Origin of the sequence: Pseudoalteromonas sp. FUC4 (genome assembly GCF_008370255.1) — a bacterium.
Taxonomy (GTDB): Bacteria; Pseudomonadota; Gammaproteobacteria; order Enterobacterales; family Alteromonadaceae; genus Pseudoalteromonas.
In genome coordinates this window covers 461,371-519,041 of the sequence record NZ_SEUI01000001.1, presented here as the reverse complement: position 1 = coordinate 519,041, position 57,671 = coordinate 461,371, and the positions used below count along the sequence as shown (strand labels likewise).

Annotated in this window: 59 protein-coding genes and 1 pseudogene (2 of these 60 only partly in view); 15 read left to right on the top strand and 45 right to left on the bottom strand. The window is 41.9% G+C overall.

All coding sequences use genetic code 11. The features are described 5' to 3' along the window. The 3 genes from EU510_RS02370 to EU510_RS02360 form a co-directional block, all read left to right on the top strand. Positions 1–2,337: the 3' portion of a TonB-dependent receptor gene (locus tag EU510_RS02370; RefSeq protein ID WP_149592088.1), read on the top strand. It extends 630 nt beyond the left edge of the window; the window shows 2,337 of its 2,967 coding nt (coding positions 631–2,967); its start codon lies off the left edge, out of view; its stop codon occupies positions 2,335–2,337. A gap of 102 nt (positions 2,338–2,439) precedes the next feature. Then, the gene (locus tag EU510_RS02365; RefSeq protein WP_149592087.1) at positions 2,440–3,990 is read left to right on the top strand and encodes a tryptophan halogenase family protein; all 1,551 of its coding nucleotides are present in this window, start codon (positions 2,440–2,442) and stop codon (positions 3,988–3,990) included. Further along, positions 3,983–5,470, top strand: a complete 1,488-nt coding sequence (locus tag EU510_RS02360; protein ID WP_149592086.1) for a tryptophan halogenase family protein — start codon at positions 3,983–3,985, stop codon at positions 5,468–5,470. The genes EU510_RS02365 and EU510_RS02360 overlap by 8 nt, the downstream gene beginning before the upstream one ends. Before the next feature lie 69 nt (positions 5,471–5,539). Here the strand turns inward: EU510_RS02360 and EU510_RS02355 are convergent, their stop codons facing one another. Next, positions 5,540–8,116 (bottom strand): glycoside hydrolase family 3 protein, encoded by a 2,577-nt coding sequence (locus tag EU510_RS02355; protein WP_149592085.1) that lies wholly within the window; start codon positions 8,114–8,116, stop codon positions 5,540–5,542. Between the two features lie 240 nt (positions 8,117–8,356). Between EU510_RS02355 and EU510_RS02350 the strand changes: the two genes are divergently transcribed. The 3 genes from EU510_RS02350 (at position 8,357) to EU510_RS02340 (ending at position 12,321) form a co-directional block, all read left to right on the top strand. Next, positions 8,357–9,685: a GH1 family beta-glucosidase gene (locus EU510_RS02350; protein WP_149592084.1), complete on the top strand. Its 1,329-nt coding sequence runs from the start codon at positions 8,357–8,359 to the stop codon at positions 9,683–9,685. Positions 9,686–9,717: 32 nt separating this feature from the next. Next, positions 9,718–11,244 (top strand): MFS transporter, encoded by a 1,527-nt coding sequence (locus tag EU510_RS02345; RefSeq protein WP_149592083.1) that lies wholly within the window; start codon positions 9,718–9,720, stop codon positions 11,242–11,244. Positions 11,245–11,319: 75 nt separating this feature from the next. Next, positions 11,320–12,321 carry a LacI family DNA-binding transcriptional regulator gene (locus tag EU510_RS02340; protein WP_149592082.1) on the top strand — a complete coding sequence of 334 codons (1,002 nt, stop codon included), beginning with the start codon at positions 11,320–11,322 and terminating at the stop codon, positions 12,319–12,321. Here EU510_RS02340 and EU510_RS02335 read toward each other — a convergent pair. Beyond that, a complete protein-coding gene (locus tag EU510_RS02335) occupies positions 12,301–13,272 on the bottom strand; it encodes a LysR family transcriptional regulator (RefSeq protein ID WP_149592081.1) in 972 nt (323 codons plus the stop codon). The two genes, EU510_RS02340 and EU510_RS02335, sit on opposite strands and share 21 nt — an antisense overlap. 149 nt (positions 13,273–13,421) lie before the next feature. Here EU510_RS02335 and EU510_RS02330 point away from each other — a divergent pair, with 149 nt between their 5' ends. Next, a complete protein-coding gene (locus EU510_RS02330) occupies positions 13,422–14,369 on the top strand; it encodes a sodium-dependent bicarbonate transport family permease (protein WP_149592080.1) in 948 nt (315 codons plus the stop codon). A 110-nt stretch (positions 14,370–14,479) separates the two neighbouring features. Here the strand turns inward: EU510_RS02330 and EU510_RS02325 are convergent, their stop codons facing one another. The 9 genes and pseudogenes from EU510_RS02325 to EU510_RS02290 form a co-directional block, all read right to left on the bottom strand. Then, the gene (locus tag EU510_RS02325) at positions 14,480–14,995 is read right to left on the bottom strand and encodes a M23 family metallopeptidase (protein WP_149592079.1); all 516 of its coding nucleotides are present in this window, start codon (positions 14,993–14,995) and stop codon (positions 14,480–14,482) included. Between the two features lie 77 nt (positions 14,996–15,072). Further along, a complete protein-coding gene (locus EU510_RS02320) occupies positions 15,073–15,339 on the bottom strand; it encodes a YrhK family protein (protein ID WP_149592078.1) in 267 nt (88 codons plus the stop codon). 402 nt (positions 15,340–15,741) lie between these two features. Continuing rightward, on the bottom strand, positions 15,742–16,149 hold the full coding sequence (locus tag EU510_RS02315; protein ID WP_149592077.1) for a hypothetical protein: 408 nt from the start codon (positions 16,147–16,149) through the stop codon (positions 15,742–15,744). A 241-nt stretch (positions 16,150–16,390) separates the two neighbouring features. Then, positions 16,391–16,741, bottom strand: coding sequence for an ethanolamine utilization protein EutQ (locus tag EU510_RS02310; RefSeq protein ID WP_010553496.1), 351 nt, complete (start codon positions 16,739–16,741; stop codon positions 16,391–16,393). Beyond that, entirely contained in the window at positions 16,738–18,060 is a 1,323-nt protein-coding gene (locus EU510_RS02305) for an NAD(P)/FAD-dependent oxidoreductase (RefSeq protein ID WP_039488163.1), read from the bottom strand. The genes EU510_RS02310 and EU510_RS02305 overlap by 4 nt, the downstream gene beginning before the upstream one ends. A 3-nt stretch (positions 18,061–18,063) precedes the next feature. After that, on the bottom strand, positions 18,064–19,323 hold the full coding sequence (locus EU510_RS02300) for an FAD-dependent oxidoreductase (RefSeq protein WP_262501192.1): 1,260 nt from the start codon (positions 19,321–19,323) through the stop codon (positions 18,064–18,066). Continuing rightward, a pseudogene (locus EU510_RS19990) lies at positions 19,315–19,476 on the bottom strand (rubredoxin); the annotation flags it as partial. The pseudogene EU510_RS19990 and the gene EU510_RS02300, both read right to left, overlap by 9 nt. A 99-nt stretch (positions 19,477–19,575) precedes the next feature. Beyond that, positions 19,576–21,000, bottom strand: a complete 1,425-nt coding sequence (locus EU510_RS02295) for an aldehyde dehydrogenase family protein (RefSeq protein WP_149592680.1) — start codon at positions 20,998–21,000, stop codon at positions 19,576–19,578. After that, a complete protein-coding gene (locus EU510_RS02290) occupies positions 21,000–22,190 on the bottom strand; it encodes an aromatic ring-hydroxylating oxygenase subunit alpha (protein WP_010553492.1) in 1,191 nt (396 codons plus the stop codon). The genes EU510_RS02295 and EU510_RS02290 overlap by 1 nt, the downstream gene beginning before the upstream one ends. Before the next feature lie 372 nt (positions 22,191–22,562). Here EU510_RS02290 and EU510_RS02285 point away from each other — a divergent pair, with 372 nt between their 5' ends. Next, positions 22,563–24,248 carry a BCCT family transporter gene (locus tag EU510_RS02285; RefSeq protein ID WP_200218968.1) on the top strand — a complete coding sequence of 562 codons (1,686 nt, stop codon included), beginning with the start codon at positions 22,563–22,565 and terminating at the stop codon, positions 24,246–24,248. 116 nt (positions 24,249–24,364) lie between these two features. Here EU510_RS02285 and EU510_RS02280 read toward each other — a convergent pair whose 3' ends face one another. The 3 genes from EU510_RS02280 to EU510_RS02270 all read right to left on the bottom strand — a co-directional run bounded on the left by EU510_RS02280 (position 24,365) and on the right by EU510_RS02270 (position 27,813). Continuing rightward, positions 24,365–25,291: a LysR substrate-binding domain-containing protein gene (locus EU510_RS02280; protein ID WP_010553490.1), complete on the bottom strand. Its 927-nt coding sequence runs from the start codon at positions 25,289–25,291 to the stop codon at positions 24,365–24,367. A gap of 257 nt (positions 25,292–25,548) precedes the next feature. After that, complete coding sequence (locus tag EU510_RS02275; protein ID WP_149592075.1) at positions 25,549–26,847, bottom strand: porin; 1,299 nt, start codon at positions 26,845–26,847, stop codon at positions 25,549–25,551. A gap of 558 nt (positions 26,848–27,405) precedes the next feature. Continuing rightward, a complete protein-coding gene (locus EU510_RS02270; protein WP_149592074.1) occupies positions 27,406–27,813 on the bottom strand; it encodes a hypothetical protein in 408 nt (135 codons plus the stop codon). Positions 27,814–28,192: 379 nt separating this feature from the next. On the opposite strand from EU510_RS02270, the gene EU510_RS19985 reads away from it, so the two are divergent. Next, a complete protein-coding gene (locus EU510_RS19985; protein ID WP_262501179.1) occupies positions 28,193–28,450 on the top strand; it encodes a hypothetical protein in 258 nt (85 codons plus the stop codon). A 21-nt stretch (positions 28,451–28,471) separates the two neighbouring features. Further along, on the top strand, positions 28,472–28,741 hold the full coding sequence (locus tag EU510_RS19980; RefSeq protein WP_262501178.1) for a hypothetical protein: 270 nt from the start codon (positions 28,472–28,474) through the stop codon (positions 28,739–28,741). Between the two features lie 103 nt (positions 28,742–28,844). On the opposite strand, the gene EU510_RS02260 is transcribed toward EU510_RS19980, so the two are convergent. The 26 genes from EU510_RS02260 to EU510_RS02140 form a co-directional block, all read right to left on the bottom strand. Next, complete coding sequence (locus EU510_RS02260; RefSeq protein ID WP_007583286.1) at positions 28,845–30,095, bottom strand: cation:proton antiporter; 1,251 nt, start codon at positions 30,093–30,095, stop codon at positions 28,845–28,847. Between the two features lie 281 nt (positions 30,096–30,376). Then, positions 30,377–30,784, bottom strand: a complete 408-nt coding sequence (locus EU510_RS02255; RefSeq protein WP_149592073.1) for a hypothetical protein — start codon at positions 30,782–30,784, stop codon at positions 30,377–30,379. A 187-nt stretch (positions 30,785–30,971) separates the two neighbouring features. Next, on the bottom strand, positions 30,972–31,784 hold the full coding sequence (locus EU510_RS02250) for an alpha/beta fold hydrolase (RefSeq protein ID WP_149592072.1): 813 nt from the start codon (positions 31,782–31,784) through the stop codon (positions 30,972–30,974). A 42-nt stretch (positions 31,785–31,826) separates the two neighbouring features. Then, complete coding sequence (locus EU510_RS02245) at positions 31,827–32,459, bottom strand: hypothetical protein (RefSeq protein ID WP_007581913.1); 633 nt, start codon at positions 32,457–32,459, stop codon at positions 31,827–31,829. 700 nt (positions 32,460–33,159) lie between these two features. Beyond that, on the bottom strand, positions 33,160–34,113 hold the full coding sequence (locus EU510_RS02240; protein WP_149592071.1) for a hypothetical protein: 954 nt from the start codon (positions 34,111–34,113) through the stop codon (positions 33,160–33,162). After that, positions 34,086–34,790, bottom strand: coding sequence for a hypothetical protein (locus tag EU510_RS02235; protein WP_149592070.1), 705 nt, complete (start codon positions 34,788–34,790; stop codon positions 34,086–34,088). Before EU510_RS02235 ends, EU510_RS02240 begins: the two co-directional genes overlap by 28 nt. Continuing rightward, positions 34,787–35,272, bottom strand: coding sequence for a hypothetical protein (locus EU510_RS02230; protein WP_002960001.1), 486 nt, complete (start codon positions 35,270–35,272; stop codon positions 34,787–34,789). Before EU510_RS02230 ends, EU510_RS02235 begins: the two co-directional genes overlap by 4 nt. After that, a complete protein-coding gene (locus tag EU510_RS02225) occupies positions 35,269–35,898 on the bottom strand; it encodes a hypothetical protein (RefSeq protein ID WP_188085387.1) in 630 nt (209 codons plus the stop codon). The genes EU510_RS02230 and EU510_RS02225 overlap by 4 nt, the downstream gene beginning before the upstream one ends. Beyond that, the gene (locus tag EU510_RS02220) at positions 35,891–36,178 is read right to left on the bottom strand and encodes a hypothetical protein (RefSeq protein ID WP_149592069.1); all 288 of its coding nucleotides are present in this window, start codon (positions 36,176–36,178) and stop codon (positions 35,891–35,893) included. The genes EU510_RS02225 and EU510_RS02220 overlap by 8 nt, the downstream gene beginning before the upstream one ends. 66 nt (positions 36,179–36,244) lie before the next feature. Then, complete coding sequence (locus EU510_RS02215; RefSeq protein WP_149592068.1) at positions 36,245–37,462, bottom strand: SUMF1/EgtB/PvdO family nonheme iron enzyme; 1,218 nt, start codon at positions 37,460–37,462, stop codon at positions 36,245–36,247. Further along, the gene (locus tag EU510_RS02210) at positions 37,459–38,037 is read right to left on the bottom strand and encodes a phage tail protein (RefSeq protein WP_024604929.1); all 579 of its coding nucleotides are present in this window, start codon (positions 38,035–38,037) and stop codon (positions 37,459–37,461) included. The genes EU510_RS02215 and EU510_RS02210 overlap by 4 nt, the downstream gene beginning before the upstream one ends. Further along, positions 38,034–38,744: a hypothetical protein gene (locus tag EU510_RS02205; RefSeq protein ID WP_149592067.1), complete on the bottom strand. Its 711-nt coding sequence runs from the start codon at positions 38,742–38,744 to the stop codon at positions 38,034–38,036. The genes EU510_RS02210 and EU510_RS02205 overlap by 4 nt, the downstream gene beginning before the upstream one ends. Position 38,745: 1 nt before the next feature. Continuing rightward, the gene (locus EU510_RS02200) at positions 38,746–39,885 is read right to left on the bottom strand and encodes a baseplate J/gp47 family protein (protein ID WP_149592066.1); all 1,140 of its coding nucleotides are present in this window, start codon (positions 39,883–39,885) and stop codon (positions 38,746–38,748) included. Continuing rightward, positions 39,875–40,201 carry a DUF2590 family protein gene (locus EU510_RS02195; RefSeq protein ID WP_149592065.1) on the bottom strand — a complete coding sequence of 109 codons (327 nt, stop codon included), beginning with the start codon at positions 40,199–40,201 and terminating at the stop codon, positions 39,875–39,877. The genes EU510_RS02200 and EU510_RS02195 overlap by 11 nt, the downstream gene beginning before the upstream one ends. Beyond that, positions 40,201–42,996 carry a phage tail tape measure protein gene (locus EU510_RS02190; RefSeq protein WP_149592064.1) on the bottom strand — a complete coding sequence of 932 codons (2,796 nt, stop codon included), beginning with the start codon at positions 42,994–42,996 and terminating at the stop codon, positions 40,201–40,203. The genes EU510_RS02195 and EU510_RS02190 overlap by 1 nt, the downstream gene beginning before the upstream one ends. Before the next feature lie 4 nt (positions 42,997–43,000). Beyond that, a complete protein-coding gene (locus tag EU510_RS20165; protein WP_410477403.1) occupies positions 43,001–43,168 on the bottom strand; it encodes a DUF6890 family protein in 168 nt (55 codons plus the stop codon). Beyond that, positions 43,165–43,452, bottom strand: a complete 288-nt coding sequence (locus tag EU510_RS02185) for a putative phage tail assembly chaperone (RefSeq protein WP_149592063.1) — start codon at positions 43,450–43,452, stop codon at positions 43,165–43,167. The genes EU510_RS20165 and EU510_RS02185 overlap by 4 nt, the downstream gene beginning before the upstream one ends. Positions 43,453–43,454: 2 nt before the next feature. After that, positions 43,455–44,084 carry a hypothetical protein gene (locus EU510_RS02180; protein ID WP_149592062.1) on the bottom strand — a complete coding sequence of 210 codons (630 nt, stop codon included), beginning with the start codon at positions 44,082–44,084 and terminating at the stop codon, positions 43,455–43,457. Beyond that, complete coding sequence (locus EU510_RS02175; RefSeq protein WP_149592061.1) at positions 44,084–44,533, bottom strand: phage protein; 450 nt, start codon at positions 44,531–44,533, stop codon at positions 44,084–44,086. Before EU510_RS02175 ends, EU510_RS02180 begins: the two co-directional genes overlap by 1 nt. 8 nt (positions 44,534–44,541) lie before the next feature. Continuing rightward, positions 44,542–45,642 carry a DUF2586 domain-containing protein gene (locus EU510_RS02170; protein ID WP_149592060.1) on the bottom strand — a complete coding sequence of 367 codons (1,101 nt, stop codon included), beginning with the start codon at positions 45,640–45,642 and terminating at the stop codon, positions 44,542–44,544. A 21-nt stretch (positions 45,643–45,663) separates the two neighbouring features. Beyond that, complete coding sequence (locus EU510_RS02165) at positions 45,664–46,296, bottom strand: phage virion morphogenesis protein (protein ID WP_149592059.1); 633 nt, start codon at positions 46,294–46,296, stop codon at positions 45,664–45,666. Continuing rightward, complete coding sequence (locus EU510_RS02160; RefSeq protein WP_149592058.1) at positions 46,289–46,762, bottom strand: phage tail protein; 474 nt, start codon at positions 46,760–46,762, stop codon at positions 46,289–46,291. Before EU510_RS02160 ends, EU510_RS02165 begins: the two co-directional genes overlap by 8 nt. Then, a complete protein-coding gene (locus EU510_RS02155) occupies positions 46,759–47,196 on the bottom strand; it encodes a head completion/stabilization protein (RefSeq protein ID WP_149592057.1) in 438 nt (145 codons plus the stop codon). Before EU510_RS02155 ends, EU510_RS02160 begins: the two co-directional genes overlap by 4 nt. A gap of 108 nt (positions 47,197–47,304) precedes the next feature. Next, entirely contained in the window at positions 47,305–48,045 is a 741-nt protein-coding gene (gene gpM / locus EU510_RS02150) for a phage terminase small subunit (RefSeq protein WP_149592056.1), read from the bottom strand. A gap of 76 nt (positions 48,046–48,121) precedes the next feature. Beyond that, the gene (locus EU510_RS02145) at positions 48,122–49,159 is read right to left on the bottom strand and encodes a phage major capsid protein, P2 family (protein ID WP_149592055.1); all 1,038 of its coding nucleotides are present in this window, start codon (positions 49,157–49,159) and stop codon (positions 48,122–48,124) included. A gap of 42 nt (positions 49,160–49,201) precedes the next feature. Continuing rightward, positions 49,202–50,080, bottom strand: coding sequence for a GPO family capsid scaffolding protein (locus tag EU510_RS02140; protein ID WP_149592054.1), 879 nt, complete (start codon positions 50,078–50,080; stop codon positions 49,202–49,204). Between the two features lie 192 nt (positions 50,081–50,272). On the opposite strand from EU510_RS02140, the gene EU510_RS02135 reads away from it, so the two are divergent. The 4 genes from EU510_RS02135 to EU510_RS02120 are packed head-to-tail and all read left to right on the top strand — an operon-like array spanning position 50,273 to position 53,899. Then, on the top strand, positions 50,273–52,057 hold the full coding sequence (locus tag EU510_RS02135) for a terminase large subunit domain-containing protein (RefSeq protein WP_149592053.1): 1,785 nt from the start codon (positions 50,273–50,275) through the stop codon (positions 52,055–52,057). After that, complete coding sequence (locus EU510_RS02130) at positions 52,057–53,121, top strand: phage portal protein (RefSeq protein WP_149592052.1); 1,065 nt, start codon at positions 52,057–52,059, stop codon at positions 53,119–53,121. Before EU510_RS02135 ends, EU510_RS02130 begins: the two co-directional genes overlap by 1 nt. Continuing rightward, on the top strand, positions 53,118–53,444 hold the full coding sequence (locus EU510_RS02125) for a phage holin family protein (protein WP_149592051.1): 327 nt from the start codon (positions 53,118–53,120) through the stop codon (positions 53,442–53,444). The genes EU510_RS02130 and EU510_RS02125 overlap by 4 nt, the downstream gene beginning before the upstream one ends. Next, on the top strand, positions 53,444–53,899 hold the full coding sequence (locus EU510_RS02120; RefSeq protein ID WP_149592050.1) for a hypothetical protein: 456 nt from the start codon (positions 53,444–53,446) through the stop codon (positions 53,897–53,899). Before EU510_RS02125 ends, EU510_RS02120 begins: the two co-directional genes overlap by 1 nt. 17 nt (positions 53,900–53,916) lie before the next feature. On the opposite strand, the gene EU510_RS20160 is transcribed toward EU510_RS02120, so the two are convergent. Next, complete coding sequence (locus EU510_RS20160) at positions 53,917–54,477, bottom strand: hypothetical protein (protein ID WP_262501177.1); 561 nt, start codon at positions 54,475–54,477, stop codon at positions 53,917–53,919. A gap of 413 nt (positions 54,478–54,890) precedes the next feature. Then, positions 54,891–55,319: a hypothetical protein gene (locus EU510_RS02110; protein ID WP_149592049.1), complete on the bottom strand. Its 429-nt coding sequence runs from the start codon at positions 55,317–55,319 to the stop codon at positions 54,891–54,893. A gap of 139 nt (positions 55,320–55,458) precedes the next feature. On the opposite strand from EU510_RS02110, the gene EU510_RS02105 reads away from it, so the two are divergent. Further along, the gene (locus EU510_RS02105) at positions 55,459–55,704 is read left to right on the top strand and encodes an ogr/Delta-like zinc finger family protein (protein WP_101163723.1); all 246 of its coding nucleotides are present in this window, start codon (positions 55,459–55,461) and stop codon (positions 55,702–55,704) included. A gap of 216 nt (positions 55,705–55,920) precedes the next feature. Here the strand turns inward: EU510_RS02105 and EU510_RS02100 are convergent, their stop codons facing one another. The 3 genes from EU510_RS02100 to EU510_RS02090 form a co-directional block, all read right to left on the bottom strand. Beyond that, positions 55,921–56,661: a hypothetical protein gene (locus EU510_RS02100; RefSeq protein WP_149592048.1), complete on the bottom strand. Its 741-nt coding sequence runs from the start codon at positions 56,659–56,661 to the stop codon at positions 55,921–55,923. Between the two features lie 95 nt (positions 56,662–56,756). Then, the gene (locus EU510_RS02095; RefSeq protein WP_149592047.1) at positions 56,757–57,023 is read right to left on the bottom strand and encodes a hypothetical protein; all 267 of its coding nucleotides are present in this window, start codon (positions 57,021–57,023) and stop codon (positions 56,757–56,759) included. A gap of 8 nt (positions 57,024–57,031) precedes the next feature. Next, positions 57,032–57,671, bottom strand: the end of a protein-coding gene (locus tag EU510_RS02090; RefSeq protein WP_149592046.1) for a replication endonuclease. The gene runs 1,847 nt beyond the window's last position; 640 of the gene's 2,487 nt are visible here — the last part of the coding sequence; its start codon lies beyond the right edge, outside the window; its stop codon occupies positions 57,032–57,034.

Sequence of the window (57,671 nt, the reverse complement as noted above, 5' to 3'; positions counted from 1 at the left end):
TGGACCGACAGTGAAGCTAAATTTGGTGCCTCGTTAACTGCAAGCATGCAACAACGCGATAGCTCATCAACAGGTGCGTTTGTAAATCAATGGAATACATCAGCTTTTGACGGCACAATCCCACAAGCTGCAGACGATATTGTTTTAACTAATGCACCCGCTGTTGGTCAGCTTTATTCAATGCCATCAGATTTGCGCTACACCATTGCCGACAGAGAACGTACTCGCACAAACGCGCAATTAACGCTGCAGTACAGCCCAATTGACGATTTAACAGCCACGCTTGATTACACCTATTCTAAGCAAGATTTATTCGAAGCCCGTGCTGAGCAATCAATTTGGATGGATAACTACAAAAGCGCGCTAACGTTTGACGATAACACGGTAAAAACCCCAATTTATTACCGGGAAGAACGTCGCGATCAGCAAACACGCGATTTAGGTTTAGCGTTTCAAGAGCTAAACCAAGTTAACCAAAATGACTCTATTGGTTTAAACGTTGAGTACTATTTCAATTCAGAATTGAGCTTTATGTTTGATGCGCACAATTCAAAAGCCACTAGCAAACCAGATGCACCTTACGGCAGCTGGGTAAACGCAGGCTTGGGCGCAAATGTAGTTAACGCACAAGAAGTTGATTTTAGCCGTGAGCTTCCATCAATGAGTATCGATTTTGATGATTGCCGCCGAGACAACCTAAATTGTAATAACACGCTAGATGCCTCTGATGTGGGTACATCTATTTTAGATTCTAACTTTGCTCGCCAAGAGTCTGAAATAACAGAATTTAGAATCCATGGTAAATACGAAATTGAAAACGGTGCAATTGACTTTGGTATAGAGTCTCGCTCTATGGAAAGCCATTCACTGCAATCACTTACACGTAATACAATGGGTAACTGGGGTATCGAAAACCCAGGCGAACTACCTGATGGCTACCTAAACCCAACAAACTTTTTAGCTGAGTTTGACGACTACGATACATCGGGCTCGTACAACCAAGGTTATACCGGCAGCGCATCGCAAATTGGTTACTGGGCTGGTGAAGAATATGGCTTTAACTTTGCAGCCGATGGCGCATTTGCAACAAACCGCACCATTGAAGAAGATATAACCGCAGCGTTTGTGCAATTTACTTACAACGGCTACATTGGCGATATGCCATACAACATTGTAATTGGCGCGCGCCAAGAGTCTACCGACATTACCTCAACGGCTAATATCGATTTACCTAACGCAGTAGCGTGGGAAGGTAATAACGACTTTAACGTTCGTTTTGGCTCAGCTAAAGAAGATTTCACGCTTAAATCTAGCTACGATCACTTTTTACCCAGCTTTGACTTTGACATAGAAGTAATTGAAAACGTAAAAGCGCGTTTTTCTTATAGCACAACAATTGCTCGCCCAACTTACGACAACTTAAGTTCAGCAGCGACTGTTGGTGTACCAGGTGCCCCTACTCTTTTAGCGGGTTCATCACCAGCTACAGCGTCAACGGGTAACCCTGGTTTAGTGCCGCTTGAATCAGATAATATTGATGTATCGGCTGAGTGGTACTTTGCAGAAACAAGTTATGTGTCGGTAGGTTATTACACTAAAGACATCGAAAACTTTATTGGTTTAACACCCATGACGCAAAACTACTACGGATTACGCGATGCAACAGCGGGTCCTCGCGCTCAAGCTGCCATTGCTGAGCTAGAATCTCGCGGACTTGCTCTAACCGATTCAAACTTATTTCAAATGGTTGCCGCAACAGAAAATGGCGTTGACTTTGACTCTATGACTTACGAAGAGTTTGAGGCCGCTTACGATGTAATTGCTAACAGCGACGACCCATTACTAGAATTTACAGCGCAAGTACCTACCAACAATAAAAATGCCACCATCGATGGTTTTGAAATTGCCTTTCAACACTTTTTTGGTGAAAGCGGTTTTGGTGTGCAAGCAAACTACACCACTGTTAATGGCGACATAGACTTTGATGTAAACGCCGACCCCACTACAACACAGTTTGCACTAGTGGGTTTAAGTGACACAGCTAACTTTATTGCAATGTACGAAAACGATGATTTTCAAGCACGTATTGCGTACAACTGGCGTGATAAGTTTTTAAATAGCGCAGCTCGATACGTAAATGAGCCAGGCTTTACTGAAGAATATTATCAAATCGACTTTAATGTTGCGTACAACTACAGCGAACAACTATCGTTTTTTGTTGAAGGCCTTAACATTACTGAACAAAACAGCCGCGAACATGGCCGTACGTCAGCACAATTGTGGAACCTACAACAGCTAGGTGCACGTTACAATATTGGTATGCGTTACAACTTCTAAAGGTAATACAAAGTAAAGCCGTTAGTTTTTACTAGCGGCTTTTTTGTATTTAAAACAGTATTAATGCTAGTTTAATTGTTATCAACTTTAGGGTGTTAACTCATGACCAAACCAATAACAAAAATAGTCGTTTTAGGTGGAGGTACTGCCGGTTGGCTAAGCGCAGGCTTATTAGCCGCCGAACACCCGCACCTTAGTGTTACGTTAGTTGAGTCGGCAAATGTGCCTATATTGGGCGTGGGCGAAGGCACGTGGCCGTCAATGCGCAATACGCTGCAACGCATTGGCATTAAAGAAATTGATTTTATAACCCAGTGCGACGCGTCATTTAAGCAAGGTTCTAAATTTATAAATTGGCGTAACCTAAACGAGGGAGAAAACTACTACCACCCTTTTATGAATCCACAAGGCTACGAGCACACTAATTTACACGCCAGTTGGCAACGTATTGCACCGGATCAAAAATTTGCCGACGTTGTTAATATGCAAAGCTTTGTATGCCAAGCAGCACTTGCACCAAAACAATTACAAACTCCCGAATACGCAGCAGTCACCAACTATGGCTATCATTTAGATGCGGGTAAATTTGCTGAGTTTTTAAAAAATCACTGCGTTAAAAGCCTAAACGTTATACATATTACTGACGATGTAACCGAGGTTATTAACGACGAACATGGCTATATTGCCGCATTAAAAACAAATAATAATGGCGATATAACAGGTGATTTATTTATAGATTGCTCAGGCTCTCGTGCTCGTTTAATTGGTGATCATCTTAATAGTGAGTTTATAACGCAAGATCATATTTTATTTAATAACAGCGCTGTAGCGGCGCAAATACCTAATGCACACATCAATCAACCAATTGCCTCAGCTACGCTATCTACAGCACAAAGTAACGGCTGGATTTGGGATATAGCCCTGCCAACACGCCGTGGCACAGGTTATGTATTTAGTAGTAAATATCAAAGCGATGAAAGCGCAACAAATACGCTAAAAAGCTACATAGCTAAAAGCACTAGTGAGCAACAAGCTGAGCAACTTACCTACCGTGTATTAAAATTCAGCCCTGGTTACAGGCAAAAATTTTGGATTAAAAACTGTGTTGCCGTGGGTATGTCAGCTGGCTTTTTAGAGCCACTTGAAGCGTCAGCTCTTGCTATGGTTGAGCTTTCAATTAGCATGATAAGCGAGCAACTACCGCAAAACCGTACTCATATGAGCCAGCTTGAAACGCGTTTTAATGACCGTTTTAGCACTCGTTGGCAGCGCGTTATTGAATTTTTAAAACTTCATTATGTGCTAAGCGAGCGCGACGACACGCCTTATTGGCAAGATATTAGTAATTTAAATACCGCACCCGAGCGCCTGCAAAACTTACTTAAACTTTGGCAATTTCAGCCCCCTAGCCGCTTTGATTTTATTGAAAACGAAGAAATGTTTTCATCAAGCAGTTACCAATACGTTTTATATGGCATGGGTTTTAATACACAAACAATCTCTGCACAAAATACATTTAACGACCCACTTGCTGGGGATTACTATTACCAGCAAAATCGCGAAAAAATAGCGCAGTGCTTAAATGGACTGCCAAGTAATCGCGCGCTTTTAAATCACCTTTTATCAAATAATGGGCAGCCACATAATGACTAGAACAAATGCTGTTAAAAACGTAGTAATTGCTGGAGGCGGCACTGCAGGTTGGATGGCCGCAGCAGCACTTGCTAAACTAGTTGGTAACAATATAAACATAACCCTTGTTGAATCTGACGATATTGGCACTGTAGGTGTTGGCGAAGCAACAATTCCGCCTATTCGTACATTCCATAAATTGCTGGGTATAAACGAGCAAGCATTTATGAAAGCCACTCAAGCAAGTTTTAAACTAGGTATTAGCTTTGAAAACTGGGGCGATGAAAACACGCATTATATTCACTCATTTGGCGCAACGGGCAAAGAATGTTGGGCGGGTGAATTTCATCATTTTTGGCTGCAAGGTAAAGCACTTGGAATAAACAACCCATTTGGCGATTACTGCTACGAGCTACAAGCTGCTAAAGGCGGTAAATTTGCGTTTAATCAGCAAAACCCCATCAACTATGCATACCATATGGATGCCACGCGTTATGCGCAGTTTTTACGTGAATTTTCAGAGCCGTTAGGTGTAAAACGCATTGAAGGTAAAATACAAAAAGTAGTAAAAAACACTAAAGCAGGCCATATCGAATCATTGATTTTAAATAATGGCGAGCACATTAACGGCGATTTTTTTATTGATTGCACCGGCTTTAGAGGTTTATTAATAGAGCAAGCATTGCATACTGGCTACGAAGACTGGTCGCATTTACTACCGTGTAACAGCGCCATTGCGGTGCAAACAAAATCAACCAGCGAGACCGTATTGCCACTTACCCGCTCTATTGCCCATAAAAGCGGCTGGCAATGGCGTATACCGCTGCAAAACCGTGTCGGCAACGGATTAGTTTATTGCAGCCAATATATGGATGACGAGCAAGCCAAAGCGCTATTATTAAATAACATGGAAGGTGAGCCGCTTACAGAGCCGCGTATTATTAAGTTTAAAACAGGGCGCCGCTTAAAAGGCTGGAACAAAAACTGCTTAGCGCTTGGCCTTGCTAGCGGTTTTGTAGAACCACTTGAGTCCACCAGCATTCACTTAATTATGTCGGGTATTATTCGCTTTATGCGTTTATTTCCGTTTAATGGCATTACCAATCACGCCATTGACGAATACAACAAACAGCTTAAAAGCGAAATTGAAAATATTCGCGACTTTATTGTGCTGCACTACAAAGTAACTAATCGCGATGACAGTGAGTTTTGGCAACACTGTAGTGCGATGGAGGTGCCAAAAACACTTCAGCATAAAACTGATTTGTTTAAACAAACCGGTCGTGTATTTTTAGACGATGGCGATATTTTTAGAGTCGATTCGTGGGTGCAAGTTATGCTTGGTCAAGGCATTGAGCCTAATCAACATCACTTAATAGCTAGCATGATGAGCGACGAAGAACTCACCCGTTTTTTACACGGTATTAAGCAACAAATAGAGCAACGCGTAAGACAATTACCGCCTCATCATGAGTTTTTAAAGCAGTATTGCCCAGCATAAATATTTTTTATAAAAAAAGCCCTTATTACTAAGGGCTTTGAGACAACACACAACAACTTTTACGTTTTATTATTCACACTTAACCACAGCGCTTTTAGCGCCTTGTGGTTCAAAGCTAATATCTGCAACTGAAACGCTAAGCTCTCCTGCCGTTTTAATAATAAAAGGGCTGGTTACTCTGGCAAAATCAACGCCCTTCTTAGCAAAACACGTTAAATCTATACTCATGGTTTGCCATGTATTTAAATCAGCATTTTCAAAATCACTGGTAATATCAAGCTCGCCACCACAGCCTTGTTCGCACTTCATTGCAAGGTATGTTTGTGAACTAGGTATTTGATTTACTTTATAGCTAAAGCTAAGGGCCGAATTTGCTTCAATGTAGGCCACTTTATCTTCGGTAAAGTTACTATTAATTTCGATATAGCTGGCTGCAGTGCCATCAAAATTAAATTGCATTGCATCTTCTTGAATCGCTTTGTCTTCAGTGCGATAAATAATGCCGCCAAGCTTTACACTGTTACTTGCTACTTGGTGCTGCTCGCTGTTTGAATTTAAAAACAAACGCCACGGTGTTTTAAAGCTGCCATTAAATATAGATAGCGGCGCAAGGTTACTAATATCAACACCTGAGTCTTCATTTAGATTATTGGCAAGCGTACTTTCATCTTTATACGTTAAGCCAAAGCCATAGGGTAATAATGGCGAGTAATCAGCATCACCCTTATTTACTGCGGTTTGTAGTGGCGATTTAGGCCACGAGAACGACAATTTACCTTTAAAATCATATTGTACCTGCCCACTTGCATCCGCTAATAAAACATCTGCAATGCCTTGTCCTTCAGTGCCAGGAAGCCATGCTGCTACAAATGCATCTGACGCGTTTAGCTCGCTGTTAACCCACATTGGTCTGCCCGATATAAACACAGAAACAACCGGTATATTTTGCTGCTTTAATGTTTTTAATATTTTAAGAGAGCGTTTATTATTACGTTCAAACTCAAGGTTGTCTTTATCGCCATGCCCTTCTGCGTATGGTTCTTCACCAAATACAACAATGGCTACATCAGGTTTGCTAGTAAACTCACCCGTTGGGCTTAAAATAGCGTTACCGCCAGCAGCCTCTATTTGCGTTTTTAGCCCCGCATAAATAGACGTTGCTCCAGGAAAGTCTGCATTTTGATTATTAGTTCCCTGCCACGTAATACTCCAACCGCCCGATTGCTTGCCTATGTTGTCGGCCGCATCGCCCGCAATAAGTATGTTGCTTGATGGGTTAAGCGGTAATAAATGGTTATTGTTTTTAAGCAGTACTAACGACTCTTGTACCGCTTGGCGGGCAATATCGCGATGTGCTGGCGCACCTATTAGCTCTAATTTACCTGAATATTTTCGATTTGCGGGGCTTGGTTTATCAAATAAACCCGCGCGTAATTTAACTCGTAAAATACGTGCCACGGCGTCATCTATTCGCGCCATTGTTATTGTGCCCGCTTTTACTTGTTTAATTGTATTTTCATAAAGTGGTTTCCATGCACCCGTTGGCACCATAAAAATATCAAGCCCCGCATTAACAGCCTGCGGGCAACTTTCATTTGTACAGCCTGCAACTTGTCCGTGCCCGTTCCAATCTCCTACAACAAAGCCATCAAAACCCATTTTTGTTTTTAGTACATCGGTAAGTAAGTATTTATTGCCGTGATTTTTTTTACCATTCCAGCTATTAAACGATGCCATAACCGACTGACTACCTGCGGTTAGGCCGCCAATATACCCTTGCGCATGAATGTTATATAACACCTCTTCGCTATCAATGTTATCGCCTTGATCGTCACCATCTACAGTGCCGCCATCGCCTAAAAAGTGCTTAACAGTACTAATTACGCGTTTATCACTTAAAAAGTCCTCATCGGCTCTACCTTGCAATCCGTTTACAATTGCGGCTGAATACTCACGTACAATTGCAGGGTCTTCTGAATAACCTTCGTACGTTCTGCCCCATCGGTCATCGCGCACAACCGCAACAGTTGGTGCAAACACCCAATCTATGCCTGTTGCCATTACCTCTATTGCAGTAGCTGCTGCAATGCGCTCAATTAATGCGGGGTTATTAGCAGCACCTAAACCAATATTATGCGGAAATAACGTCGCACCAATCACATTATTATGGCCATGTACGGCATCAGTGCCCCACATGGTCGGAATTTTACTGCCGTCAACTGAGTCATCAACCGAGGCCTGATACATGCTCTCAGCAAGTGTTATCCAATCTGCAGGCGTTGCATGTTTATTAGCATTCGGGAACGAGCCACCACCATTTAAATACGAACCAAAACCATATTTGCGCATATCATCAACACTAATATCGCGAATTTCAGGTTGGATCATCTGCGCTACTTTTTGCTCAAGCGTCATTGTTTTTAAATATTGAGCAATCGTATTTTCAATTTCAGGCGTTTTAACTACTTTGCTTTTAAGCGTTGGCCAAAGTGATAAATCACCTTGCTCATGCTCAGCCTTTTTGACTACGGCGCTTTGGATATTATTTGCGTTAATCTCTTGTTTGTTACACCCACTTAAAACGCACAATCCTCCTATTAAAATGGGGAGCATGTGTAACCTGTTAGTGTTTAAGCTTTTTTTCATTTTTATAGCCCTGTGTTGTGTCAGTGTGTTTTTATAAAACGCCTATTTGTTATTTAAATTTAACTATTGACCTGCTTAACAATAGCCACTAACCTAAATATGGAAGCGCTTCCTTAAAGTTATTAAATACCATACTTAGTGATTAATCAAATTAAATATGGAAGCGCTTCCAACAATGAATTTAATATACGCTCTATACAAAGCAAACTTTACCAAAAAAGAAGCAGAGGTTTTCTCTTAATGAAACAATTATCTTTACCTAGTGGCTCACCACTTTTAGCCAAAAATTTTACTTATGGTGTAGCTACGGCCTCATTTCAAATTGAAGGCGGCGCAGCTGATCGCTTGCCATGTATTTGGGATACCTTTTGCAGTAAAGAAGGCAGAATAGTCGATAATTCAAATGGCGATGTAGCCTGCGAGCACTACACTCGCTGGAAAGACGATATAAACCTAATTGAGTCATTAGGTGTAGACGCTTACAGACTCTCAATTTCGTGGCCGCGCGTAATGACTAAAAGCGGTCACTTAAACCCGACAGGCGTTAAGTTTTATACCGACATTTTAGATGAATTAAAACGCCGTAACATTAAAGCTTTTGTAACGCTATACCACTGGGATTTACCACAACATATTGAAGACGAAGGTGGCTGGCTAAACCGTAACACCGCTTACGAATTTGCCCATTACGCAGATTTAATTACCAAAGCATTTGGGGAACGTGTGCACTCATACGCCACCTTAAACGAGCCTTTTTGCAGCTCTTACTTAGGTTACGAAATTGGCGTACATGCGCCTGGCATTGTAGGTCGCGAATTTGGTCGTAAAGCCGCGCACCACTTATTACTGGGTCACGGTTTGGCTATGCAAGTACTTGCTAAAAATAGCCCAAATACACTAAACGGTATTGTACTTAACTTTACGCCTTGTTACTCCGTTACTCAAAGTGAAGACGATTTAAAAGCCACTGCATTTGCTGATGACTATATAAATCAATGGTACATGAAGCCTGTAATGCAAGGTAAATACCCTGATATTATTAAGCAATTACCTAAAGCCCACCGCCCAGATATTTTAGATGGCGACATGGAAATAATTGCTCAACCGCTAGATTACCTAGGGGTTAACTTTTATACCCGCATGCATTATCAAGCAAGCGAAACCAACTTTTACCATGAGCTGCCACATAAAGCGCCAATGACCGATATAGGCTGGGAAATTTATCCTAAAGCGCTGACAGAATTACTTGTATCGTTAAACGAAAAATACACCCTACCGCCTATTTATATTACCGAAAATGGTGCAGCCATGGCTGACGAATTTAAAGACGGTGAAGTGAGAGATAACGACCGTATTGAATATTACCACGAACATTTAAATGCCCTACATAACGCAACCGAACAAGGCGTAAAAGTAGATGGTTACTTTGCGTGGAGCCTAATGGATAACTTTGAATGGGCAGAAGGATATTTAAAGCGCTTTGGAATAGTACACGTAGACTACAACACACAAAAACGAACTGTTAAAGCCAGCGGTAAAGCGTACAGTAACCTAATAACTAGCCGATAATTTATCGGCTTATAACAATAAGAACACACACTGTGAACAAACTCCCTTTATACGAAAAAGTCGGTTACGCCATGGGCGATGCCGGCGCTAACTTAGTATGGCGCGGCGCGCTTGCTTATTTAGCGGTGTTTTACACCGATACTTTTGGCATATCGGCAGCCGCCGCTGCCATGTTGTTTTTGGTGGTAAGGCTATCAGATGGCGTAACCGACATTATTATGGGTATGATTGCCGACAGAACGCAGTCGCGCTTTGGTAAATTTCGCCCGTGGATACTCTACTCCGCACCGTTTTTGGGCTTGTTTATGGTGTTGTGTTTTACTACACCCGACTTTAGCACCACCAACAAACTTATTTATGCCTACGTAACCTACATTGGTTTAACGCTTGCTTACACCGTAAGTAACGTGCCCTACTCGGCACTTATGGGCGTTATGACACCAGACGATACAGAGCGCACAAAGCTCTCTGGTTTTAGGTTTGCAGGTGCGTTTACTGGTGGCTTATTGGTTATGGGTTTTTTACCTGAGCTAGTGGCATTTTTTGGTGGCGGCGACAACGCCAAAGGCTATCAGCTTACTATGTACTTATTTGCCAGCTTACTTATTATTTTAATGGTTATAACGTTTACGACCACCAAAGAGCGTGTAACACCGCACGCCTCAAATGAAGGGAATTTAAAATCAGAGTTATTTGATTTAACCAAAAGCCTGCCATTTATAATCCTACCTTTGCTTGCTACCACCCTGTTTTTTTATTACCGCGATTTATACAGCGGCGTATTTTTTGCCCTTGTTATGGCTGCAATGACATTCGTTATTAAAAAATTACTCAATAAAGATAAGCAAAGCTTAACGGGATCACAACGCGACATGGTTGATCTTCTAACCAACAAACCTTGGTTGGTATTACTCGGCATTGGTTTTTTAACCATGATGTTTAATGGCATAAAATACGGTGTAATTGCGTACTACTTTAAGTACCACGTAGCCAATGAACTCATGGCTGGGCAATACTTTATCGCTTTGTTGGTTGTATCTATATTTGGCGCACTTGCCACAGGTAAACTGGCCGAAATTATGGGTAAACGAAACCTATTTATTGCATCATTAATGCTAAGCGGCATACTCACTACTGCATTTTACTGGGTCCCTAGCGATAACCTGGTTGCTGTATTTACCTTTGGTTGCGCTGCTGAATTTTTTGCCGCAATGATGCCCACATTATTTTTTAGTATGCTTGGTGATTCAGCCGATTATTCAGAGTGGAAAAACAAACGACGTGCTACAGGCCTTATTTATTCTGCGGGTACATTTGTGCAAAAAACCGGAGGTGGTTTTGCAGGTGCATTAGTATTAGTGGTACTTGCAGACTACGGCTATAACGGTATGGATGAGCTAACAATTACGCAAGCCCTACCTGGTATGCAGTTACTTATGAGCTGGATACCTGCCGCATTTGCTTTTTTAGGCGCCGCATTGATGCTTATTTATCCGCTTACTTCAGCGATGACGCAAAAAATAACAGAAGACTTAGCAATTAGACGCAGTAATGTGTAAATTAACTTTTAATGATTCTTCGCGCTTTATATTTTTATAAAGCGCGAGTAAAAATACATATAAGCTAGGACATCAATGGCGACAATTTATCAAGTATCAGAAATGGCAGGTGTGTCTTTATCAACTGTTTCAAGGGTACTTAACGACAACGACTACGTAAGCAAAAAAACTAAAAAAAAGGTATTAGAAGCAATGAAAGAGCTAGGCTATCAGCCAAGTTCTATTGCTCGCTCTTTGGCGTCTAGCACTACAAACAGCGTCGGTATTTTAGTTTCTGAGTTGGATGGTCCGTTTTTTGGTCAAATGATGTCAGCCATTGAAGAGCACCTTCGTATTGCGGGTAAACACGTTATTATTACCCCTGGACACAGTGACGAAAAAAAAGAAAAAAGCGGCTTTGAATTTTTAATAGGCCGTAATTGCGACGCTATTATTGCCCACGTAGAAGCGGTATCAAACGAGTACCTAATTGAGTTAAGTAAAGGCAAAACCCCTATTTACTTAATGAGCCGCTACGTTAAAGAAATTGAAGAAAACTGCATTAGCCTCGACAACGTAATGGGCGGCTACTTAGCCACTAAAGCCATGATCAACAAAGGTCATAAAAACATTGCGTACATAGCAGGCCCGCAGTTTAAAGAAGACGCGTCAAACCGTTTAAAAGGTCACAAACAGGCATTAGCAGAATACAACCTAACCTTTGACGAAAAGCTATTTTACATAGGCGACTTTAAAGAAACCGGCGGCAGCGACGGCTTAAGGCATTTTATTCAAAACAAAGCGCAAATAACCGCCCTTGTATGTGCCAATGACGAAATGGCATCGGGTGCTATGAAATACGCCCGCGAACACGGTTTTAACCTACCAAAAGATTTAGCCATTATTGGGTTCGATAACGTAATTTTTACCAATTATCTCTACCCAACACTGACTACAATAGATAACCCAGTTCCCGAAATGGGCCGAGCTGCGGCTAACTTAGTACTTAAAGACATTTACAAAAAAAGCGGCATAACAGTAAAGCGCGTGTTTCAGCCAAAGCTTATTTTAAGAGACTCAACACCGGATATTAATTAACTTTAAATCTAAGTTATGTAAGTTATGTAACTCATTGCGTACCCACTGCGTATCTAAATATTGCTCTACGTGTTGCTGCGCAAACTTTAAAAAATTACGTGCAGCATGTGATATGTGCCTGTCTGTTCGCATTACAAAATACCAATGACTCGCCAGATGTGCATCGGTTACGTTTAAAATTTTAAAACTAGTATCGTCTTTTGCAAGTACATGGCGTGATAAAACCGCAATGCCCATCCCCGATGCAACTGCAACGCGTATTGCTTCATTACTCGCCATTTGCACGCTATCGCTCAGCACTAACCCTCGGCTTTGTAACTCGCTTTCAAATAACATACGTGTTGCTGAGCCATTTTCTCGCAGTAAAAAGCGATACTGCATTAAATCAGTTAATTTAACGGCTTTTACATTAGCTAACGGGTGGTTTAACGGCACTATAAATTCTAGTGGATTATGCAAAAAGCGCGCAGCTTGTGCGTGTTCAAGCGACGGCGGGTGGCTAAATACATAAATATCGTCCTCCCCTCGCTCAAACCTATCAAGCACCTCTGCCCTGTTACCTATTTCAAGCGGAAGCTCAACATGGGGATGTAAATTACTATAAGGTCCAAGCAATTTTGGCAAAATATATTGCGCGGTATTAACCATGGCAATTTTACAACGCCCGCGCGCTCCGCCATTAAGCTCGGTTAAAAAATCTTCATAGTCTTCAAAATGTCCAAACACCTGTTGGCATGTTTTAAACAGTTCAAGCCCTGCATCGGTCACATGTAGCTTTTGCTGTTGTATAAGAAGTAGTGGCTCGCCTACTGCTTCTTGCAGTCGCTTTATTTGTAGCGATACCGTTGGCTGTGTTAGGTGTAAACGCCTTGCGGTTTCGCTTATTGAACCCGTTTTAACCACGCTCATAAATACTTCAAGCAACCTAAACGATATATGTCGTAAATCCATACCTACCTCATAATGTACCTAATAATAGTTACCTAACAAGTAACCCATAGATAAACACCTATAACTAACTCGTATTTATTTTATTATTTACTATACAAAGTTTTATCTACAATAGCGCTACTTAATTTACCAACTAGTAAGGAAAGCCAGTGCCAGATATTGTTGTTATGTTTTTTATTTTAGGATTAGTAGCGGGTATTTTACGCTCTGATTTGGCCATTCCAAAAGCCACCTACGACACATTAAGCTTATTGCTCATGTTAACTATCGGCTTAAAAGGCGGTATGGTGCTGCACGGTAACTTAAGCTGGCAACTACTGCCCGAAATGGGATCGGTAATGCTACTTGGCGCACTTATACCCCTCATGCTTTACCCTATTTTAAAATACGTGATTAAACTCTCTGTTGCTAATAGCGCCAGCATTGCCGCACATTACGGCTCAGTGAGTGCTGGTACATTTGCTGTTGCGCTCGCCTATGCCGAGTCAACTAAATTAGTAGTAGGTGCAGAAGTAACCTTGTATTTAGTGATGCTAGAACTCCCTGCAATTATTGTTGGTTTATTGCTTTACCGAAAGCTTGATAAAAAAAACGGCCAAAACAATGAGCTGTCGTTAAAAGCCCTTTGGCACGAAACTCTCACAAACAAAAGCGTAATTTTGCTCATCGGCGGCGTGGTTATCGGTATGATGTACGGCACGGTGCAAGGCAGCCAAGTAACGAGCCTTTTAACCAGTAGCTTTAAAGTTGTACTTGCATTATTTTTACTAGAAATGGGTTTAGTAGCCGCGCAAACTCTTCGCCCTATCCCTTGGAAGCATTGGAAACTAGCGGTATTTGCTATCGTCACCCCACTATTTTTAGGCACGATTGGCACAGCAGTAGGTACACTTTTAAATTTAGAATTAGGCTCAGTAGTTATATTGGGCAGCTTAGTAGCCAGCGCCTCATACATAGCCGCGCCCGCTGCAATAAAAGCGGCAATCCCTAAAGCCGATATTGGTCTTGCTATGCTGAGCTCACTCGGTGTAACTTTCCCGTTTAATGTGATTGTTGGTATTGGTTTATATCACCACTTTGCACTAGCAATGCAGTAAACAAACAAATCAGTATTAACAATTAAAATTTATTACTTTAAAGCTGTTAAGCCCATTTTATAAGGGATTAACAGCTAAATTAAAAAGGCCATTTATAGTAAATACAATGGTCACTTAATCGTTAATTTTTTATGTGGGCTCAAAAAAAACATCTTTTTCCACCCTTGGTTTTGCGTTGTAAAAAGCCACGGCATAGGCACTAAAGATAAAATAGAATAATGCACATGAGGCTGTTTTCCCGCCGCATTTCCTGTATCACCTAATAAACCAATCTGGCTATTTATACTAACCATATCACCGGTATTTACTGAGTAATTATTTAAATGTGCAAAGTAATGTATTCGCCATTTAGGCCCAAGTACTGCAACCGCTTTACCACCTCGGCTTAACTCACCTGCAAATATAACAACACCGCTTGTTGAGGCAACCACGGGGGTATTTTTTGTGCCAAAAATATCAATTCCTTTGTGCACACCCGACCTACCCCAAGGCTCGTACCAAAACGTGTTATGGTTCCAATCTTTACTTGTGGCACCTTGTACCGGAATCATTATTTTTTCGGGAATTAGTAAGCCTACTATTAATAAAGTAGCTATTCCAATTACAATCCACTTAAGTGCTTTCAATGCTCTATCCTTGATATTTAAATAACTTATACTGGTAAATTATTAGCCATAATAACTGAACTCATCATGAGTCGTATTTATGGTGTTTTATTTGAATGAAACACCCGACTAACATGTACTAAGCTGATCAATTTCAAAACAGGTTTTATAAGCAATTGAGCACTGCCCGCTATAAACAGCCATGTGCCACTCTCTATTAATGAGTCATTTAAAAAGAAAAAACTGCCAATTAAAAACCACACAGCAATCAAAAAATCGTTAAACGCTCCCAGCGCTTCATATCGTCGCTGAATGGTAATATGCTCTTGCCCTAAATCTAAAATAAACTGATTACTGGGATTCATAAGTACTGCTCACTCTTTTATTTCATAATTTAAAAAGCCTGTTTTTACAAGCTAAGCCGCACCATACAATAACAAAATTTACGCAATAAAAGATATCAGCATTAGAGTAGGTCCGGCTAAAACATTGAGCATCAGAGGTATTTTTTCATCAAATTTATAAGTTATATTCGTAAACAAGATAACTAGAATTTGAGTTTTAAGTTAGCAGGCTTTGCTAAAATTAAATCTGCAATGGCCGCTTTATCACCGTTACCACATTCAACAAAGCCTATCGTAAACAATATTAAAGTAACTAACTGACTTTTTAAAAGTATATAAATACAAAAACCCCACGCTAAGTCTTACCTAACGTGGGGGTTTTTACTCGCAAACTTTATAGCTAATTCAAGCTATAAAGTTAATCTAAAGAGATAACTCTTTTTTAGCGCGAGTTAAGTTATGTGTTACAAGTGAGTTTTTAGAAATTTGAACCGCTTCATATAAATCAGAAATACCAGCAGTGTCTTTTTGAGCCTTAATACGTGCTACACCACGGTTACTTAATGCAAACGATGTAAGTTCACGTACTTTTAAACGTGGACCATGGCTTTGCTTAAGCAATGCAATTGCTTGTGTACAAATAGCTTCTGCTTCTTCGTAGTTTCTTGATTCAACATTTAAAGCACAGCTATTAAATGATTTTTCAAATGCGGGTGCTGCAGTTACAGAGTCTTCAATAACCATTAATTTGTAATCACCTTGATTAGCCATTGCAGCTGAGCAAGTTAATAATGAGCCAAGAGCGATGGTTTTTAAAAGTGTAAATTTCATGATTATATTCCTAATTAATTAAGTCGTACTTGTTGCCGACAACTAAACTTTAGAGTGTTAGCTCAATTACCACAAACGATAAAAACAAACCTAATAAGTGAATAAATCTAACCTATAGACTTTAGTCTAATATTTGGTTTTAAATTTACCTAAATTACAAAAATTGAGATCTTCTAATATACTAAAAAAGCCCTTAGTTTGGTTGCACTAAGGGCTCAGGAACTATGTGTAGATTTAAAAATTAAACTATTCCATGTATTTCTTTCCAATTACCTGGGTGTACCACATAGCCAAATAACGCATGCCCGCCGTATACCAATTCTGTATTCTCAGGTATCCATAACATTTGACCCGGATGAACCAAATGCGTTTCTCCATTTGCAGTTAGCTCAAAGCACCCTTCAATTACAAAAATAACTTCATCGTATAAAACGGTCCAAGCAACTTTCGCCCCTTCCCACTTAGCAAAACCCACTCCAATGTGAGGTGATATTTCTGTGCTTAAAGCACGTGCAACATAAGCCATACCAAGGGTCTCCCCTCTAACATTAAAATCTAGATTTTTGCTGTCTACTAATTTAACTTGTTTCATATTTCGCTCCGGCTTAACCATTTAGCTAAACTAATTCGGCTTTTAACACCAATACCTAAAAACGGCTCTGGAGGATTAAGGCTAGGCATACCTGTAACGTGTTGAATATCGTCGAGGGATTCTGATTGTTCGCCCATCACTAAATCTGCTAATAATGTTCCTGATACTGTGCCCCACGCAATGCCTACACCGTTATCACATGCACTGGCATATACGCCATCATCTAATTCGCCAAAAAAGTTGGTAAAATTACGAGAAATTGCATAAGTACCTCCCCACGAATGGGTAAAAGGAACGTCAATTAACTGAGGATAACGTGCTAAAAACACTTTACGGTGATCATCCTGAATCTGTTTACGCACATTTTCATTTACAGTGGAACTAGCACCGTATTTATCGACATGCTTGTAAGTATTACGAATTAATATGCGGCGATCTGCTGTCATTCTTATCGTTGTGCCAGCATGATCTGCGGGTGTTAAGCCCCAATCTAACAACCCTGTATACGCTTTCATTTCATCATCGTTTAAAGGCCTGGTCCAACTAGCAAAAGTCATGACAGGTAATAATCGATTTTTTAAAAAGCCAAACTCTCGCGTAAATATACTAGTACCAAGCAGTAACTTAGGTGTTTTAACTACACCATGCTTAGAGTGCAGTAGCCACTTCCCATGCTCTTTAGATAAGTTATTTATTGGCGAGTTTTCTAATACCTCAACATTATCAGGAAGGTTATCTCCTAACCCGCATGCTAAAGCCGCAGGCTGAACTAAATAACCACCAGGTGTATAAATAGCGCGACTGTAATAGTTTGTACCCAATACTTTAGAAAGATCATCTCCATTTATATGTTGGTAAGGCTCACCTAAATCTTTCATTAAGTGTTCAAAATGATCTAAGTAAGCTTCACCACGCTCACCGACTGCACCTTGATATTTACCAGCTGCAGACCATTGGCAATCAATCTTATATTTCGACACTAAACTCGAAAGCTGATCTATCGCTGAGCGATTAAGCTTAAGTAGCTTTTGCTTATGCGCAGGATCTGGATGCTCTAATGAAAATTTATGCGGTAGATCAATTACAAAGCCTGAGTTTCGACCCGATGCTCCTTGCCCAATACGCTGCGCATCAATCAGTATAATACGTGCATTAGGCGCATGCAAAGCTAGTCGCCTAGCCATTGCAAGTCCAGCGAACCCGCCACCTAGTACAACGTAATCGGCAGTTTGTTCACCTGTTAGTCTAGGTTTTTCTGGTGTTTTAGTTATTGCATGATACCAACCACATGTAGCATCATCGTTTGGTAAATGAATCATTTATTACTCCGCTACAGTAAGCTGTTTTGTATTAAGCTGCTCAAGTAAGTGGCTTCTATTTATCTGAGCTTGTTTACCCAAAAGGGCAAAACCTAGTAATAAACCATCAACAGAATAAAACCGAGCAGTTAAACCATCATCAATCTGCTCTATTTGCCACCCACCAAGTGCCCCTACTGCCGCAGGATAAATAGATAAAGGCATGATTGGAGTTTTCACTATCACTGGTGAACATGTAAAAATAGCTTTGGTCAAGTCGCCTAATAAACAAGAAACCAATGAAGGCACAAGCTGATTAATTGGCGCTATAAATGGCTGCCAGCCTTGACTTGTTTCGGCGCAATCACCCAATGAAAAAATAGTTTCATCACTTGTTTGACCATAGTCGTTAACCTTTATACCTCGGCCAACTTCAAGGCCAGCTTGCTCTGCTAATGCTGTATTTGCTTTTAAGCCAACGGCCGATATAACTAAATCAGCTTCAATTACTTTTCCACTTTGTAAATGTAATTGAGAACTTCCATCAGGCTCAGCGTCAATATGAGAAATACTGTCTTCTAAAAACCAAGAAACCCCAATATCGGTCAATGATTTCTTTAAACGCTCTCCTAATATTTGTGGAATTAAGCGCTCAATTGGCCATTTACCTAAACCAATTACACTCACGTCATAACCACTTGCACTCAAATCGTTGGCAAATTCACAGCCAATTAAACCATCACCTAGAATAGCGATGCGTTTTTTTCCTGTAAGCTCATTTTTAAAACAGCGATAGTCTGTTAAATCATTAATACTTAATACATTACTACAATCGCCAGCAATCGGGATTTTAATAGCAGAAGCACCAGTGGCTAGTACTAACTTGCTATATTCATAGCTGCCAATATTAGTATTTAGGGTCTGCTTATTCCTATCAATCTTTTCTACTCGAGTATGAGGGTAGACACGAATATTAAGCCTTTGCTCCCACTCTAACGCACTTTCATTTTGTAAATCGTCACAACTTTTACCTAATGCAAATGAATTAGATAGTGCCGGTTTACTATAAAGCGCGCCGTTATCAGCAGTAATAACAGTAATAGGGACCGTTGAAGATTGCTTACGAAGTGCTGCCGCTACTTGATAACCACTATGCCCACTGCCAATAATAACAATCGGTTTTAAAGTAATGTCTGATTTTAGGTCTTGTGCTGCAATAGGTTGAGCCTGCTCGATTAGCTCCACATGACTCGCTACTTGAACGTCGTCTTGTGTGATCTCCATCATTTCAAAATCAGCTTTACCTACTAAACAATCTGGGCAGACCCAATCTTCTGGTACATCTTCCCAACGAGTGCCTGGTAAAATGCCATCAGCTGGCCAGCCTTGAGCCTCATCGTAAATAAGACCACAAATAATACAGAGCCATTTTTTCATATCTCTCATCCTACTGACTTTATTTAAAACACCTGTTGCATTCACTTTATTGAATAAAAAAATAAGAAGTGAATGCGAGTAACAAGCCGAAATATTGTTTTAATGATGCAAACGAATCGCAATATTGCGGGTTTGAACATAGCTATAAATTGCTTCTTGGCCTTTTTCTCGCCCAAAGCCAGACAAGCCCACACCACCAAAAGGGGTTTCAATACCACCGGCAAACCATTCATTAACAAACACTTGGCCACCTCTAAGTTGCTGAGCAACATTAAATACATGGTTTAAGCCCTCACCAAACACACCCGCAACTAAACCAAAGTCGGTTCCATTAGCAATAGCAACAGCTTCAGTGTCTGTATCAAACGGCATAACAACAAGTACAGGGCCAAATACTTCTTCTTGCGCTATTGTCATTTCTGGCGTTGCTTCAATTATGGTTGGTGCTACAAAGTAGCCAGGCATATCAGGTATATAGCCACCGGTGATGATTTTTGCGCCTTCTTTTTTAGCTTGCTCGATCATTGCCATAACACTGATTTGCTGCGCTTTTGAGACAACAGGCGTTAAATCAGCTTGCTCTTCGCCAGAGCCAATCAATAAGCTTTCAGCCATTTTTACCACTGCGTCTTTCACTTCTGTATAACGGCTTTTATGTACTAATAAACGCGACATAGCAGAGCAAACTTGTCCAGCATTAAAAAATATCCCGCTGCGTACACTACTTACAACGTTTTGTAAGTCAGCATTATGTAAAACAATAGCGGCAGATTTACCGCCTAATTCCATTACTGAAGGTGTTGCTCTCGCAGCAGATGCTTTAAGAATATGCTGCCCTGTAGGCACTGAACCCGTAAAAACAATTTGATTTACTTCAGCGTGTTCAACTAAATGGTTACCTATAACTGAGCCTTTTCCGCAAAGTAAGTTTATTGATCCCTTAGGAAAACCACAGTTTTCAAGTGCCCTAATTAAATACACCATGCCTACTGGTGATATTTCAGGGGATTTAATAACTACGGCATTACCTGCAGCAAGCGCCGGGGCTAAAGAGCGTGCACAAATAGACACTGGAAAATTCCAAGGCACTATTTGAACCGATACACCCATAGGCACATATTGAGTAAAATCAATGTAGTCTTTACCAAGCGGAATAGAGGTACCTTCGAGTTTATCCGCCATACCTGCGTAGTATTCAAAATAGCGAGCCGATTCTAAAAATTCGTCTTTAGCATCTTGCAAAGATTTACCATTTTCGCGACATAGCTCGAGCGCCCCTTCATCAGCAATATCTCTTATTGCTTGCGCCGCATTGAGCATCCAGTGTGCGCGCATCGCAGGGCGTATATCGTTTAACTCGCCGCTATTAACGCATTGTCTAGCCGCTGCCATCGCTTTATCTGCATCGTTAATCGTCGCACTAGCAATTGTTGCGTATAACTGCCCAGATGCAGGATTAATTACATCTATATGGGTATCAGCATTAAGCCATTGACCGCCTATATAATTAAGGTAATGTGCCATCACTCTTGCTCCGTCGCCGATTTAACTTGTTTTGCTAACCATGTTTGAAAAAAGTGAGTTGGCTTGTCCATTTCCGGAGAAAAAGCACCACCACCAAATCCAGGAGAGTAACGTCCTTGCTGCATGCCTTCAACCGCAATAATGTCTTCGCTAAATACCACGCGCCAAGACTCAACGGTCGACGTTCTACATGCCGCATATTCATCTTTCATTGCCTCGTCACCCACATAAAAAATGCGTAATCGCTCAACTGTTTTATCGGTATTTACCGGGTCAATCATCATCGCAAATGCATGGTCGGCTTGAATGCCAATTAAAACATTAGGAAATAGCGCAATATATTCGGCTTGACGTAACTTGTCCTCAGGCCAGTTAGGGAATTTAGGTAAGTGTGTACCGGCGGTATCAGAAAGGTTATACGCTAAGCTACCCTGACCAGAGAAATGCTCATTAAACATAATGTTATAATGATCTTCTAACTTAGAGTAACTATTTAAAGCGGGGTGTATCCAAGGTAAGTGGTAGGCTTCACAAAAGTTTTCTATTGTTAGTTTCCAGTTACTATTTACTTCTATTTCAATGTGTCCGCTCATATTTACGCGACGCAATAAATCTAAACCGTCATTACCAATAAATTGTTCCCAACGTTTTTCAAGCGGTGCAATGTGCTCTTCAAAACTTGCAGCATCGCCCGACAAGTTAACAAAAACCATATCCATCCAAATGGCTGAGCGCAGTGCTTTTAACCCATGATTTTCACACTTAAAGCGCTCGTCTTTATGCTTTGCAATACCACCAATATGAGGAGTCCCCTTTAAGTTACCGTCCAGATCGTATGTCCAAGAATGATAAGGGCAGCGGATCATGCCTTGTACTTCACCCTCTTCATGAATCAGCTTCATGCCTCGGTGACTACATACATTATGAAAAACCTGCACATCGCCTTGGCGGTTTTTCATTAGTAAAAGTGGTAAATCCATAAAGTTAATTGGCTTTACGTAACCATTTTTTGTCAAATCAGAAGCGAAACCAACACAGACCCATGTGCTGCCAAAAACCTGATCGCGTTCAAATTTAAAATACTCTGGATTGGTATAAGCCTCATTAGGCATCCCTGTGGCCTCATGAATAGGATTAAGTACACGATCAATCTGCTGAATAGGGATTATTTTTTGTTTTACATTGCTCATGCTATTTCTCCAAACGGTGTGTGTGATGAAAGATAAGTCCTAACTTTTAATTTAAGAAAAACAAATTAAGCGTTTTTATTTAAATTAAACTCTCAGGCCATAACTACATTTTGTTATCAACTGACTTGATTTTGATTAACAACAGTGCACTAAACAAACGATTTTTGCGCCACCTATCGATGAGTTTTTATCATGCATAATTGTTGAACTTAACACCTGAAAAGGCTTTAGAGTAATAGCACTAAATTACAGGTATAACTAAAGCTCATGGATTGATGAGAATTTATAATTTGTAATGAGGAAGTAATTTTTCTAGTTTTGAAACACTGTTTAACAAAAAGCAATAAAAAATACACATACACAGGACAACACATGACACACTCCACAATAAGAGCTAAGTCCGGAATTTTTAAGGGACTCAACCCCACGGTTACCATTGCTTCCAAAGTAATTTTAATCGCCTTTATTTTATTTATTGTGATACTCGCTAATAAAGCAGGTCACTACTTTGAAACTCTCGCTACTTTCTTACTTTATAATATGAAGTGGTTTTCTATTGGCTTAGTTTCGCTCGTGGTCGCCTTTTTGATTTATCTTATGGTTAGCCGTTATGGCCATATTAGATTAAGCGAAAACGACAACGACAAGCCCGAATTTAGCTTTTGGGCTTGGATTTCAATGTTGTTTTCAGGCGGGATGGGAATAGGTTTAGTTTTTTGGTCAGTCGCAGAGCCTATGTGGCATTACGCAGATAATCCATTTACCGAAGGGTTGACCGACGAATCAGCCTCAATGTCGATGCAGCTAACTTTTTATCACTGGGGTCTTCATCCATGGTCACTTTTTGTTATTGTCGCACTAGCCCTCTCTTATTTTTCTTATCGTAAAGGCCTACCATTCACTTTTAGATCTATTTTATATCCTATCGTAGGGGAACGTATTTACGGCCCAATTGGTCATATTGCCGATATCATTACCGTTGCTGTAACTGCCTTTGGTATAGCCCAAACTTTAAGCCTCGGTGTTATACAAATAAACTCCGGATTACAACAAACTTTTGGTATTGATATAAGCCTAACAACACAAACTATTTTAATTGTTACTTTATGTACCATCGCTGTTGGTTCAGTGCTTTCAGGGGTTGGCCGAGGTATTCGTTTATTATCGCAATGGAATATGCTGCTTTCTCTATTATTAGTATTAATTGTTTTAGCAATTGGACCTACTCGATACATCTTTAATATTTTTTTCGAAAGCACTGGTAACTACCTTCAAAATATTGTGCAAATGGGATTATGGACCGACACACAAAAAGACACCAATTGGCAAAATTCGTGGACTAGCTTTTACTGGCCATGGTGGATGACCTGGGCGCCTTTTGTAGGCATGTTTATTGCCCGTATATCTAAAGGTCGCACAATTCGTGAACTTATAGGCGGTGCACTGATAGCACCGACAGCCATTGCATTTATTTGGTTATCTGTGTTTGGTGGCAGTGCATTAAAAATAGAGCAAGACGAGCGAAACGCCTTTGAAAAAAATAACGTTGCAGCTCAAGTAAGCAATTCAGAGCAAGTAATTAAGCAAGATGTATTTATAGGTGGAACAGTCCTTGAGGCCACAAAAGAAGACAGCACGCGCGCACTGTTTACATTATTTAATAACTTAGATGAAGGTTTATTAGGGACGATACTCAGTATTCTAGCGTGTATATTGCTCGCAACTTACTTTATCACCTCTGCAGATTCAGGAACGTTAGTCCTGTGCATACTTGATGCCGCAGGCGATACTGAACCACCTAAATCTATACGTGTCTTATGGGGAGTTGCAATTGCGGTGATTTCATGGGTATTAATTTATGCAGGCGGATTACAAGCAATTAAATTTGCCTCCATTATTATTGGTTTTCCTATCTCGATTTTTATTTTAATGATGGGTGTAACGCTATTTTATAGTATTCGACGCGAGCCAAAACCTTGGGCAATGCTTCCACAACATGTTCGCCCAGGTAAAGATCAACTCGACGAACCAATAAAGCATACTAATACAATCAACTAAGCTACTAAATAAGCACAAAATACGCGCTGCTCTTAGGTTTGCTCCTTAGGCAGCGCATTCATACTATTAAATATCAGAATCTACACGCCAAATTCTAACCTCAAAACCGAGGGTAATTAAACGAGTCCTCGTTCACCTACCTCATCTGGAATTTGTTGTAACAACCATTCTCTAAAGTGCTTAACGCTTGTTGGCATACGACCACGATTATTAGGTTCTATCATAGAAAACTTAGAACCTGTAGTAAGTACATGTTCTGTTGGCCGGATCAATACTCCACTTTGTAAGTATTCATCAACTAGTGACCCCCACGCTAATGCAATGCCTTGACCGTTAATTGAAGCTTGTAAAAGCATTGGGTAGTTATTAATATTTATACGGTTTCTTGGCTCAAGTTGCTCAAGCCCAACACCCGCAAACCACTCTTCCCAGTTAACCCAGCCCATTTGTGTTTCATCTAGGTGTAAAATTGTTTTAGTAAAAATATCTTCCGGTTTAGTTGGACTGCCTATTTTTTCTAAATAAGAAGGGCTACACACCGGAAAAACTTCTTCGCAAAACAACGTTGTTATATTCATATTGGCAGGTTGGGTTCTGCAGTAAAATAAAGCGAGATCACACTCCAAGCGGTTTAAATCAACCTCGTTATCGGAGGCTAAAATACGCAAATCAATATCATCGTGTAAATTTTGAAACTCGGCGACTTTAGGTAACAACCATAACGAAGCCATGGCATTTGTTGTTGCTACAGTTATTTTTTTATCACCTTGCCATTTTTTAACTTGCCCAGTTATATCTGCAATATCAACTAAAGAGCGGCTGATTGCCTGATAATATTGAAGCCCCGTTGGTGTTAAATGAATACTTCGGCTTGCTCTAATAAAAATAGCCTTACCTAAGTACTCTTCTAATTGTCGAATTTGACGGCTAATTGCCCCTTGCGTCACATTTAACTCTTTTGCAGCAATAGTGAAGCTTGAATGTCGTGCAGACGCTTCAAATGCCACTAAACTATTTAACGGCGGTAACGGATTAATTTTCATATAGCTTCCTACTTTGTCTCTACTCAATAGAAAAGACTGACCAACCAATTTGAGAATACATACACGTTTATAAGGTATAAATTAAGGTGAGTAATTTGCAGGTAATTGTTGTGGTCAACTCATTGTTCGCTTGAGTTTTTCTACCAAGTCGATTGCCAGCAACCTATCATCTCAAATAGACTAATTCACTGTAAACGATTATAAAAAGTAATATAAGAGCATAAACTTATTTCAAGCAAAGCTTATGCTCTTCTTTTTTAAAAATAATAACCAATATTAATATTAAAACGGCGCTCAGTTTCATCGCTGTCACCAGCAATTGAGCCACCAACAAACGGCTGGTTTTTAGCGTGTACTAAGTCAAAATAGGTGAACAATCCACCGGCAGCAACTGAAAACCCTGTTACGTTCATCCAAGTATCTGCACTGCTATCAGATTTATCGTAAATTACTCCGTAATCATTATAAAACTGCAAAGCGGTTACAGGCCCCCATTTTACAGGTAAGTTGTAAGCAATATTTGCATTGGTTGTAGTGGCCTCAGCAGCAATACTGTCATAAAACGAGTACGCACCTACAGCCATGGTGTTTGCGTTTTCTATATCGTAATTGTATTCGCCATGTTGAAACTGTAAATTCCACGGCCCTAAATTACTATTCACATGCACTGCCCACGCATAATAATCACCCGCTCTGTCTACACCATCATGTAATCCACCACTTAAAGCAGAACAGCCAACCTCAGTCTTCCCTTTATCGTGTTCAATATGATAGCCATAACGCGCGGAAAATGTATTATATTCAGCAAGTGGATTATCAAGCTCTGCGTATGTCCCCTCCTGTGCGCCCCTAAAACCCACTACATCATATGAATAGCGATCACTACGGTTATCAACATAGCCATCTATGCCACCTAGCTCATCATTTTTAAAAAAGCCTAAATCAAGCTGCCAATTATCTGCTATTTTACGTTTAAATATCACCCCTAAATCGTGGTCATCCTCGAGCCCAATGTAGTAATTAGTACTAAAAAAATAGCTGTGCGAATTATAAGGCCAATTACCAAATGGTACCTTTGTAATACCGGCTTGTACTTGCCAAATGTCAGCAAAATCATATGTTGCATAAGCATATTTAACTGCGGTCATATAATCAAAAAAACGGATCTCGGCATTTAGTTTTACACCACCTACATCGCCTGTAAAATTTATCCTAAAAATATCAAAATCAAAATCCCCACCTCTGTTTTTACTGCCATCCTCGTACGACGTATAACTGTAGTTAGTACGAACAGCACCACCTACTTTTATTCCTCCTGCTTTTTGCTCAGCTACAACATCTTGCGCTTCGCCACTATTTGATAGTTTTTCAGTATTGCGTTTTATGGCATTTATTTCATTTTTATTGGCGTTTGCAAGCTTAAGCTGTAAATTTTCAACCTGTTGCTGTAATTCGCTTAATTGCTGTTTAACTGTGTCTAGATCATCGCTTGCATTAGCACTACAGGTAACAACCCCCATAGCAACGGCTAAAGCCGATAGTTTAAAAGCTCTCATTGTGTGTCCTTGTGTGCCGTGTTGATGTTTTATTATGTGTAGCATTACTCGTTTTTTTATTACTTTTAGCTTTGTATTCACGTAAACAGGCAATAATACAATTACAAAAAAAACAATAATTCCATTAAAAAGTAAGCCTAATCACACGTTAAAACCAACCGCGTAAAAGCAATAATGCTAATAAAAACAGATGTTTTTCGGTAGATTAAATATGACTAATAATTATTAACCACATTTATTATTTATTAAAATTAGCTCTCAAATTCTGCTTAACATTTCAGCAACAAACAAACTACTTTTTTGATAGGTCACCATGAGAATTAATCATCAATTAATTCTAAGCGAGGCTATAAGTGCACAGATTTAAAACACAAGGGATGCTGGGCGTTATATGAGGAGTGTTACTTTTATATTGTGATGATGTATGTAATGCATTTTATCAATGCTATAAACACGAAAAAGCCGATGTTGGGGTTTAACCCAACATCGGCTTTTTTACTCTCGCTATTTTATATTATGCTTTAGTAAGCACTCTATAAAACACGTTATAAAGGTTTTTTATAACGATAATTCTTCTTTAGCGCGAGTTAAGTTGTGCGATACCATTGAGCTGTTAGACAATTTTGATGCTTCGTATAAATCAGCAAGTGCAGCTGTATCGTTATGCGCTTTTAAACGTGCAACACCACGGTTGCTTAATGCGAATGACGTAAGTTGGCGTACTTTAAATTTAGGGCCATCTGCGTCTTTTAAAAGTGTGATTGCTTTAGTACAAATTGCTTCCGCTTCAGCGTAGTTTTTTGACTTAACATTCAGTGCGCAGCTATTAAATGATTGCTCAAGTGGCTGTGGCGCTGTTGCAGTTTCAATAACCATTAATTTGTAATCACTTTGATCAGCCATTGCAGCAGCTGAACATGTTAATAGTGAGCTAAGAGCGATAGTTTTGATAAGTGTAAGTTTCATGGTCATATTCCTGATTAGTTAAGCCGTGCTTGTTGCCGACAACTGAACTTTAGAGAATTACCACAACCCCGACAAACGATTAAAACAAACCTAATAAGTGAGAAAAATTAACCTATAGACCTTAGTCTAATACGTTTAAGTTTTTTCTATATATTTAAATAACTTACGAACTAATGATCGTGCCTAAAATCGCTACTTTAAGTTTTAAAATGTATATAATTATTTATGTCTTTTTTTAGTTGGTTTTATTTTAAACACCTTACTTTGGCATAGCTGAGTAACAATCAAACAAATTTATACATTTAATTACATGCAATACTAAGTCATGTATTTATAATTACAGCTCTGGTAACTTTTCATCATTAATGGATTAACTTTTTTGAAACACACACTTCCTCTTTTTGTTTTATTAAGCACGCTTTTATCATTTAGCCAAAATGCTAACGCAAGGCTTTTACTCGGTAACAACATGCCTAACACCGGTATTTTTATAAAATCAGAATTTAATGGCGATAGCAGCATTACATCTGCGGGTGTAGAAATGATGGTTAAGCAAAATTACAGTAACTTTGGTGTTGTTTTTACCAGCGCAATTGGCGCGGCAGTAATCGATAATAAACAAGGCGAGCAAGAATAATTTATAACGTGGGACAATGGAATGAAGCTTGGTTATTTTAATGACTTTTTTATATACGCCGAGCTTGGCTTAGATCTGTTCGAACTTGCCTTTAAAAACGATAGAGGCGACAACACCTACCAAATAGAAAAATCGAACAACGACATAGACGGCTACGCAGGTATAGGTGCGGGTTATCACTTTAAGCCATTTAAAATAGAAGTATTTACCCGAGCACGCCAAATAGATGGCGACTACTGGGAAGCACAAGAACATATTTACAGCGGTGTGCAGCTCAGCTTTACGTTTTAATTACCCTTTTTTTATAAGAAAAATAAAAAGCGTGTGAAATACAGCTATTTCACACGCTTTTTAAAAAATTACATTTAACAGGTTTGATCTAACCAATTTATATTTAACGGATAGTTTTGGCTACTTTACCAATACTCAAACCCTGAATTAAAATAGAAAACACCACAACCGCATAAGTAAGAGCCAATAAAATATCGCGCTCGTTCCCATCAGGTAACTGCAATACCAGTGCAACCGAAATACCACCGCGCAAGCCACCCCAGGTTAAAACTTTCCATGCACCAGATGGCAACTCTAATTGCTTATTAAATGTAGTGGTTGTTATACCCACAACAATTAAACGTGCCATTAACGCTATAAAAATAGTTAAGCCACCAGCAATAAACAAATTACTCGAAAATGCAATCATGACGACCTCGAGCCCTATGAGTACAAATAAAATGGCATTTAAAATTTCGTCAATCAGTTCCCAAAATAAATCAACGTAATGGCGTGTTTTGTCGCTCATAGCCATACTACGACCATGATTGCCCACCATTAACCCCATCATTACCATTGCAAGTGGGCCCGACAAATGCCAATGGCTTGCCAATGCATAACCACCAATAACGCCCGCTAAAGTAAGTAGCACCTCTTCTTGGTAACTATCAATACTTTTAAGTAAGTAATATAAAATACCACCTAATACCAAACCAAAAACAATACCGCCACCGGCTTCAACCGCCAGCGTGTGCGCTACATAATAGGTTGTAGGAATATCACCACTTGATAAAACACCCAATAAAAGCACAAAAATAACCACGCCTATACCATCGTTAAACAACGATTCACCCGCAATCACGGTTTCAATACTTTTAGGCGCTCCCGCAGATTGTAAAATTCCCATTACCGCAATCGGATCAGTTGGCGAAATTAATGCGCCAAACAGTAAACACCAAATAAACGCTAAATCAAAACCAAGCAAAGGAAGCACTAAATAAAGCGCGCCTGCAATAATAACCGTAGATAACAACGTACCAACACAGGCCAAAATACCTATTGGCAATTTATAGCGCCTTAAATCGCTAACATTTACATGCAGCGCCCCAGCAAAAAGCAGCATAGAGAGCATGCCATCGAGCAAAACCTCGGTAAAATCTAACTGATCGAGTAAGCTCACTTCGTAATCTATAAGATCATCAAACCCTAAAAAGCCCAAAAATATAGCGCCGATAGATAAAAGCATCGAAATAACCATAACGCCAATGGTTGTTGGCAAGCCAATAAAGCGATGGTTTACATAGGTGAGTAACGCGGTAATTGATAAAAATATCGCACTTATTTCAAGTACGCTTAGGCTGGTTCCTGGTGCCATGGTTTAAATCTCAATATTTATTTAATGATGCCTTGCTCAAAATAAGCAAAGCAGAAGGGGTATTATTTTTTATACGGTTATCTCGCATTATATTCGCGTAGCCTAAACAAGCATACCCAAAATATTAATTATAAATACACACCCTACTCTATTAACGTATTTAAGGTATTAACTTACGCATTAAATAAAACAAAAAAGCCCATGTTAGGAATTAACCTAACATGGGCTTTTTTACTCTCGCTATTTTATAACATGCTTTTGGTAAGCACTTTATAAAGTGTTTATAAAGAAAGCTCTTCTTTAGCGCGAGTTAAGTTGTGCGATACCATTGTACTTGTAGACATTTGGTTTGCTTCGTATAAATCAGCAAGGCCAGCAGTGTCATTATTCGCTTTTAAACGTGCAACACCACGGTTGCTTAATGCGAATGACGTAAGTTGGCGTACTTTAAATTTAGGGCCATCTGCGTCTTTTAAAAGCGCGATTGCTTTAGTACAAATTGCTTCAGCTTCAGCGTAATTTTTTGACTTAACATTCAGTGCGCAGCTATTAAATGATTGCTCAAGTGGCTGTGGCGCTGTTGCAGCTTCAATAACCATTAATTTGTAATCACTTTGCTCAGCCATTGCAGCAGCTGAACATGTAAGTAGTGAGCTAAGAGCGATAGTTTTGATAAGTGTAAGTTTCATGGTCGTAATCCTGTTGGTTAAGCCGTGCTTGTTGCCGACAACTAAACTTTAGAGAATTAACACAAAACCGACAAACGATTAAAACAAACCTAATAAGTGAATAAATCTAACCTATAGACTTTAGTCTAATGCCAAATTACTAATTTACGCCAATTGGTATTTATACAATCAGCAACCAAATCAACACCTATTTAGTATGTTCAAGCAACTTAACTACTTGGGCTACAACCATTTCTGGCTCATCATTTTGCGGATAGTGATAGCTCTTATTTGTTATTACTATTTCACCTTGAGGAAATGCATTAGCCCATTTTGAGTGTAAGTCGCCCCACATTTCACGCGCTTTGTCGGTAAAAAATAATACCGATGGCTTTTTATACTTTTTAACTGAGGCAATTACTGTCACGGGTATGTCAGCAATTTGTGGATAATCAGGCAGTGGACGTTTTGCCCAAAAATCTAAATACTGATTCGACATTCCATTTTTCATATCGTCGAGCTTTATAGCTGCAATTTCTTTTTCAGCGCGTAGCAAATCAATTGCGCGCATAATATCTACATCGTGCTCTGAGGCAGGCTCAATTAACATCAACGCTTTAATTTGATTAGGGTATGTTGCAGCAAATACACGTGCAATATAAGCACCATAAGAGTGCGCAACATACACAACAGGCTCTTCTATTTTCAGTGTTTTGAGTAATAACACAGCCTCAGCTGCATATTCTTCTGAGCTATAGTTTTTCTTTATTTGCGTAGAACCACCATTACCAATACGAGAATACCGTATAACTTTACCGTGCTTGGTAAGTGATTCAAAAACCGGTTCCCAATCACTTAAACCAGCAGAGCCGCCCGCTTCAAGTAAAATAGTATGTTTACCTTTACCAGCTAGCTCGTATTCAACGTCAAAGCCATTTACTTGAACTTTAGCCAGTCCAGCTAAAGCACTAGTAGATATAAGGAATGAGCAAAGGAATGTTACTTTTAATTTTAATCTCATTGCTTTCTGAACCAAAAAATCTCTTATTAAGATTTATTTATATTATTTAGTACCTGAAAAAGAACCGCTGACGATCCGTTCCCAAACTTGCTTATCAAAATATATACCAGAAACTTTACATGCTACTTCTGCAAATTCGATGTGCGAAGGGGAACTAAATTGAAAGTGATTGCGGTCACGAAGTACTTTGCTTGTGTGGTAAATAACATCAATAGCTACCAGTAATAACCCACCGGTATGAAATTGGATTGATGATTTAAATGCAAATCTATCTTTAGGCTCTATATTAAGTGATGCATTAAACCATTCTTCAATTTTACTCTCTCGACTATATATTTTCTCAGATAGGTTTGCTGAGACTTGATTTAGGTTTTTTATCAATAATCGAACCTCTTTTGAAGGTATGTCTTTTGATGCTGCCAGTTCAAGTAATAGACTATTAACAAAACTCATATCTAGCTTACGTAGCCCTGAGTACTTTGATTTTAAATTTGAGTCGAAGTCATCTAATAACCCTTTGATATGGCTAGCAAAAATATCTTTAATTATTTCAAATTCATCATATAAAGCTTTATTTTGTGCTTTGACTCTGTCATTGAACATTTTTACAGTAAAATAGTGCCCCATATAACCACCAGCTAAAGCACATAGAAGTCCAATTATCATATTTACCATTAATCACTTTCTCCATTAGTCAAAGCCGCTATTAATTTAATGTTCAAAATGCTTATATTCCCTATTTATAAAATATTACCCTTATAACTACATTAATAAAGACATTTTCACCACACTAACTAACAATATTAGCGACTGGTATTGTTACATTATTAAACATCACTAACACATCATTTATCACCCAAACCTATAAACTCCCTCGCCCATATGCCATAATCTAAATAATTCATTATTTTAGTAACTTGGCGCGCATTTAGGCGTTTTAAGTTAACTACTCAGGGTTTTCAGCATGGCATATCAAGAGCAAAATCAAGCAACAATCTACTGGCACGACTATAGTTAAAACTAGTTAAGATCTTGTTTTTATTTGTACAATTAAAAACTTTCAAATAATTTATACACATATTTATACACACTTACTCTACAAATTCAAAAAAAGGGCTAAAGCCCTTTTTTAATTTAATAATTCTTTATTTATAGATACGCTATTATTCAGTAGCCGTTTTAGTACTGAGTCCAGGAGCTGATGCTTTAGTTCTGTGTAGTTTTCGTCTCTGGTTAGCAAAGTTAATACAGCTAATATCTCTGTATTTAGTTCTGCGATTCGATCTAGCTTTTCCATCATAATACAAATTACCTTTTCTGTTATTTGCAGATAGCCTAACCTACTTTTAAAATCGCGCAACTGAATGGGATTTCACTATTCTACTACTGGCTCTAGTGTGCTTTTTAAGCTGTTGGCTGTTGATTTGTGGCCGGTGAATTCGCCTTTGGTAATTGGCGGTCCCGCGCCTTGGTCTTTGTGACCGTGGATTTCTAGGCTTTGGTTTATGTCTTTAACCAGGCTTATTAAATCTAGCAGTACTTGAGCCACGTTTACTGAATTATTACCTAGCCACACGGTTTTGCCCTCTACTTTTGCCAGTTCGGTGGCTTTGGCGTGTAGGGTTTTGAGTGTGGTTAGGCTCATGTTGTCATGCGCTTCAATGTCTACCTGCTTTTTACTGCCTAGCAGTAACCCCTCAAGTGCGACTATTAATGCTTTTTCACCGACCACTGTTTTTAGGGCGCCCATTACTTCGGTTACTTGGTTGCCGTCTATTTTTAGCGTGTCGTGCGTGGCTATATTGGCGCTGCGCTCGTGGTAGTTTTGTTCGCTGCTGCGTGCTGTTGTTTTGTTTGTGTCGCTGGTTTGGGTTATGTCGCCGTCGGTTGTGGTGTGCCAGTTGCCGTCGCGGCCTTGTATTTTGCTGCGGTTGCTTTGCTGCAGCGTTACATCTGTTCGTTTGTGCTCGGGCACTAGGCCTTGCCATGGCAGTAAATTGGTGATCACGGCATGGCTGTTTAGGCCGTCTATATATTGTATTAAACAATGCATGCCTGGCGTTGGTTCGTTTAATAATCCGTGGTCGGATGCTTGCCCTGTGCCGAGTGTTACCTGTTGAAATACGGGCACGGCCAATGGCTCGCCTGTTAGCGGGTTTAATAGCTGTACGTCGGCGGCTTTTAACGGCCTAAATGCGGTGCTAATGGCTGCGCCGCTGCTTGGTAAGTCGTATATTTTTTCAATGCGCGCCAATTGCGGCAGGTGTTTACGCTCACTTAGCTCTGGAAAGTAGCGCTGTACTAGGCGTTTAATGGCTTGTTTGACCATCGTATGTGCATCCTGTCGTTGATTAAGGTTACTTCGGTTATGTGTCGGCCATTTATTTGTATGCCTGGTCTTAGTTTTGGAATGGCTATTAGCTCGCCGGTGGTTGAGCTTTTGGCTGTTATTGTGTGCTCTGGAAAGTCGTTTATTGCTGCGAGCGGCCAGCGCGAGTCGTGCCAGCTGCCGACAAATATTTTGCCGTCGGGGCGCTGCTGAAATATAAAGTCGTTAATGCCCCACACTTTAGCTATTTGCCTAAGCGCTTCTATGCCTGTGCCGCTGTGATAAAACGCTGGTTTTACTTGGTTTAAATATTCGGCGTTATCTCGCGTTATAAACTCAACACCGAGCTTTGCTAGCTCATCAAGCACGGCTGTAATTGTTGCGTGACGAATAGCAAGTGGGGCGGGAAAACTTAACGCGCCTAGCAGTTCGCGGCAGGTTAAATACCAGCGGCCGTTGGCTTGGTGCTTTGACTCTATTACACCGAGAAAATACGGGATCATATTATCGAGCGTGTAACCTAAGTGCAGCTCAACCAACCCGCTTGGCTCTTGCTCTGCGACCACTTCAAATTTTGCGCGACCGGTGCTGGCAATGTCTAGCTGCACGGTTTTGCTAACAATATTGGTTACTGTGTTGCCGCCAATGGTTAGCGTGTTAGAGAGTCGGGTGCTCATGGCCCTTCGACCTCGTTAAATTTATTTTGCACGTCGTCGTTGCTGGTTGTTGCTTGCGGCTGGGCGCTTTCGGTTGCTTGTTCGTCTAGCTGCTGTTGCTCGCGCTCTGATACAGATTGCACTTCTACCAGCTTAAATGCTACTTGCCAGCCTTTTTTATTTTCTATTTCGCTAGCGCTTATGTCGCCATCGAATTTTGCTTTACGTATTTTATATGCTGCGGCTAGCTCGTTATTTACGGTGTAAATGATGCGCGCGCCGTTTTCATCCAGCGCTTTTGCTTTGCTTATTAATAATGCCAGGCTAGCGCTTTCGTTAAATGGGATTTTAGTATTTACGGTTAGTGTGCCCGACTTTACGCCTTGGTCGCTACTTAGTGAAAAGCTGCCAAGGCCTGACATATCGCCACCGGCTAATTTTACGCCTGCGTTTACGCGGGTTTCGAACCCGGGCACGTTCCAGCCGTCGAGTGCTATGCTCATAATACCTCTTTAATTTTATTTAGCTCAGCTGCTTGGCCTACAAATACGCACATTGCCCAATACATTTGGTCGCTGCCTTTGCGGGTGATTGCATCGGCTAGCTGCTTAGCGCTGCCTGCAGTAATTAATTGCACATCTACGGCGCTGCTTTTTGCTGTGAACTGTGCTTGATTTAATCGCTGGTCGCGGGCGGTTTTTAGTTCTGCGGCTTTGATTAATGCATCGTCGATAGTGGTTATTAACTGCTTGCCGCTGTCGTTTGCGGCCACTAACTCAGCTGCTATTTGCTTTTTACGCAGTGGTAGCCAGTTTTGCAGGGCGCTTATTTGCCACTCCAAGCTTTGGCCTTCGTACGTTGCCAGCTTACTTTGCTCTAGCGTGCTTTGGCTTTGGCTGTATTGCGCGCAGGCGATGAACTCGGCTATTGGGCAGTATTCATTTATTGTGCTGAGCGAGCTTGCCAGTGCGGCGGGGTCGTTTGCGCTTACAGATAAAAGCAGCGCGCTATATTGTGCTGGCTTATCTGTGCGCGAGTCGTCTTTTATTGCCGATGCAAGCAGCTGCGCGCCCTCTTGCATTGAGCAAGGGGCGGCGGATTGGTGGTAGCATAGCGCTATGTTATGCATTTTCTGCTGTGCTTTCTGGCAGTGGGTAGCGCGCTTTAATTTCGGCTACTTTGTCGCGCCACTTTTGTAGCGACTCTGGCGTGCCGTCGAACTGCGCTTCCATGTATAGCGGGTCTGACTCGGCTTTGTATGCCGCTTGGCGCTTTTCTACATTTTGGCTTAGCTCAAACTGCTGCTGATTTAATACAGATTCAATTTGCTCTTGGTCCATGCCTAGTTTTTGCATGTATTCGCTGCTTGTATTGCTGTGGCTTGCGCCTTTGTAAATGTACGTAAACATAGTTTTACCTTTTAAATTGTTAGTTATGCCCGCGCTATCGCGCGGGGTTCAAATTTCAATAACCAATTACGCAAAGAAAGCGGGACGAAAACCGAAACCAATGTTCGCACTCGAACGCGCATCGTTCAGAGCGAGCGCGCCCAGCCCAGAGTCCGAGCCAAAGCGCCAGTGGCCTCCACGCAGTGGGAAACGACTGCCATAGTTTCGGCAGTAGATGTAGCCGCCAACCGTGGTTGTTGATTCTGACTCGATTAACAGGCGGCGTAACAGCTCGATTTTGTTGTAGTCGAGCGTCTTTTCGATTGCTGCAAAGTGGCTATTTGTTAAATAAGGGTTGTAGTACGCGTCATTGCCTACTGGGCCGTTGCGATTTGTAACGCTGTTGCTTAGCTTTGGAGATCCAGCGCTGCCGATGCCTTCTGTGTTTGCCGTTGGCGAGTCGAAAAACGCCGTGTGCTTGTTCCAATTTTCTTCAATTACTGCCGGGTTGTTGTCAAGCGTAGTAATGATCTGACCTTCGTCTAGCATCATTTGGTCTATCCATTCCCACACGTTACCCACTAGGTCTTGAATTCCCCATTCGGTGTGGTCGTGCGACCATATTGCAGGGCCTTTACCGGTGTCGGTTATTGCTATTCCTGATGTTTCGCCTGGCAAGCCGTTGTCTCTACGGCGTGCTGTTTCTAATTTGTTTTCGTGGCTGCGACCATAATTTGTATTTCCGCGCGGTACTGTGCCATTTGCATAAGACCACAGCGCTATTGCTGCCCATTCGTGAATGCTCATCATGTGCCAGCCGTCGCCTTTGTTATTGCATAGCGCTTTTGCCTGGTCGTAATTAACTGATGTGCGCGGCTGTACGCCACCGATAACACTGCAGCCGCCATTTGCTCCGGCTGATGCTAGGTATTTGCCAATGTACACTTCGCCCAGCTGAACACCGTTGCGCATAAACATGGTTGGAATGCCGGTGCCTAAGTTTAAGTCTATGCTGTATTTTTCTTGGATTGCAGCGGCTAACTCTTCATATGTGAACGGGGCAATTGGCACCATCACATTTGGGTTGCCTTGGTCGTCGATGATCACTTTATTGCGGCCGCCTGATGCATGCTCGATTGCGTTGCGGTAGCCCTCTGATGCAACGATTGCCATTTCGTCCGCCTTGCCTTTTACGAATTGGTCTAGCTGCGTTGTTTTGCTGTCGATTTCTGCTGCTTTGCCTTCGATTGCTGTTGTTAGCTGGTCGGCTGCGGTTACTAGCTGGTTTATTTGCTCTGCGCTCATGATAGTTCCTTACTGAAATTGCTGAAGTTTTTATTTAAAAAGTAGTTGCGCACCGTGCGGCGCATGTTGTTTATTTGTGCCGTTGCATTGCTGGTTGCTAACAGTGTTAGCGCATCTATTTGCGGGCTGTAATCAAACATCCATGATTGCGCGGGAATAGTAATACGCGCTAGGGCTGCGGCAGCTGCAAACTTTAAAACAAACGAGCGGTTGTGCACGTTGTTTACACCTTGGCGCTTGCGCTGCAGGGGTAAGTAATCTACTGCTAGCAGCGTGCCGTCGCGTGTAACTAAGCCAATCCAGTTGTAGTCAAAGTCGCCTATGTCTTGTTCTAGCACTACTGCCCACGCGACTGTGTTTGCATCAACATAGCCCGAGGTATCTATGTTTCGACGGTAAACTATTTGTGCGCCGCCCGGCATTTTTTCGTTTGGGTTGCGGGTTGCTTGCTCGTTTAGCCCGGGTATATTTGCAAACACTAGCTCTGTTACTTCAAGCCCTTTGTTTTGCAGCGTTGCTGTTGTTATGTATGCCTTGCCAGCATTGGTCATTATGCCGGTTATTGCCTGATTCATATTTGCTCCTTAGCGGTGCTTATGCCGCCGTCTTTGCTTAAAAACCCATAATGCTGGTGCGCGGTAATGTTGTGCTGCACATCAATGCTTGTTGCTTGGTGGTACGTGTTGCTTGTTAGTGCGTCTAGCCCCAAAAAGCTATGAACTACGCCGTGATCAATGCCAGTTATTGCGTTTATTTTTGTTGCTGAGTTAACGTGGTTGTTATCCCATTGCACATGCGTTAGGCCAAGACTTAGCGATACTGCTGCCAAGTTATGCACTGTTAGTTCGTATCGGCGGCATGTTCGGCCGTACAGCTGTATTAGCTCTGGCAACAGCTCGTATGCGCTTGCTAGCGTTGAGTCGGTCATGTCTATTGCAATAATATCCCAGTCGCGCCCCTCTATTCGTTCGCGCACATTTATGACCTGGAGATCCAGCCGGTTAAAAATATCTTTTATGGTTGCTATTTCTCCGGCGTCAATTGTATTGACCAGCGCGTGTTGTACGCGCTTGCGGTAGAGATCCAGCGGTTCACTATTTAAACGCTGCGTTAACCGCTCCCACGCTAGCAGGCCGAGAATTGGCTCTTCGTTTTGTAGCTCGTCTTTTTGCTGCACAGCCCACATAACGTAATTGCGCGACTTGCTCCAATACCCTGTTGCCGCTTTTACTAGTTTTTCTGCGTAGCCTTTATTTAGCCATGTTGCTATTTGATTAGCCATTTTAGCCCTTGGTTACTGTTAGTGATGAAAGCACGGGCAACCAGTTGGCGGCGGTTATGTCGTCAATGTCGAACTTGATTGATTGCAGTTCACTAAATTGCGCGTGGCACTCTGCACCCAGTTGGCTAACGCTGAACACGCATTGATGCGCTACGCGGGTGGGTGCGTATGCTGCATTTTGCCTGAACGCCGCTTGTATAAATGTTGTTAACTCGCTTTGTATGTCTTCGCTTTGCGAGTGTAGCTTGTATGTTGCTGTTACATTAAACCCAGTGGTTGCCATTGCATACACTATGAAGTCGTCGCCCAGGCCGTGATGCCCTGCGGTTCTTATGTGCTGATTAATTGCGCCCAGTAAAGCGGTTGGTACTGCGCCTATGTCTAGGTATATGTAGGCGTTTGCTGTGCCTGGGCCGCGCGGCGCTCCGGTTTGAATGTAGATGTTATCTATTGGCACGCCAAAGCTTGCAATGATTTGTGTGTAAACTGCGTTAATGTGCCAGCGGGCGGCGGTGCCGAACACGTTACGTATGCGCAGGCGGTAATCCTCTGTGCCTTCTGTGTTTGCCCCGGGCTTTATTAGCCAGTCTTGGTTGTTAGTTACTGTTATGCCCTCTTGCTGCTCAACAAAGTAACGGTATGCGTTTGCTGGCAAGTTATATGCTGCGCCCTCTTCTTGTGCTTGCGCTAATGCGTACGCCGTGCTTTGCCCTGGCGCAAAGTGCACATCTTGCATTATGGTTAATTTATATACTTGTTCGCCTAGCACGTCGGTAGCAATTTGCGCACCGGCAGTAATTGAGCTTTCGCCCGCGGTGTCTTGGCGCGTGAACGTGAGTATGCCTTGGGCCGCTACGCCCGCTTGAATAAATACGTTGCGAGCTGGGCCATGCTTTTCTATTAGCGCGTCGCGGCTGGCGGTCATTATAAATAGATTTGGCATAAGCTGCTGCGCAACCCAGTTTAATAGCTGCACTAACGGCTTGGTTATTAGCGCTTCAACGGTTCGCCAGAACGGGCTAAACGGTGAGTTATTAGCAACTTGTATGTTCTGCTCTTTTAGTTGGGCCTGCCATTGCTCCGCTGCTGATTGCTCGTCCATTGGCAAGCCTGCATTTTGCATCATTGTTTTAAAGTTCATTGCTGCTCCCATACTGTCGTGTTTGCGCGTTAATGCTTAGCGTGCCATCGTCGTTGCGGTGCACTTTTATTGTGCCTGGCTTTACGCGATTGTCTTGCTCTGTTAGTAGTTCTAGCTCGGTTAATATGGGCGCTATGCCGTTTTTGTTGCGCAAGCCAACAAGCTTGGTTAGTAAGTCGCTTTCTAAAATGCGGTGCTTTATATCCTGACTTATTACGTCGGCTTTTTTAAACGTACTGGGACTTAGCGAGTCGTTAAGCATAAAGTCGCCGTCTTGTACTTCTAGGTCTATGTGTAGTGCTATATCAAATTTCATTAACCTGCTAGCTCCATCATTTGTTCAAAGCTTTGCGCTAAGTCGTCTGATTTAAAGTTTACGTTTTCAATGCTTATATGCTTGCTGCTATCGCTGCTATTGCTGTTGTTATTTGTGTTGCTGCTGTTGTTGGTTAGGCTTTGCAAGTAGGCCGACTTTTGTAGTTTGGGCTTATATGCAGTGGCCTGTTGTTCTGCGCTAATTTGCTGTGCTTTTTCGGCGCTGTTGCTGGCTGTGTTAGTAATTACCTGATCTGCTTTTACGCTGGGCAATGCTGGCTCTGGCGCCGCGCCTTGATTAACGCTTACCAGCTGCGCTTGCTTAGCGTTATAAACAGGCGAATTTGCCGAGTTAGTAATATTGTTATTTGCAACCGTAACTGCTTTGTTTTGCTCGCTTGGGAATGCATTGCTTATTAATGCCTGGCTGCGGGCTTGCGCCTGTAAATTTAACGGTACGGTGCTGTCGGTTGGCACTGCAGGTAAGCGCTGGCTAGTAAATTTAAATGCATCGTTTGCGGCTTCACGCTCGGTCATTACTTTTGGCTGGGCAGCTATGGCCGCTGGCGCTAAGCTGTTTTGCGTAGCGTTATTTACACTGCTATTTACCGCTGCTAATGCCTTCGTGCTAGTTGCGCTGTTAGTTACCGTTGCCGCATTGTTTTGCGTGGCGTTAGTTGCGTTGTCGATTGCCGTTGCCGCATTTTTTTGCGTGGCATTCACTGCGCCGTTAGTTACTGTGCTGCTTGCAGTATTGCCGCTCACTGCGCTGTTAGCTACTGCGCTGTTATTTACTGCGTTGTTTTGCTCGCTTGGGAATGCATTATTTATTAATGCTTGGCTGCGCGCTTGCGCCTGTAAATTTAACGGTGCTGTGTTGTCGGTTGGTACTGCTGGCAAGCGCTGGCTAGTAAATTTAAATGCATCGTTTGCGGCTTCACGCTCGGTCATTATTTTGGGTTGTGCTGCATAATTTATAGGATCATTTGCAGCGCGATGTTTTACTAAGGCTTGCACTCGCATTTCTTCGGTTTCGGTAATTGACGCTAATTTAGGCGCTGCATTATTTGCAGGACTATTTGGTGCTATGTGTTGCGATCTATTAATGTTTTCGTGGGCTGTAACAACCTCTGTTTTCATTTTTGTTTCTGTGTCGTCAATAAGGCCTAGCGCTTCTAGCACCCATTTAACGCTGTCGATTACGCTATTGAACGCGGCTTTAACAGTGTCGAATACCCCAAAAAGTACTTTGCCCCATGCAGTTTCTGAAAACGCTGCTACAAGATCATTCCAGTAATATATTAGTGCGCCAACAATGGCTACCAATGCAACAACTGCTATAACAACCCATGTTAATGGGTTTGCCCAAAGTGCTGCGTTAAATAGCCAAGTGGCCGCTTGGCCTGCAAGCATAACCGCTTTAAATGTACCCATGGCAATAGCGGCCGCACCCATGGTCGCTATAAGCGATAAGAACCCTGCAACACGCAGTGCGATTAATGCGCCCTGCCATAGCTTAGTTACTATTAGCTGTGCATTGGTTAGCGTTATGCCAATGCCTGTTGCAAAGTTATATAACCCCATTGCAAAGGTGGCGAGTCCAAAGGCGGTCATAAGTGCGACTACGCCCACCACCGCGACTGATATTACGCTTGATAAAAATGGGAATTCTTCGGTTAGCGAAACGATGCCCGCAAACATTGATGCAAGCACTTCTACAAATGGCTCTACTACGGGCAACAAGCGGTTACCCATTGCGGTGGCTGCGGCATTAAATGAACCGCCTAGTCTATCCCACGGGCTTGCAATGATGTTTGCCATTTCTGCCGCTTTTGAGTTGTCTTGCACGTTTTCGAAAACAGCAATGCCGTCTTTTAATTTATCGACTTTGGTGCTGAGTACGTCGACTGCTTTTGCGCCTTGCTTGCCAAATATTTGTGTTAGCACATCGCCACGCGCAACAGAACCCAGTGATGACAGGCGGTTATTAATGCGCCCTAGCACTACGTCTATTGCAAGCATGTCGCCGTTATCGTCGGTTAATTGAATGCCTAGCGACTCTTGTGCTTTGCCAATACCCTGTAATAGTGATGCGGCTTGCGTGCCTGCAACCGAACCCGACTTAGCAACCAGCTGTAACTCGCCCACTAGGGCAAATTGCTGGGCTGAGCTTAGGCCAATATTTGTTGCCGTTGCGCCAAGGTTTGAAAACGCCGCTTGCATTTCTGCACCGGTGGTTTTGTAAAGTTGTACGGCGGTGGCGGTTTGGCCTGCTATTTGGTTTACCCAATTAGACTTGCCCATTTTGTTAGCTGTTTTTTCAAATATGCCATACATGGTGCCCATGTAGCTGGTAATGGTGGCCGCGTCGGCTTTGGTTGCTACCGCCAGTATGTTTGATGTTTTAGTAAATTCTGATAGCTCATCGCCCGTTAGTCCGGCAATGGCTGATTGAATGTCGTAGGCACTGCGCACAAACTCGGCAGAGTTGCCACCGAACTGAAAGCCAAATTCGTATGATGTTTTAGAAAGCTTTTGCAGTGCGTCGTCGGCAACGCCCAATGATTGCACCTCGCCCAAAGCGGCAACGTGATCAATTGCGGGGGCGAGTGATTGCGCTAGTGCATAACCACCACCAACGGCTGTGGCTGCGCCGCGCATCATTTGATCTTGCGCGGCGGCTGTTTGCTGGCTCAGCTGATTAATTTTAGCCATGACTTTATTAACCGGGCCCGTCACTTTGTCGATGATGCCGATTGAATAAGTTAGCTTGTCTAGTTTGCTGAGCGTGGCCATTAATTTACTCGCTTAGTGCTTGGCATATGCCGTTGTTTACCGCTATTACAAAGTTTTCTTGCTGCTGCGTTTCGAGGTATAGCGCTTGCGCTAGGCTCTCTTGGGTGGCGGTAACCGCGCCAAAATATTTGGCGTGGTATGCCTGTAGCTGATCTAACCGAGACTTGCCTATTTGCTTGGCTCGGTCTTCGATTTTTTTACGGTGAAATTAAACTCCGGTTGGTAGTCTTCAACAATTGCACCCACTAAAAATAATGCTGCGCCTGGCTGTTGCACTAGCTCTTTTAATTTTTTAGCGTCTTCTTGCACTACGGTGTTTAATACAAAGTTAGTGGCTGGCTGCACTTTGTTGTTTGGCTGCGTAGCATTAATGTATTTGTTGTAATCGCTTGCGTTTACGTTAAATGTAATTTCGCCTACTGGGGTTTCTAATGTGATTTTTTTCTCGAACGCCATGATTATTTACTCTCTGTTGGTTTTTTAATGTCTGCTTGGTCTAGCAGTGTGTAGCTAAAATAAGGGCCGTACTTGGCTGCTGATTGGTCACACAAAGCAATAAGCTCGTTAAAGTCGCTTGGATTAGCTAGCACTTGGCAACCAGCTGACCATTTATCAACTTGAGTTGATGTGGTTTTGCTGTTTGCGCGGTGACAGTTAATGCCAAAGTAACCTTGTTGTAATACTGCTTGGGGTGTGACGTCCGTGTCTAACTCGGTGTCGTGGTTGTTGTCGCGTAGGACAACAACAGGTTTATGCTGCACGAGGGCGCGGTATTTGCCCTGGTGATAACCCAACTTCCATAAACTTTTATGCTGCCCTGCAATAAGTACTGCTGTGCCGCTTACGTTCATTGGGTTTTGACGCCAATAAATGCCGGCGTCGGTGGTTGCTTTGTACTGCTTTAATTGCCACTCGCCGCCTTGCTGATACAGCACGCAAATAACATCGTTAAAGGTATTGGCGCGCGTGTTGTGGTGGCGAATACCTATGATGTTTAGGTTTAATTCTCCCTCGAACACGCGGTAGCCGCAGGCCTTTAAGGTGCTAAGCAGTGTTGCGGCAGTTAGTTTGCGAATGGCTTTGGTCATTACAAGTCTCTCACTTCGTCAGATGTTAGGTACGGCACGCCGTTAATTTTTACAAAGTCGGGGCTGGTAACCGGACACTTAATTGATGTTGTGTCTTCTTCGCCGCCGTCGGCTTTGATGTTTAGTATTTCGTCTAGCTGCGGCAAACAGCCAAACGCTTCAATGTTCTTTTTGCCTGCGGCTACTTCGGCGTTAAAGGCTACGTCGAATGGCTCTATGCCTTTCCAGCTGCCTGCTTTTTCTGCTTGCGCTTGGACAATTAGCCAGTTTTCGTGGTCGAGGTTTAGGGTTACTTCGGCTTCTACGTCGCCGTCGATAAATCCTTTTGGTACGCCGCGTACTTTTTTAACGGTGCGGCCGTCGGTGATTTTTACGGTTGCTTCAATTACATGCACCATTGAGTTACCAATGAATATGTCGAAGTCTTTACCGCCTAGTACTTTTTGCATGTTCGCTCCTACTCTGCGTTATCTAACATGATGCCAACAATGATGGTGTTGGGTGAGTTGATTGGCTTAACCTTGAGTACTACTTGCAATGTAGTTGCGTTCATAAACGTTAGGTTGATGCTGTCGTCTTTTGGCGTGTCGATTAAGCCTGGAAACTTGTCGGCACCAATGTTAATTGAGCGCGCCATTTCGCGTAGCGGTTTGCCCATGATGCGCTTACCAAACTCAATACCGCTGGTGCTGTTGTTTAGGCGGCGGTTTTTAATGTTTTGAATGGCAATAATGCGCACGTCGCGTGCGGCCTTGTCGACAATGCGGCCTGCTTCGATTTGCTGAAAGTCGCCGCCTTCAGCATCTAGCATGTTTACGTCGCCAAAATATGTGCCATCGAAATCAGGATAAAACTGTGTGCAACTAAAGCGCAGTGCGTCTAGCGCAGCTGTGGTTGAGTTGGTTAGCGGTTTGCCTGCGGCATCTACCGGATGCGGCATTAATGACATTGCACCCGTTAGCACCCGCATTGGGCTGTCGGCAATAGTGACTGCGCTTTTACATAAACGCCCAGTTACTGCGCCTAGCTCGTCGCCAAATAACAAAGGAATAACAGCTGTTTGCGGTGCTACTACGCCGTCGGTAATTGGCTGCAATGCGGTGACTAAGTCTGACCAGTTTTGTAACTCGGTTAGACCAGGTGCTGCTACTAAAAAGCGCACGCGACGCGCAAGGCTTGATAGAATTTCAAGCGCTTTAGCTTGGTAGCTTTCTACTTCTGCTTTGCCTGTTACGGGTGTGCAAATAACAATAATTTCGGGGCTTACGTCTTGATCCATTGCTTCGTCAATAAGCGCCATTACGTCGGCGTCGATTGCGTGCGCTATTGCATAACCACTTACTAGGTCGTCGCCGTTGCGCTGCCATGCTTTAACTTGAGTTTTTAACGGTGAGTCGGCTACGCCAAACTCAGCATCAAAGTCGCTTTGTGCATTAATGGGTAGAATTTTGCCGTTGTTTTCGGGCGCTTGGCCGATGAACAATACGGTGCGTTCTACCTGTTTTGTAGCGCCACTGCCTGTTTGAATGGCGGCAACGGATACTTTACCTTGTGCCATGGTCGTTCCTTTTGCTTTGCGCTACGCCACTTGCATAGCTTTGTTTAAAATAAAATTCATTTGCTCTTTTTGTTCGGCCATTGTTTGCCCCAAAAATGAGCGGGCCGGTAAATCAATTTTCCATGCGCTCTTGCCTGAGCTGCCCTTTAATTCGCGCAGTAAAAACCCTGCTTGGTTAATACTTAAGTTTGCTGTTATCCATTTAATACTTGGTCGCTTGCTGCCCTTGCCTTTGCCGCGCGGTATTTTGTAACCCTCGCTTATTAATGCTCTGGCTAAGTTGCGTGTGGCTGGGCCTTCTTTATTTTGTGCGGCACTGCTTTTTGGCTTGCCTGCATCTAGGCTTATGCCCTCTTGGTGGGCGCGGGCTATTTTTCCGCTGTTGCCACCTTTAAAATATACGCTTGCGCTATTTGCGCCGTAGCGCACCTTCATGTTGCGTTTTAGCTTGGTTAGCATTTTCTTTTTTTTGCCGTTGGCGCGGTCTTGCCATGTTTTTCCGGCTAAATCACTTTGCCTGGTGATCCGCTCTTTACTGCTTTTGTTTGCTGCACGTATTGCACTGCGCAATATGTTGCGGCGCTTTTGTGGCTTAAGCTGCAAAAACGCTAGCTGCTCTTTGCTGCGGCCTTCAACAAACTTGAGATTAAGCACGGCTTACTTGGCCATCAAGCGTGAACACTTCGGCTATCCATAGGCTTTGCTCGCCAAAGTCGTAACGTTTGCCGTTAAATTCAAACGGGCCGCTGGGTGCTTGTATTAGCTCTATGTCTTCGCAAAGCTGATTTATTGTGAGCTCTACTTCGTTGCTGTTGTCGTCGTTAACGTCGGCACTAAATTCAATGTCGGTGCTGTCGTATCGCCCGCCGTTGTTTTGCAACCAAAACGATGCAAAGGCACAAATAAGTGCTGCGGGCGCTGCGCATGGGTTTATGCTGATCACCCCTGAGTAATAAAAGCGTGCGGCCAATAGACCGTTGCCGTTAATAGTTTTGCTGCTTGGCTCTATGCGGCCGCCTTCTATCCAGCTGTCGAACTGGGTGCTTAGCGCTAGGTTGCGGCCTTGGTATTCTGCGGTTGCTAAATGCTGCTTAAGCTTTGCTATTTTGCTTTGGCTCATAACAGTTCTACCGATAAGTTAGAGCTAAGCGATTGCAGTAATCGCATGGCGTTTATACTTTCTCTTAACCAATGTTCATGATTGTCTATTGCCGCTTGGCTTTGTGCTGTGGCGCTGTCGCGGTGCGTACTCCCAAGCTTGGATACCAGTAAGTTAGCTTTGGCTTTACTGTAAACCGCATCGTTATAAAAAATTACTTGCTGTGCATTTAGTGACTCGCCATTGGTGAGTACTGCGCTTGCTAGTTCTTGGTTAATTTCGCCCTGTGCACGTTTAAGTTTTTCAACTAGCAAATCACTTTTGCTTGCGTATTCTTGGGCAACGGCGTAATGCTCTATAAAATAAGCCGTGCTTAATGCCGGGTAATAGCCATTGCCTTCAACTGTTACATTGACGCTTTGTAAATCTGCTTGTGGCATACTGCTTAAATTCATATTGCACCTGTATAAATACACACATTAAATTGGGTGCGGGCGCCACTTAGTCACACTGGCGACATAATTAATACTCGCACTGTGCTAAGTTGCCCGCTGGCGTTGGAGCTAGTTAGCGGTTTGCTGCTTTGGCTCCGCTGGTTTAATCATTTTTTGCAATTCTTTTAGCAGGGTTTTAACGCCTGCTTTGTCGTTAATGGCTTGGGCCATTTCTGCAAAGTAAAGCGCGTTGCCTAGGTTGAGCTGTGCTTTATTTACTTTTGCAGCTATTGCGTAAAGCTTGCCGCCTACCACTTCTAGCCCTGCCCAGTCTTGGTTTTTAACTACGTAAATTAAGCGGCGCAGGATAAAGCCAATGTCGTACAGGCCTTGCTGTTGTGATTCTGCTAGGTAGTAATTTGCGTCGTCGTAGAGCTGGTCGATAACGAACGCCGCCCAATGCTTGGTATTAAACACGGTTGGCAGTGGTTGCTTTTGCTCGATCATTAATGGCAATAAGCCCATTACTGCATCCCATCGCTTTAAATCAACTAGCCAAATAAACACCCATGCCAACACCTTGTTGTGGTGGTTTTGGCCGCTTAGGCGGTATTGGTTTATGTATGCTAGGTAGTCTTGGCGCTCTAGCGCTTCTGATTTGTATGTTGCTTTGTCGCTAATGTCGGCAAATGTTTTTAATTGAGCCAAGTCGGATTCTATAGCTGCTGCATAAAGCTGGTACTCGGTTTGCTTGTTTACGGTTGCTGGCGCGTTGGCTTGAGTGGCGTGAGCCGCTGCCGTTGGCGCTTTATTTTCAGTGCTTGTTGGTACTGCTTTAGCTTTGGCTAATGATTTTTTGAAAAGGCTCATTTAAAAATACTCGCTAATTGTTAAAAAAAGCCGCCCGAAACTTGGGATAAAAGGGCGGCTTGGCGCTGCTAAAAAACTATTCCCAGCCTGTGCTTGCTTTGTTTGGCAGTTTTACATTGGCTGATTCGAAGTAGGCTACTTTTTCGAGGTCTTCGATGTAGTAACAGTCGTTACGCGATTGGTAGTCTTCTACACGTTTCTTTTTTGGGTTGTCTTCTACATGGGTGCGGGTTGATCCTGATTGCACGTAGTGACTTAGGTTGTCGAAACTTGTTACTAAAATGCCGCGCGATGGGAAAAACGGAATTTTATAACTGGCTAGGCCGCCGTATGTTTTAATGATTTGCTCAAGTTCGATTTTGGTTTTTTCGCTTGGCGTGTGCGACTGCTTTGCATACAACTTGTTTTGGTCGCTTGCTAGTAGTTCGTCGCCAATGATGGCAACCATGTTTACGCGCTTGTGCTCTGGGATTGCTTGCAGTGCGTCGAACACGGCTTGGTCTAGGTTTTCGTAATCGCCACCGGCGCCAATACGAATTTCACCAGCGGTTGCGCCTTCGCTTACTGCGCGCTCTGGTGCGTCGCGGCGAATAAGCTGCAGCCAGCCAATGTTTACGTCTTGCAGCATTGTGTTGGTTGCAATGTCTGTAAACGGTGCGGCTGATGTGCCGTGAAAGCCGATTTTAATAATGTCGAGTGCAATTGCCTGGCGTACGTGATTGCGGTAGCGCTGATGGAAGTCGGGGAACTTTGACCACTGATCCATTTTTGCCCACGATAAGTGAATGTCGCATTCTACTGGGTAGCAGCGGTATTCGCGCTTTGCAAGACCTGCTACGTCGCGCGTTTGGCGCTCTTTGGTGTCGTCGCTTTCTACACCGGCACGCCCTGTTACGCCACCATCTACGCTCATCATTACCGATTGGCCTACGATGTCGTCTACTAGTGCGGTGTTAATTAATTGTAGAAATTCTACTGAGTCGTACGTTGCGTCGTACAGGCGCTGCTCAGTTGTTGGCTCTACGTTGAACTGCTCGTTCATTGATGCTACGCCGTAGTTGCTGGCCATGCCTGCTAGTACTGCGACAAATAATTGTTTTGTTCTGGTTTTCATTTTCGTTCCTGCGCTTTGCTAAGTTAAGTTAGGGTGCTGCAATTACAAGCAGTTGCTGTATTTGCCTTCGTCGCCTTCGTGTTCTTCGTCGGCGTTGGTTGTATCACCCGCAGGTGCTTTTAATGCTTTGGCAAACTTGTCACTGAGCTCATCTAATGCTTTCTTTGTGCTTGATAGCTCTTCTTTAAGCTGAGCAACTTCGGTGTTTTCATTATCTTCTGGCGTAGTTTCTTCGTCTTCCACGTTGGTGGTTGAGAGTGAATTAAGCTTTTCTGTTAGGCCGTCAAGCTTTTGGCCAAACTCGCTAAGCGGTGCGCCGAGCGCATCTTTTAACGCATTGGCTAATTGTGTTTCGTTCATGTCGAGTTCTTCCTTAGTGAATAGTCGTTTGAAAAAGGGTTTTTTAGGTGTGTCGATAGGCTCACATGACCCTAAGTCAACGGTTAATAAAGAGACTTCCGTGTCGTCTGGCTTGCTCTTACTACTGAAATGAATACGGTCGGTGTAGCAGCTTGCTGGATAGTCGGTAACTGCTAGTCCGGTTAGGTAGGTTTTGCCAGTGCCCATGAAGTCGCGGCTAATTTCGATGCTAAAATATACGGCTTGGTCGGCTTTGTTTAATGCTACAAAACCTTGATTGGGTGCGAGCACGGCGTATAGGCACACTACGCCTTCTTCGTTTTCGTATGCTTCTACACTCACTACGTCGCCTAGCATGCCTGGTATGTCTACGTTGTGCAGGTTTTTAGCGGCCCAACCTGACCAGTTAAATTCGTGATCGAGGTTTATGCGTGCGCCATATTTGCGCGGGTTGTAGGTTTCTACTATGTCGGCTACGTCTTGCTCGGTTATTTCGCGGCCGTCGACAGTCATGCCAACAGCGGCAATTGATAATGGTTTTGTGCGTAGTTGACCTGGCATATAAACAAACCTTTTAAATGTTTTTTAATTAAGCTTTATGCTTTAAAGTAACTGCAGTTTGCACCCTCCTTTTAACCCTTTCCAACTGTTTAACTTTTTGAAATTCCTATATTTAACTTTTAGGAATGGATAGGTTTTTAACAGACAGATTACGCGCTTTATTACTAATACACTGCCGCCATGGATTAATTAATGTGGCGCAATATGAAGGCTAACTACGGACCAGACGTACGCAAAAAAGCACAGGATTTGTATGTTGTTGAGGGCTATACCTATGAGGAAATAGCTGACTTAGCAGGCATGCCAAGTGCGCGCAGTATTAGGCGTTGGTCTGAGGCTGATAACTGGGCTGACATGTGCCCAACGTATAATGCCGAAATGGCGTTTAGTCGCCGCATTAATTTGTTAGCCGATAAAGACAATAAAACCGATGCTGAATATAAAGAGCTAGACTTTTGCACGCGCCAGCTGTGTGCGCTTAATAAAAGCAAGCTTGCGCCTGCTCCTAAGCAACGCGCTAACAATGACGATGCGGCCGCTGGCAATAGTGCCGGCAGCGGCAAAAAGTCGAAGAAGAAAAAGAAAAATGATTGCTCTGGCATTACGCTTGAAATGCTTGACGAGCTTAAAGACAAGCTTCTTTATCCCCACCAAAAACATTGGTTTGAAAACCAAGATCACCGCGCCCGCTTTATTTTAAAGCCCCGCCAAATTGGGGCTACTTTTTACTTTGCGTTTGAAGCCTTTTATGACGCGGTTATTAATGGCCGCAATAAAATATTTATATCGGCGAGCCGCGACCAGGCGGAAGTATTTAAAGCCAATATTGTTGCGCTGGTGCGTGAGCATTTTAATGTTGAGCTAACCGGCTCACCAATGGTGCTTAATTTGGCTGGCGGCAAAACAGTTAAGCTTATTTTTAAAAGCACTAATGCGCGTACTGCACAATCGGAAAGCGGCGACTTATATATAGATGAAGTTTTTTGGATCCCTAAATATAAAAGCTTGCGCGGGTTGGCGCAGGCGATGGCAACGCATAAGCATTTGCGCATTACTTATTTTAGTACGCCGAGTGTTACGAGCCATGAAGCGTATGACCACTGGAACGGTAAGTGGTATCGCAAAACTAAGGCGTGTAACGACCCTGAATTTGCGATTGATGTTAGCCATAAAAGCTTAAAAAATGGCAGGCTTTGCGAGGATGGCATTTGGCGACAAATGCTTACTGTGTACGATGTGGTTACCAGTGGGTTTGACCGCATTGACATTGGCGTGCTTGAAAACGAGTACAGTGTAGATGAGTTTAATAACTTGTTTATGTGCAAGTTTATTGATGATGCGCACAGTGCGTTTAACCTTAAGCAGCTTATGAACTGCGTGGGTGATTCGACCAAGTGGCCTGACTTTGATTTAGATTACGAACGCCCTTACGGGTTAAAGCCGGTGGTTATTGGTTTTGACCCTGCGCGTTTTGGCGATAAAGCCAGCGTTGCTATTTTAAGTGCGCCGATGAAGCCTGGCGAAAAGTTTTTACTGCTTGAAGCAATTGATTTAAGCGGTAATGATTTTGAAGCTATGGCCAGCGAAATAAAACTACTTACCGAAAAATACAATGTTGTGCACATTGGCGTTGATACCACTGGTATTGGTTACGGCGTGTGGGAACTTATTACTAAGTTTTACCCTAACGCTGAGCCGATACATTACAACCCTATTATTAAAAACCGTATGGTTATTAAAGCAATTAACGTTATTCAAAACCGACGCCTTGAGTTTGACCAGGACGCGGTAAACATTGCTAGCTCGTTTATTAATATTCGCCGCAAAGTAGTTGGCGACCAAATTACGTATGCCACTAACCGCACCGCTACTACGGGCCATGCCGATATTGCGTGGGCAATTATGCACGCCTTGTTATTTGAACCACTGGACGGTAATGCCCACAGCCGCCAAACATCTGTAGGAATTACAGCTTAATGAAACCACGATTACAAGTAAGCAACGGCCAAGCGCCTAATTACAACCAACGAACTGCGGTAACTGATGCGTTTAGTTTTGGCGACCCTGAGCCATGCTTAGACAACCGGCTAACTGATTATGTTGGTATTTTTAGTGATAGCAATGGTATTTATGCGCCGCCCATTAGTTTAAAGGGTTTAATTAAACTGCTGCGCGTTAATGCCCAGCACGGACCCATTTTATATTTTAAGCGCAACATGATTTTAAAATGGTATAAGCCTAACCCGCTTTTAAGTCACCAAGCTTTAAGTAAATTTGGCTTTGATTTGTTGTGGAGCGGCAACGCTTATTTGCAAATTATTAGAAATTCGTTTGGGCAAATTATTAAACTGCGACACCTGCCAGCACTGACCATGCGCTATACGAGTACGCGCGGTGTGTATGCGCAATTAAGTAACCGTAGCCATGAGCCTATTTATTTTAATGCGGGCGAAATTATACACGTAAAAGAGTACGACCCCGGCCAAGGCATTTACGGTATACCGCAATATTATGGCGGTATTCAGTCGGCATTATTAAATGAAGATGCGACTTTGTTCCGCAGACGTTATTACAAGAACGGTGCGCACATGGGCTTTATATTTTCAATGGCTGATCCTAATTTAAGTGTTGAAGATGAAAAGGCATTAAAAGATGCAATACGCGATAGCAAAGGCGTGGGTAACTTTAGAAGTTTGTTTTTTAATTTCCGCAGCAATAAAGCTGATGCTGAAAAGGCAATAAACATTACGCCAGTTGGCGATATATCAACTAAAGATGAATTTGAGCGGATTAAAAAAATTACGCTTAACGATATGCTGAGTATGCACCGCGCGCAAGAAGCGCTAAGCGGCCAGTCATCTGGCGATAGCCCAGGCTTTGGCGACTTAGACAAAATTACCCGCGCCTATTACAACAATGAAGTTGTGCCCCTGCAGCAAGATGTTTTAGGTATAAATAATTATTTGCCTGTAGCGCAGCATATTGAATTTAAAGAGCCTGAATATTCAGACCTTAACCCAACACCCAAGGAAGACGCATGAGCTGGATAGATATAGTTGAATTTATAAAACAGTGGGGGCAGTTGCTTATGTTGAGCTTTTTAGCGGCGGCTATACAAATGTATTTAAGCCGTAAGGTGTTTACGTTTTTTCATTATTTTATGAGCGTATTAATTGCTGTTTTTGCAGCGTACTTAGCAGCGATGTTTTGCGAGTGGCAGCAATTTGATGAAAGCTTAAAAACGGGTGTTATTGGTGTAACCGCTTATGCGGCCCCGCACATTTTGGAGGGGATCAATAAATTTATTGAAACGTTTAGTAAAGACCCAAAGGGCTTTATTAAATTAATTAGAGGTGGCAAATAATGGGATGGCTTAAAACGTTAGTTTCTTTTATCACAGACCCAATAGCTGATTTGACCGGTGGCTATGTTGAGCGTAAACGCATAGCGGCCGAAATGGCGGCCGATGTTGCACGCGCTGAAAACAACTTTAAAATAGCCCAGTTTGAAGCTAAAGCAAAACGCTGTATGCAAGCCGAGCAAAACGACGCCGATTATGACTTTCTTGTTTTAAAGAACCGCGACAAAACCATCATGGATGAAGTGATTATTTTATTCTTTTTGGGGTTGTTTGTGTGCCATTTTATACCGACCATGCAACCGTACATGCATAAGGGCTGGCAAGCAATGGGCTATGGAGGTGCGCCCTGGTACTTTGAATTTGTGATTGTAGGTATTGCCGTTTCAACGCTTGGATTAATGCGATTGTTTAGAGCATTTTGGGGAAGTAAGAACGTCAATAAAAAAAGCGCTAGTTAGGAGCTAGCGCTTTGGTGTTACAAACCACTTAGTTTGCTTTGCCATTCTTCTAAATTAAAAATACTGTTATCTATTCTTTGTGTAACCTCGTATTTATTATCCGTTATTGGGTTTAGCACATCATCATAAATGGCAGCCAGATAACAATGTTCATTTTCAGTACTTCGCTTACTTGTGCCTACGTGCTCTACCTCTAGCTCAAGCCTATTAGCTATTCTAAGTGTGTGGTTTTCTAGGTCATCGTTTGAATAATCAAGGCTAGTTAGTAACGAGTTTAACTCAACCAATAAAGCATCAACTCTTTCTTTTATTAATTCTAATTTCATATCTTGCCTCTTTGAGTACCATTCAATTTCTAATGCGTTTTCCAATTTACCTGCAACAACTTCAAGACGCTTAAGTGCCCTTGTAAAATTTGGCCCAGGCACACCATTGAGTGTTGCTGCATTGGTCTTGCTAATACCGCGAACTAAGTAATCACTGAGTGCTGCTTTTATATCTTCACTGGTGCTTTTACCAAACGACAATAGTGCATTTAACCGCTCTTGGCTTTGAGAGCCTTTGTATAAATAATTCACAATTTATTTATCACTTAACTGATAATAAATTGATGATATTTCAATATTAAGTAAATCACCACCTATTTGATCTTTTAATTGTCATTTTTTGTCAAACATTGTCACATTTTTGCCATTACGATCCTTTTAAACTTCCATTCAGATCCTTTAGTTATAAGGGCTAGCTAAAAATGGCTTGTCACTGGGGTTGTCAATTGAACGCATTTTTTGCACGAAAGCGGAAGGCGAGGAGGAGTGAATTTTTCGGCTTTTTGGTTCTCAGCTCACACTTTGCCGCAGGCCTTAGTGATGCGACTAAATACGATGCGATGTATTTTAAAATGAGACTAAAATGCTAATTAAATTAATGATGGATGAGGTAGCGAGGGATCATGAAATTGGCAGTAAATTGCAGCTAAATTTTGCCTTAGAACCTAATTCTTAGCGCTCTTTTTATCATTATTTATATCTTTCAAATCCATCTCTTCATTTAGTTGGCCATTGGTTAAATCGATAAGTGCTGGGTATGGATCTTTTCCATAAGATTTTCTCCATATCTGGACACTTTTATAGTTTGATATAATTTGTTTAGAACCTAAATTAGGGATTTCTAAAACCACGCTAACATCTGAAGTTCGATTAGGTAAATACTCTAAATAAAAGTGATCACACCTGATCATATTCTCTAACCAAATACCTGCTGTATTACAAAATACAAAATCTTCTTGAGCTTTCTCATCTGGATACACATTAAAAGTAAATACGTCATTATTTTTAAGGTAAAGACTAAAAATGCCGCTAATAGCAAAGCATATTAAAACTATTATGATCACCCATTTATAAAAAGCATTTTTTAAAACCATACTTATCTCTTGCTTTTTGTTCGTTGTATTTAATCTAGTTTATAAATTTAATTTACCCTAATTAAAAATTGTTGTTAATTGCCAGAAACCAAAGGGCTGTATATAATAACAGTGTTTTCATTAACGATTGGTGAATTTTATGGCGCGGGTTACTTGTCCAAATTGCGAAGCTAAAGCAACAATTACATCACGCGAAAAGCAAAGCGCCCATGTTGTTAATTTATATTGCTCGTGTACTAATACTAAAGAATGCGGGGCCACATTTCGTATTACTCAATCGTTTGATCACTTCTTAAATCCTCCGTGTAAAACCACTGCGCAACTAGCCGCAGCGCTTATTAAAAACTTACCTCGAGAACAACAATTAGAGTTAATTGGTCTATAACTCCATTTTATTTCAAACATAAAAAACCCACAACATGTGTGGGTTCAAAAGAAAACATTAAAAAATACCTTTCGGCAAAATTAACTCTAGTCGTATTTTTGGAATTTACAAATATTTAAAGGTAGTGGCAATGTACCCAATAGATATTTATAGGTTTTCAATCTCAGCACTACGCCCTTTCTATGAACTTTTTACTAAAACAAAGCACAATATTAATTAGATGTTTTCTAGTTCTTCAACGAAAGAAATAAATACTACTCGTTTAATTCTTTCCATATAATCTTTCCAATCAGGATCGCTTTGAATATCAATGATCGAGTCATAGCAATTTTTACTCGCTATTTTATCTGACAGAATGGCAAATTCAGATGCGTATACAGAGAAGTAACTAGGAAAAAGATTTGAGCCAGATAAGCCATAATTGTTATCACTTAATTTATGTATACGATCAAAACCCTGTTCTATTTTGGAATAATCTTTTGATGATATTACCTTTAAGCGAGACTCTAAATAACATAATTTATTATATAATTTAGAAAACTTTTCTTCATAATCGGCTAATAATTTAAATGCTTCTTCAAAATCTCTTTTACTCTTTTTTTCTTGACTCTCTACTTCAAACTTAACAATCGTGAAATATTTACATGTTGCTTCAAGAGAAAATAAAGACAAGGAATGCCAACAAGTGTAAAGTTCATTTTTTACTAAATGTAATAAATCTAGTTTTTCATTTATACAACTAAGGCGCTTTCGCTCTAAATATTCAACAATTGCAATACACACGCCATATACCGTAGCAACACCTCCAATCCAACTACCTACTGCTGGCCAAAATTCAGCATGGCTTTTAGCACTGACAAGTATTTCAAAAACGCCGAGAATAGCTATAACAAGTGTAAATAGCGTTATTAAAAGTAATCTATATTTTCTATAAAACTCTTTAATTCTTTTCAACACAACCGCTGCCCTTTATTTTATTTATAACTTATCTCTATATCTTCATTGCTCAATACTAATCTAGCTGAATTAAGATAACCAATAATCTCTAAGTTTTATAATTTCACCTGTTGTTTTGGTTGTAGTCTGTTAGTTACTGCAAATACATCGGCGTTAGGTTCTTGCTGGTAGCCGTTGCAAATTTCGGTAGCAAATACGCTGTTATTACTTTTTCCGCACTGGCCGTATTGGGTTTTAGGCGCGGGCTTGTCGAATTTAGTAATAAACAGACTGTACTGATCCTCAGAAAACCCCTTAGGGCAAAACGCCTGGCAACTAATACATGCCTTTGGCATGAGTACTTTTGAAATTTGAATAGTCATTGTTTCTCCTACGCCATTAAATCCAGTGCCCACCAATCGTTATCGCTGATTGCTGATGCGCTGCCTTGTTTTATTAAAGTAACTAGGTCCCAATCGCCAATAGTGACTAGGCCGTTTTGTATATGGGTATTATTTGGTGTGTTGCGCCCGTCAAGCTGCGCGTATTTATAAGCAAGCTCTACATACTCGCGGGCTTGTTGCCAATGGGCTTCAGTTATGTACCAGCTACCTGCTTTTTGAGAATATGTTTTAGCCAATGACTCAATAGCTAAGCGCTGATCATGCTTTATTTGCTCATCAACATTTAAAACTTGAAGTTGGCCGTCTCGTATTTGGTAAATTTGGCCGTTTCGGCTGATCCTTTTTCCGCTATTTAGATCCTTTATTACTTCATCAACGTCATTTTTTGAGGTGCCCATCATATCGAGTAACAACTCAGCTCTAGACCCTGCGGCTATAGGCGTACAGTTATTACCACTAGTCCAAGATAGGTCGGCTACGCCGACGTTGGTGTTATCCTTAGCATTGAGTTTTTCGGCTGTGCCTTTGAGTTGCCTGGTCCATTCTACTAGGCGAGTTTTAAGGCTTGTTTGGGTAATTACGTTATGTACGTTTTCAAGTGTGCGTTTAAGCACGGCCTTGTAATCG

Excerpts from the sequence above, each read along its gene's own strand:
- EU510_RS02365 (WP_149592087.1), top strand. The coding sequence starts at position 2,440 with ATGACCAAACCAATAACAAAAATAGTCGTTTTAGGTGGAGGTACTGCC.
- EU510_RS02360 (WP_149592086.1), top strand. The coding sequence starts at position 3,983 with ATGACTAGAACAAATGCTGTTAAAAACGTAGTAATTGCTGGAGGCGGC.
- EU510_RS02355 (WP_149592085.1), bottom strand. The coding sequence starts at position 8,116 with ATGAAAAAAAGCTTAAACACTAACAGGTTACACATGCTCCCCATTTTA.
- EU510_RS02350 (WP_149592084.1), top strand. The coding sequence starts at position 8,357 with ATGAAACAATTATCTTTACCTAGTGGCTCACCACTTTTAGCCAAAAAT.
- EU510_RS02340 (WP_149592082.1), top strand. The coding sequence starts at position 11,320 with ATGGCGACAATTTATCAAGTATCAGAAATGGCAGGTGTGTCTTTATCA.
- EU510_RS02335 (WP_149592081.1), bottom strand. The coding sequence starts at position 13,272 with ATGGATTTACGACATATATCGTTTAGGTTGCTTGAAGTATTTATGAGC.
- EU510_RS02320 (WP_149592078.1), bottom strand. The coding sequence starts at position 15,339 with ATGAATCCCAGTAATCAGTTTATTTTAGATTTAGGGCAAGAGCATATT.
- EU510_RS02315 (WP_149592077.1), bottom strand. The coding sequence starts at position 16,149 with ATGAAATTTACACTTTTAAAAACCATCGCTCTTGGCTCATTATTAACT.
- EU510_RS02310 (WP_010553496.1), bottom strand. The coding sequence starts at position 16,741 with ATGAAACAAGTTAAATTAGTAGACAGCAAAAATCTAGATTTTAATGTT.
- EU510_RS02305 (WP_039488163.1), bottom strand. The coding sequence starts at position 18,060 with ATGATTCATTTACCAAACGATGATGCTACATGTGGTTGGTATCATGCA.
- EU510_RS02300 (WP_262501192.1), bottom strand. The coding sequence starts at position 19,323 with ATGGAGATCACACAAGACGACGTTCAAGTAGCGAGTCATGTGGAGCTA.
- EU510_RS02295 (WP_149592680.1), bottom strand. The coding sequence starts at position 21,000 with ATGGCACATTACCTTAATTATATAGGCGGTCAATGGCTTAATGCTGAT.
- EU510_RS02290 (WP_010553492.1), bottom strand. The coding sequence starts at position 22,190 with ATGAGCAATGTAAAACAAAAAATAATCCCTATTCAGCAGATTGATCGT.
- EU510_RS02285 (WP_200218968.1), top strand. The coding sequence starts at position 22,563 with ATGACACACTCCACAATAAGAGCTAAGTCCGGAATTTTTAAGGGACTC.
- EU510_RS02280 (WP_010553490.1), bottom strand. The coding sequence starts at position 25,291 with ATGAAAATTAATCCGTTACCGCCGTTAAATAGTTTAGTGGCATTTGAA.
- EU510_RS02275 (WP_149592075.1), bottom strand. The coding sequence starts at position 26,847 with ATGAGAGCTTTTAAACTATCGGCTTTAGCCGTTGCTATGGGGGTTGTT.
- EU510_RS02270 (WP_149592074.1), bottom strand. The coding sequence starts at position 27,813 with ATGAAACTTACACTTATCAAAACTATCGCTCTTAGCTCACTATTAACA.
- EU510_RS19980 (WP_262501178.1), top strand. The coding sequence starts at position 28,472 with ATGAAGCTTGGTTATTTTAATGACTTTTTTATATACGCCGAGCTTGGC.
- EU510_RS02260 (WP_007583286.1), bottom strand. The coding sequence starts at position 30,095 with ATGGCACCAGGAACCAGCCTAAGCGTACTTGAAATAAGTGCGATATTT.
- EU510_RS02255 (WP_149592073.1), bottom strand. The coding sequence starts at position 30,784 with ATGAAACTTACACTTATCAAAACTATCGCTCTTAGCTCACTACTTACA.
- EU510_RS02250 (WP_149592072.1), bottom strand. The coding sequence starts at position 31,784 with ATGAGATTAAAATTAAAAGTAACATTCCTTTGCTCATTCCTTATATCT.
- EU510_RS02245 (WP_007581913.1), bottom strand. The coding sequence starts at position 32,459 with ATGGTAAATATGATAATTGGACTTCTATGTGCTTTAGCTGGTGGTTAT.
- EU510_RS02240 (WP_149592071.1), bottom strand. The coding sequence starts at position 34,113 with ATGGTCAAACAAGCCATTAAACGCCTAGTACAGCGCTACTTTCCAGAG.
- EU510_RS02235 (WP_149592070.1), bottom strand. The coding sequence starts at position 34,790 with ATGAGCACCCGACTCTCTAACACGCTAACCATTGGCGGCAACACAGTA.
- EU510_RS02230 (WP_002960001.1), bottom strand. The coding sequence starts at position 35,272 with ATGAGCATAGCACTCGACGGCTGGAACGTGCCCGGGTTCGAAACCCGC.
- EU510_RS02225 (WP_188085387.1), bottom strand. The coding sequence starts at position 35,898 with ATGCATAACATAGCGCTATGCTACCACCAATCCGCCGCCCCTTGCTCA.
- EU510_RS02220 (WP_149592069.1), bottom strand. The coding sequence starts at position 36,178 with ATGTTTACGTACATTTACAAAGGCGCAAGCCACAGCAATACAAGCAGC.
- EU510_RS02215 (WP_149592068.1), bottom strand. The coding sequence starts at position 37,462 with ATGAGCGCAGAGCAAATAAACCAGCTAGTAACCGCAGCCGACCAGCTA.
- EU510_RS02210 (WP_024604929.1), bottom strand. The coding sequence starts at position 38,037 with ATGAATCAGGCAATAACCGGCATAATGACCAATGCTGGCAAGGCATAC.
- EU510_RS02205 (WP_149592067.1), bottom strand. The coding sequence starts at position 38,744 with ATGGCTAATCAAATAGCAACATGGCTAAATAAAGGCTACGCAGAAAAA.
- EU510_RS02200 (WP_149592066.1), bottom strand. The coding sequence starts at position 39,885 with ATGAACTTTAAAACAATGATGCAAAATGCAGGCTTGCCAATGGACGAG.
- EU510_RS02195 (WP_149592065.1), bottom strand. The coding sequence starts at position 40,201 with ATGAAATTTGATATAGCACTACACATAGACCTAGAAGTACAAGACGGC.
- EU510_RS02190 (WP_149592064.1), bottom strand. The coding sequence starts at position 42,996 with ATGGCCACGCTCAGCAAACTAGACAAGCTAACTTATTCAATCGGCATC.
- EU510_RS02185 (WP_149592063.1), bottom strand. The coding sequence starts at position 43,452 with ATGGCGTTCGAGAAAAAAATCACATTAGAAACCCCAGTAGGCGAAATT.
- EU510_RS02180 (WP_149592062.1), bottom strand. The coding sequence starts at position 44,084 with ATGACCAAAGCCATTCGCAAACTAACTGCCGCAACACTGCTTAGCACC.
- EU510_RS02175 (WP_149592061.1), bottom strand. The coding sequence starts at position 44,533 with ATGCAAAAAGTACTAGGCGGTAAAGACTTCGACATATTCATTGGTAAC.
- EU510_RS02170 (WP_149592060.1), bottom strand. The coding sequence starts at position 45,642 with ATGGCACAAGGTAAAGTATCCGTTGCCGCCATTCAAACAGGCAGTGGC.
- EU510_RS02160 (WP_149592058.1), bottom strand. The coding sequence starts at position 46,762 with ATGAGCCAAAGCAAAATAGCAAAGCTTAAGCAGCATTTAGCAACCGCA.
- EU510_RS02155 (WP_149592057.1), bottom strand. The coding sequence starts at position 47,196 with ATGAATTTAAGCAGTATGCCACAAGCAGATTTACAAAGCGTCAATGTA.
- gpM (WP_149592056.1), bottom strand. The coding sequence starts at position 48,045 with ATGAGCCTTTTCAAAAAATCATTAGCCAAAGCTAAAGCAGTACCAACA.
- EU510_RS02145 (WP_149592055.1), bottom strand. The coding sequence starts at position 49,159 with ATGAAAACCAGAACAAAACAATTATTTGTCGCAGTACTAGCAGGCATG.
- EU510_RS02140 (WP_149592054.1), bottom strand. The coding sequence starts at position 50,080 with ATGCCAGGTCAACTACGCACAAAACCATTATCAATTGCCGCTGTTGGC.
- EU510_RS02135 (WP_149592053.1), top strand. The coding sequence starts at position 50,273 with ATGTGGCGCAATATGAAGGCTAACTACGGACCAGACGTACGCAAAAAA.
- EU510_RS02130 (WP_149592052.1), top strand. The coding sequence starts at position 52,057 with ATGAAACCACGATTACAAGTAAGCAACGGCCAAGCGCCTAATTACAAC.
- EU510_RS02125 (WP_149592051.1), top strand. The coding sequence starts at position 53,118 with ATGAGCTGGATAGATATAGTTGAATTTATAAAACAGTGGGGGCAGTTG.
- EU510_RS02120 (WP_149592050.1), top strand. The coding sequence starts at position 53,444 with ATGGGATGGCTTAAAACGTTAGTTTCTTTTATCACAGACCCAATAGCT.
- EU510_RS02110 (WP_149592049.1), bottom strand. The coding sequence starts at position 55,319 with ATGGTTTTAAAAAATGCTTTTTATAAATGGGTGATCATAATAGTTTTA.
- EU510_RS02105 (WP_101163723.1), top strand. The coding sequence starts at position 55,459 with ATGGCGCGGGTTACTTGTCCAAATTGCGAAGCTAAAGCAACAATTACA.
- EU510_RS02095 (WP_149592047.1), bottom strand. The coding sequence starts at position 57,023 with ATGACTATTCAAATTTCAAAAGTACTCATGCCAAAGGCATGTATTAGT.